Annotated in this window: 40 protein-coding genes, 1 tRNA gene and 1 other annotated feature; of the genes, 21 read left to right on the top strand and 20 right to left on the bottom strand. The window is 47.6% G+C overall.

The genetic code is table 11. The annotated features are described in order from the left end of the window. The first annotated feature begins 158 nt into the window (after nt 1–158). Nucleotides 159–296 carry a hypothetical protein gene (locus FYJ51_RS08540; RefSeq protein WP_154504969.1) on the top strand — a complete coding sequence of 46 codons (138 nt, stop codon included), beginning with the start codon at nt 159–161 and terminating at the stop codon, nt 294–296. Between the two features lie 177 nt (nt 297–473). Here FYJ51_RS08540 and FYJ51_RS08535 read toward each other — a convergent pair. From FYJ51_RS08535 to FYJ51_RS08525, 3 genes are all read right to left on the bottom strand, one after another. Further along, a tRNA-Pro gene (locus FYJ51_RS08535) sits at nt 474–550 on the bottom strand. A 55-nt stretch (nt 551–605) separates the two neighbouring features. Continuing rightward, complete coding sequence (locus tag FYJ51_RS08530) at nt 606–1,955, bottom strand: MATE family efflux transporter (protein WP_105302560.1); 1,350 nt, start codon at nt 1,953–1,955, stop codon at nt 606–608. A gap of 38 nt (nt 1,956–1,993) precedes the next feature. After that, on the bottom strand, nt 1,994–3,775 hold the full coding sequence (locus FYJ51_RS08525) for a glycerophosphodiester phosphodiesterase family protein (RefSeq protein ID WP_154504968.1): 1,782 nt from the start codon (nt 3,773–3,775) through the stop codon (nt 1,994–1,996). A 68-nt stretch (nt 3,776–3,843) separates the two neighbouring features. Between FYJ51_RS08525 and FYJ51_RS08520 the strand changes: the two genes are divergently transcribed. After that, nucleotides 3,844–5,013 carry a CapA family protein gene (locus FYJ51_RS08520; protein WP_205946263.1) on the top strand — a complete coding sequence of 390 codons (1,170 nt, stop codon included), beginning with the start codon at nt 3,844–3,846 and terminating at the stop codon, nt 5,011–5,013. 54 nt (nt 5,014–5,067) lie between these two features. Next, entirely contained in the window at nt 5,068–7,470 is a 2,403-nt protein-coding gene (locus FYJ51_RS08515; RefSeq protein WP_154504964.1) for a phosphoketolase family protein, read from the top strand. Between the two features lie 85 nt (nt 7,471–7,555). Here the strand turns inward: FYJ51_RS08515 and FYJ51_RS08510 are convergent, their stop codons facing one another. The 6 genes from FYJ51_RS08510 to FYJ51_RS08485 form a co-directional block, all read right to left on the bottom strand. Beyond that, nucleotides 7,556–9,166, bottom strand: a complete 1,611-nt coding sequence (locus FYJ51_RS08510; RefSeq protein ID WP_154504962.1) for a glycoside hydrolase family 13 protein — start codon at nt 9,164–9,166, stop codon at nt 7,556–7,558. After that, complete coding sequence (locus tag FYJ51_RS08505) at nt 9,167–9,439, bottom strand: carbohydrate-binding protein (RefSeq protein ID WP_154504960.1); 273 nt, start codon at nt 9,437–9,439, stop codon at nt 9,167–9,169. Beyond that, on the bottom strand, nt 9,423–11,057 hold the full coding sequence (locus FYJ51_RS08500) for a glycoside hydrolase family 66 protein (RefSeq protein WP_154504958.1): 1,635 nt from the start codon (nt 11,055–11,057) through the stop codon (nt 9,423–9,425). The genes FYJ51_RS08505 and FYJ51_RS08500 overlap by 17 nt, the downstream gene beginning before the upstream one ends. Further along, the gene (locus FYJ51_RS08495; protein WP_154504956.1) at nt 11,054–11,878 is read right to left on the bottom strand and encodes a carbohydrate ABC transporter permease; all 825 of its coding nucleotides are present in this window, start codon (nt 11,876–11,878) and stop codon (nt 11,054–11,056) included. The genes FYJ51_RS08500 and FYJ51_RS08495 overlap by 4 nt, the downstream gene beginning before the upstream one ends. Before the next feature lie 2 nt (nt 11,879–11,880). Continuing rightward, nucleotides 11,881–12,747, bottom strand: coding sequence for a carbohydrate ABC transporter permease (locus FYJ51_RS08490; protein WP_154504954.1), 867 nt, complete (start codon nt 12,745–12,747; stop codon nt 11,881–11,883). A 90-nt stretch (nt 12,748–12,837) separates the two neighbouring features. After that, nucleotides 12,838–13,986: an ABC transporter substrate-binding protein gene (locus FYJ51_RS08485; protein WP_205946262.1), complete on the bottom strand. Its 1,149-nt coding sequence runs from the start codon at nt 13,984–13,986 to the stop codon at nt 12,838–12,840. A 332-nt stretch (nt 13,987–14,318) separates the two neighbouring features. On the opposite strand from FYJ51_RS08485, the gene FYJ51_RS08480 reads away from it, so the two are divergent. After that, nucleotides 14,319–16,103 carry a cache domain-containing sensor histidine kinase gene (locus FYJ51_RS08480; protein ID WP_154504950.1) on the top strand — a complete coding sequence of 595 codons (1,785 nt, stop codon included), beginning with the start codon at nt 14,319–14,321 and terminating at the stop codon, nt 16,101–16,103. Between the two features lie 4 nt (nt 16,104–16,107). Next, a complete protein-coding gene (locus FYJ51_RS08475) occupies nt 16,108–17,622 on the top strand; it encodes a response regulator (RefSeq protein ID WP_154504948.1) in 1,515 nt (504 codons plus the stop codon). Between the two features lie 76 nt (nt 17,623–17,698). Here FYJ51_RS08475 and FYJ51_RS08470 read toward each other — a convergent pair whose 3' ends face one another. Together FYJ51_RS08470 and FYJ51_RS08465 are read right to left on the bottom strand one after the other, a co-directional pair. Next, nucleotides 17,699–18,172: a pyridoxamine 5'-phosphate oxidase family protein gene (locus FYJ51_RS08470; RefSeq protein ID WP_154504946.1), complete on the bottom strand. Its 474-nt coding sequence runs from the start codon at nt 18,170–18,172 to the stop codon at nt 17,699–17,701. Nucleotides 18,173–18,225: 53 nt separating this feature from the next. Next, entirely contained in the window at nt 18,226–18,789 is a 564-nt protein-coding gene (locus FYJ51_RS08465; RefSeq protein WP_105302572.1) for a TetR/AcrR family transcriptional regulator, read from the bottom strand. Nucleotides 18,790–18,912: 123 nt separating this feature from the next. Here FYJ51_RS08465 and FYJ51_RS08460 point away from each other — a divergent pair, with 123 nt between their 5' ends. The 5 genes from FYJ51_RS08460 to FYJ51_RS08440 all read left to right on the top strand — a co-directional run bounded on the left by FYJ51_RS08460 (nt 18,913) and on the right by FYJ51_RS08440 (nt 25,579). After that, nucleotides 18,913–20,643, top strand: a complete 1,731-nt coding sequence (locus tag FYJ51_RS08460) for an NAD(P)/FAD-dependent oxidoreductase (protein ID WP_154504944.1) — start codon at nt 18,913–18,915, stop codon at nt 20,641–20,643. Continuing rightward, complete coding sequence (locus FYJ51_RS08455) at nt 20,630–21,889, top strand: NAD(P)/FAD-dependent oxidoreductase (protein ID WP_154504942.1); 1,260 nt, start codon at nt 20,630–20,632, stop codon at nt 21,887–21,889. The genes FYJ51_RS08460 and FYJ51_RS08455 overlap by 14 nt, the downstream gene beginning before the upstream one ends. Then, a complete protein-coding gene (locus FYJ51_RS08450; protein WP_154504940.1) occupies nt 21,886–22,251 on the top strand; it encodes a DUF1667 domain-containing protein in 366 nt (121 codons plus the stop codon). Before FYJ51_RS08455 ends, FYJ51_RS08450 begins: the two co-directional genes overlap by 4 nt. 4 nt (nt 22,252–22,255) lie before the next feature. Beyond that, complete coding sequence (locus FYJ51_RS08445) at nt 22,256–24,001, top strand: FAD-binding oxidoreductase (RefSeq protein WP_154504938.1); 1,746 nt, start codon at nt 22,256–22,258, stop codon at nt 23,999–24,001. Nucleotides 24,002–24,007: 6 nt separating this feature from the next. Continuing rightward, nucleotides 24,008–25,579, top strand: a complete 1,572-nt coding sequence (locus tag FYJ51_RS08440) for an FGGY-family carbohydrate kinase (RefSeq protein ID WP_154504936.1) — start codon at nt 24,008–24,010, stop codon at nt 25,577–25,579. Nucleotides 25,580–25,639: 60 nt separating this feature from the next. Here FYJ51_RS08440 and FYJ51_RS08435 read toward each other — a convergent pair whose 3' ends face one another. Continuing rightward, nucleotides 25,640–26,605: a hypothetical protein gene (locus tag FYJ51_RS08435; RefSeq protein WP_154504934.1), complete on the bottom strand. Its 966-nt coding sequence runs from the start codon at nt 26,603–26,605 to the stop codon at nt 25,640–25,642. Between the two features lie 499 nt (nt 26,606–27,104). On the opposite strand from FYJ51_RS08435, the gene FYJ51_RS08430 reads away from it, so the two are divergent. The 5 genes from FYJ51_RS08430 to FYJ51_RS08410 all read left to right on the top strand — a co-directional run bounded on the left by FYJ51_RS08430 (nt 27,105) and on the right by FYJ51_RS08410 (nt 32,670). After that, nucleotides 27,105–28,091 carry a phosphodiester glycosidase family protein gene (locus tag FYJ51_RS08430; RefSeq protein ID WP_205946261.1) on the top strand — a complete coding sequence of 329 codons (987 nt, stop codon included), beginning with the start codon at nt 27,105–27,107 and terminating at the stop codon, nt 28,089–28,091. A 103-nt stretch (nt 28,092–28,194) separates the two neighbouring features. Beyond that, nucleotides 28,195–28,429, top strand: a binding site (T-box leader). Nucleotides 28,430–28,499: 70 nt separating this feature from the next. Next, nucleotides 28,500–29,822: a branched-chain amino acid transport system II carrier protein gene (gene brnQ / locus FYJ51_RS08425; RefSeq protein ID WP_154504930.1), complete on the top strand. Its 1,323-nt coding sequence runs from the start codon at nt 28,500–28,502 to the stop codon at nt 29,820–29,822. 37 nt (nt 29,823–29,859) lie between these two features. Continuing rightward, nucleotides 29,860–31,104: a nickel-dependent lactate racemase family protein gene (locus FYJ51_RS08420; protein ID WP_154504928.1), complete on the top strand. Its 1,245-nt coding sequence runs from the start codon at nt 29,860–29,862 to the stop codon at nt 31,102–31,104. A gap of 37 nt (nt 31,105–31,141) precedes the next feature. Next, nucleotides 31,142–32,305 (top strand): alanyl-tRNA editing protein, encoded by a 1,164-nt coding sequence (locus tag FYJ51_RS08415; RefSeq protein ID WP_154504926.1) that lies wholly within the window; start codon nt 31,142–31,144, stop codon nt 32,303–32,305. After that, complete coding sequence (locus FYJ51_RS08410) at nt 32,302–32,670, top strand: hypothetical protein (protein ID WP_154504924.1); 369 nt, start codon at nt 32,302–32,304, stop codon at nt 32,668–32,670. The genes FYJ51_RS08415 and FYJ51_RS08410 overlap by 4 nt, the downstream gene beginning before the upstream one ends. Here the strand turns inward: FYJ51_RS08410 and FYJ51_RS08405 are convergent. From FYJ51_RS08405 to FYJ51_RS08390, 4 genes are all read right to left on the bottom strand, one after another. Continuing rightward, nucleotides 32,661–33,887, bottom strand: coding sequence for an MFS transporter (locus FYJ51_RS08405; RefSeq protein ID WP_154504922.1), 1,227 nt, complete (start codon nt 33,885–33,887; stop codon nt 32,661–32,663). The genes FYJ51_RS08410 and FYJ51_RS08405 overlap by 10 nt on opposite strands. 308 nt (nt 33,888–34,195) lie before the next feature. Beyond that, nucleotides 34,196–35,311, bottom strand: coding sequence for a cation diffusion facilitator family transporter (locus FYJ51_RS08400; RefSeq protein WP_205946260.1), 1,116 nt, complete (start codon nt 35,309–35,311; stop codon nt 34,196–34,198). Continuing rightward, the gene (locus tag FYJ51_RS08395; RefSeq protein ID WP_105302590.1) at nt 35,304–35,741 is read right to left on the bottom strand and encodes a MarR family winged helix-turn-helix transcriptional regulator; all 438 of its coding nucleotides are present in this window, start codon (nt 35,739–35,741) and stop codon (nt 35,304–35,306) included. Before FYJ51_RS08395 ends, FYJ51_RS08400 begins: the two co-directional genes overlap by 8 nt. Then, nucleotides 35,738–36,280 carry a glutathione peroxidase gene (locus FYJ51_RS08390; RefSeq protein ID WP_154504920.1) on the bottom strand — a complete coding sequence of 181 codons (543 nt, stop codon included), beginning with the start codon at nt 36,278–36,280 and terminating at the stop codon, nt 35,738–35,740. The genes FYJ51_RS08395 and FYJ51_RS08390 overlap by 4 nt, the downstream gene beginning before the upstream one ends. 169 nt (nt 36,281–36,449) lie before the next feature. Here FYJ51_RS08390 and FYJ51_RS08385 point away from each other — a divergent pair, with 169 nt between their 5' ends. From FYJ51_RS08385 to FYJ51_RS08375, 3 genes are all read left to right on the top strand, one after another. Further along, nucleotides 36,450–36,980 (top strand): thioredoxin family protein, encoded by a 531-nt coding sequence (locus FYJ51_RS08385; RefSeq protein ID WP_154504918.1) that lies wholly within the window; start codon nt 36,450–36,452, stop codon nt 36,978–36,980. Between the two features lie 61 nt (nt 36,981–37,041). After that, entirely contained in the window at nt 37,042–37,602 is a 561-nt protein-coding gene (locus FYJ51_RS08380) for a DUF4230 domain-containing protein (RefSeq protein WP_154504916.1), read from the top strand. After that, a complete protein-coding gene (locus FYJ51_RS08375) occupies nt 37,599–38,588 on the top strand; it encodes a serine hydrolase (RefSeq protein WP_154504914.1) in 990 nt (329 codons plus the stop codon). Before FYJ51_RS08380 ends, FYJ51_RS08375 begins: the two co-directional genes overlap by 4 nt. 121 nt (nt 38,589–38,709) lie before the next feature. Here the strand turns inward: FYJ51_RS08375 and FYJ51_RS08370 are convergent, their stop codons facing one another. From FYJ51_RS08370 to FYJ51_RS08355, 4 genes are read right to left on the bottom strand one after another with little or no spacing between them, the layout of a single operon-like run. Continuing rightward, nucleotides 38,710–39,390 carry an FAD-dependent thymidylate synthase gene (locus tag FYJ51_RS08370; RefSeq protein ID WP_105302595.1) on the bottom strand — a complete coding sequence of 227 codons (681 nt, stop codon included), beginning with the start codon at nt 39,388–39,390 and terminating at the stop codon, nt 38,710–38,712. A 17-nt stretch (nt 39,391–39,407) separates the two neighbouring features. Continuing rightward, entirely contained in the window at nt 39,408–39,869 is a 462-nt protein-coding gene (locus FYJ51_RS08365) for a DUF4358 domain-containing protein (RefSeq protein ID WP_154504912.1), read from the bottom strand. Next, nucleotides 39,866–41,059, bottom strand: a complete 1,194-nt coding sequence (locus FYJ51_RS08360) for a GDSL-type esterase/lipase family protein (protein ID WP_154504910.1) — start codon at nt 41,057–41,059, stop codon at nt 39,866–39,868. The genes FYJ51_RS08365 and FYJ51_RS08360 overlap by 4 nt, the downstream gene beginning before the upstream one ends. 17 nt (nt 41,060–41,076) lie before the next feature. Beyond that, on the bottom strand, nt 41,077–41,358 hold the full coding sequence (locus FYJ51_RS08355; protein WP_154504908.1) for a hypothetical protein: 282 nt from the start codon (nt 41,356–41,358) through the stop codon (nt 41,077–41,079). A gap of 212 nt (nt 41,359–41,570) precedes the next feature. Here FYJ51_RS08355 and FYJ51_RS08350 point away from each other — a divergent pair, with 212 nt between their 5' ends. The 3 genes from FYJ51_RS08350 to FYJ51_RS08340 all read left to right on the top strand — a co-directional run bounded on the left by FYJ51_RS08350 (nt 41,571) and on the right by FYJ51_RS08340 (nt 54,308). Further along, nucleotides 41,571–42,290 carry a LytR/AlgR family response regulator transcription factor gene (locus FYJ51_RS08350; RefSeq protein WP_154504906.1) on the top strand — a complete coding sequence of 240 codons (720 nt, stop codon included), beginning with the start codon at nt 41,571–41,573 and terminating at the stop codon, nt 42,288–42,290. Then, nucleotides 42,287–43,654: a sensor histidine kinase gene (locus FYJ51_RS08345; protein ID WP_154504904.1), complete on the top strand. Its 1,368-nt coding sequence runs from the start codon at nt 42,287–42,289 to the stop codon at nt 43,652–43,654. The genes FYJ51_RS08350 and FYJ51_RS08345 overlap by 4 nt, the downstream gene beginning before the upstream one ends. A 505-nt stretch (nt 43,655–44,159) precedes the next feature. Continuing rightward, entirely contained in the window at nt 44,160–54,308 is a 10,149-nt protein-coding gene (locus tag FYJ51_RS08340; RefSeq protein WP_154504902.1) for an InlB B-repeat-containing protein, read from the top strand. Nucleotides 54,309–54,506 lie beyond the last annotated feature (198 nt).

Here is a 54,506-nt window from a genome sequence, read left to right as displayed (position 1 = left end):
TCGATAAGATTAAGCTGATCGAGCCTGCGGAATCAGTATCAGTAAATTAAGCTAAGGCTTCGGTATACCGGAGCGCTATCAAACGGGTGTTGTCAATCATCCGGCGATGTGACGCCACAGGAGGTATTATCCTCGCTAGCAGAAACCAGGAGGCTTATATGAGCACGCTTGTACTGGTGGAGGCAGTCACAAGCCTCGGCCCTTTACGGGACGGGGTAATTGACTTTGAACTGGAAGAACCTGCACGTAGCAAAGGTGATGGTCATATTCAGGAAGTGAAAAGGACAGTGACGTGATGGCGAAGCTGAGAAGCGTCGGCAGCAAGCCGGAGTACCTGCGGAAACTGATTCGAGAAGACATCCAAAAGAATCATGCATGATGCGGCTCAGCTATGACGCATTTTCATTGAATTATCGTGCCATTTTAGTGCCACAGAATAAGAAAACCGCATAGCTATGCGGTTTTGAACACTATGGTCGGGAATACGGGATTCGAACCCATGACCTCTTCGTCCCGAACGAAGCGCGCTACCAAACTGCGCTAATTCCCGTGCTTTTCAGCATGTGCTATTATAGCAAATTCATTCTCAAAAAATCAACTGAATCTCAGTATTCTCTGCATAATTTTCTGAAAAGCTTCGGCCAGATCAGGAACATGGCGATTGCGGTGATGACCCACGAGATCGGGAAGCAGAGATAAAGAACTTCCAGAGTCGGATAAGCACGCCAGATCGTGAGGATATAGAATACCCGGACAGCGACAATGCCGATCATCATGACCAGAGTAGGCGTATTGCTGTAGCCAATGCCGCGCATGGAGGCGGCGGGAATGTCCAGGGCTGCGTTGATCCAGAGCCAGAGCACGACATAATGCAGGCGGACCATACCGGCAGAGATGACATCCGGGTCATTGGTATACAGGGATAGCAGCTGGTTTCCGAAGCCGGATACCAGCAATCCTGCCGCTGCAGAGGATCCGGTCATCAGAATCAGCGTGACGTGCATGACTCTTCTGACCTGCTTCATGTCTTTTGCCCCGGCCGCCTGGGAAGTGAAGGTGATGCACGCATTGTTGAAGGCGTCCATGGCCACATAGACAAATCCTTCCAGGTTGAGGGCAGCACTGTTTCCGGCAACGGTGATGGAGCCGAACGTGTTCATGGCAGTCTGGACCGCAATATTGGAAATTGACCACATCATGCCCTGGATTCCGGCAGGAATGCCGATCTTCATGATGCGCTGGAAGATCATCGGATCCATGGAGATTTCAGAGAAGACCAGACGCGTATCATCCGTTTCACGGACCAGGGCAATCGTAACCATGACCGCCGATACTGTTTCTGAGATCACCGTCGCAATCGCAACGCCTGCGACCCCCATATGAAGCTGAATGACCGTGAACAGATTCAGGATGATATTCAGTACTCCTGATACCGCCAGGTACAGAGTCGGTCTTGCAGTATCGCCCTTGGAACGCAGAATCGCAGATCCGAATGAATAGACCAGCAGAGGAATACTGCCGGCAAAGTAGATGCGCATATAGAGGGTGCTCTGATCAATGATGTTTTCCGGAGTGCCGATTGCCCAAAGAAGAGGATTGCTGATGAAAACGCCGGCAGCAGTGAGAATGAGTCCTCCGACAAGCGCAAGGAAATAGGAAGTATGAACGGCTGAAGACAGATTTCTGTGGTCTTTTCTTCCGATCATGTTGGCAATGACGATATTGGCGCCGGTAGCCAGACCATTGAACAGAGCGACCAGAAGATTGACCAGAGGACCGGTCGCACCGACTGCTGCCAATGCGTCTGCACCGCTGAACTTTCCGACCACGATCGTATCGGCAGCGTTGAAAGCAATCTGCAGCAGATAGCTTGCCATCAGCGGAGCAGAGAAGATCAGAAGATTCTTCAGCAGCGGGCCATGCACCATATCCATGGATTCAGATTTTCTCTTCATAGATCGTCCTTCTTCTGTCTGAAGGGATTATAGCAGAATCACTTCTTCAGAAGAACATCCTGGATCCGCTGCAGATCCGTTCTCTGACTGAGTTCTTCTTTTACTTCCAGGGAACGGTCAACTTGATTCGTGATGATGGAGTCTGCGTCGCTGATCAGAAAGTGACGGATCGAGCTTCTGCTGTCGACTGTCCACACGCTGACTTTCTTTCCGATCTGATGGATTGCTGCGATTTCTTCATCGGTTGCCACTTCTTCTTCAATGACAAGCCAGTCGACATTCATGGAGCCGATATCTCCGAATGAGAAGTGATAGATATAGCCGGTTTCCATTTCAGGGTAATTTTCTTCAATATATGCAACCGGTTCATAGGAGATCGAGGTGATCACGGTCCTTTCTTCCAGGCTGTATTTCTTTACCAGGGCAGTGACGTCTTCTGCCATCTGAGCATCTGCTGTGGACCCTTTGAGTTCAATGTAAAGCTGATAGCCCGGAATCTCAGAGACTTGTTTCAGCATCTGCTCAAGCGTGGGAATGGGCTGATCAGGAAGATCATTGCCGGTGGTATTCCGGACTTTCAGCTTCTGAATCTCTGCATAGGTCAGATCCGAAGGAGCAGATGAAACTCCGCACAGACGCCGGAAGGTTGTGTCATGAAAGACGATGTACTGTCCGTCTTTCGTGCGCTGCACATCGATCTCACTGCCATCTGTTCCTGCTTCTTCTGCCTTGGTGAGGGCAAGCATCGTGTTCTCGCTGGCAAGGTTGCCGCCCGCCCGGTGAGCGATGATCTCGGTCTGTGATTCCAGCGGGAAAAAGGTATCAAAGCCGACATCCAGAACGATGGATGCGGCAAGCAGAGCAGAAGGAATGATCACTCTGAGCTTCCTCTGGTGCAGGAAAGAAGGAAGCGATTCTTCCTGGAACCCGGCGGGCTGCTTCAGAAGCCGGTAATACCAGCGGGTGATCGGATACATGAACAATGGAGTCGAGATAACCCGGAAGAGAAACAGAATGATGACTCCGTTCAGATTGAAGAGCAGATAGAGAAATCTCTGAATGCCGGTATGAGAGACATATCTGGAAATCAGCCAGTCCGGCAGAGTCAGAAACAGGGCGTCGACTCCTTTCCCGAGTCCGTAGAACAGAATTGTCAGCAGCAGGAACAGAATCAGAAACCGGATGAAGAAGGACTTCGTCAGTTCGGCAGAATGCAGAAATGCATTCTTCGCACTGTCTTTCTGCAGAACCATGAAATGAATCGTGAAGATTCCTTTCGTGATCAGAATGGCAAGACAGGCAATTCCGATATCATAAATAGCTCTTGTAACCGGATTGCTCATGAGGTCGACGGAATAGACATTCGGAATATAGAAGCCTTCGGTGAGCGTGATCGAGAAGCCGATATTTGCCAGAGGGACGCCGAATGTGACAGCCAGAAGAATCAGAAGACCGGAAGGAGTGAAGAACTTCGGCAGGAGTTTCAGGCTATGCATGCAGGAAGTCAGGATGCGTTCTTTCTGACCATGAATCTTCAGATCCGTGATGCGGATCAGAGCTCCGATATCAAGACAGATATACAGAGCACATGCCAGGACGCCCAGTGCTAAGAGAGCCCACCCCTGCCACCTGGAGAAGAAGACGCGGTAGTTGCCGTTCGTGATGGCGGCTTCGCCTGCCGAGGCAACGAAAAAGAGGCCGATGCGATTCAGCAATGCGGTCAGGACAGCCAGCAGAATCGAGACAGTCAGCTGATATGGAAATACCCAGAGGAGGGTATTCAGAATCTGTGCAGACAGGGTATGAAACCACTTCTTCATGTACAGTATTTTACCGTCTGATGGGAAGGTATGTTAAAGTAAAAGCGGTTCAGAGGGGAAAAGAGATCATGGGTAAATGGAGGCTGCGCCCCTGGGTAAAGGGAAGCATTGTCCTGCTGGCTGCGGCAGGGATTTTTACATTGACTCATCTTAACCTTTCCGAGGAAGAAGAGATTGCGGCAGTACCGTCACCTTCGGAAACACCGCTTCCTTCTGCAGAACCGGAAGTATATACCGCAGATATCTTCATGACCGGGGACTGTCTGATTCATGGAGCAGTTTACGCAGATGCCAGGCAGGCAGATGGAAGCTATGATTTCCATCTGATGCTGGAGAATCTTAAAACGTGGACGGATGACTATGATCTCTGCTATTACAACCAGGAATCCATACTTGGAGGTACAAAGCTCGGGCTCAGCAGCTATCCGATGTTCAACAGTCCGCAGGAAGTCGGAGATGCAATGACTGACAATGGGTTCAATCTGGTTTCGCTGGCGAATAATCACAGCCTGGACAGAGGAGTGTCCGGAATTGAAAGTTCCATGAAGTACTGGAACAGCAAGGAACAGGTCGTGCATGCCGGAACGAACCTGTCTGAAGAAGAGAGAGATTCCATTCCGGTCTATGAGGTGAATGGGATCAGCTATTGTTTCTTATCATGGACGTATGGCTGCAATGGTCTCGTCCCTCCTGCTGATATGCCGTATCTCGTCAATATCTATCCGGGTCATGAGGAGGAGATGCTGGAACAGGTGAGAGCAGCAGATGCGAAGGCAGATCTCGTGATCGTGGCAATGCACTGGGGCGTGGAGTATACCCTGGAACCGGTGCAGGAGGTAAAGGACCTGGCTGAGAAGCTGGCTGCTGCAGGCGCAGATCTGATTATCGGAAATCACCCGCATGTGATTGAACCGGTTGAATATCTTGGCGATACGCTGTGCTTCTATTCATTCGGGAATCTGATTGCTGCCCAGCTGGACACGGAAGATCGGATCGGAATGATCGGCGGGGTGACGGTCACGAAAACGGTGCAGCCGGATGGAGAAACAGAGGTTTCTCTTTCGGATGCGAGAGCAGATCTGACCTTCATCTGCTATGATTCGAATATCAGAAACTTCAAGGTGGTGCTCATGAGAGATCTGGATGACAGCCAGCTGCCCAATCATGCGGAAATCTATGAGAAATATCAGAAAGTATTAACGCAATATGATGGAAGAATTCGGGTTGGTATGAAATAATCTTCTTGTCCTATATATTGATATAGACGTCACAAATCGAAAGGAGATATTTGCATGACGGAGAAACCTAACGCAGTACCCGCAGATCAGTGTGCAGAAAAAGGGCCGATCACCGATGACCTTCTGCGCAGAATGAATGATTACTGGAATGCGGCGAACTACCTCGGAGCTGCTCAGCTGTATCTGCTGGACAACCCGCTTCTGAAGAAGCCTCTTACCAGAGACATGATCAAGCACAAGATTGTCGGGCACTGGGGAACCGTGCCTGGGCAGAACTTTGTGTTTGTTCACTGCAACAGAGTCATCAAACGCTATGATCTGAACATGATCCTGCTTTCTGGTCCAGGACATGGCGGCAACTTCTTCATTGCCAATGACTGGCTGGACGGATCCTATACGGAAGTCTATCCGAATATTTCACAGGATGAACAAGGTCTGCAGCGCATGTTCAAGCGCTTCTCGTTCCCGGGCGGAATGCCTTCCCACTGTGCTCCGGAAACACCGGGTTCCATCAATGAAGGCGGCGAGCTTGGCTATTCGCTTGCGCATGGCTTCGGTGCGGTATTTGATAATCCGAGTCTGATCGCAACGGTTGTGGTCGGCGATGGAGAAGCAGAAACCGGACCTCTGGCAACGTCGTGGCATTCGAACAAGTTCCTGAATCCGATCACGGACGGAGCGGTTCTGCCGATTCTGCATCTGAATGGATACAAGATTGCGAATCCAACGGTTCTTTCGAGAATCTCTCATGAGGAACTGGAAGATCTGCTGAAGGGCTATGGCTGGAAACCTTACTTCGTGGAAGGCGATGACCCGATGAAGATGCACCGGCTCATGGCAGAGACCATGGACAAGGTCATCGAAGAGATTCTCGCAATTCAGAAACATGCGCGTGAAACAGGCGATGCTGAACGTCCGAGATGGCCGATGATCGTTCTTCGCACTCCGAAGGGATGGACCGGACCTAAAGTCGTAGACGGCAAGAACATCGAAGGCACGTTCCGTGCGCATCAGGTTCCGATCGATATGTCGAAGCCGGAGCATACGAAGATGGTTGAAGACTGGCTGAAGTCTTATCATCCGGAGAAGCTGTTCAATGAGGATGGTTCCCTGCGCGCAGATCTGAAGGAGCTTGCTCCGAAGGGAGATCAGCGCATCGGTGCAAATCCGAATGCCAATGGCGGAAAGCTTCTGCATGATCTGGTTGTTCCGGATTTCCGGAAGTATGGTGTGGAAGTCAAGGAACATGGAGCAGTTGAAGCACAGGATATGACGGAGCTCGGAAAGTTCGTCAGAGATGTCTTCCGGGCAAATGAAAAGACAAGGAATTTCCGTTCCTTCTCGCCGGATGAAGCACTTTCCAACCGTCTGAATTATGCGTTTGAAGCAACGAATCGTCAGTGGAATGGCGAGATGCATGATTATGATGAGTTCCTGGCAAGAGATGGCAGATTCTTCGACTCCATGCTGTCGGAGCATATGTGCGAAGGCTGGCTGGAAGGATATCTGCTGACGGGCCGTCATGGCTTCTTTGACAGCTATGAGAGCTTTGCCCGCATCATCGATTCCATGGCTGCTCAGCATGCAAAGTGGCTCAAAGTATGCAACCAGCTGAGCTGGAGAGAAGAAATTGCTTCTCTGAATATCATTCTGACTTCTCATATCTGGCAGCAGGATCATAATGGCTTCACGCATCAGGATCCTGGTTTCCTGGATCATATGGCAAACAAGAAGGCAGATGTTGTCCGTCTCTATTTACCGCCTGATGCAAACTGCCTGCTTTCCTGCTTCGATCACTGCATCCGCTCCAAGAACTATGTCAATGTCATGGTCGCTTCCAAGCATCCTCGTCCVCAGTGGCTGAGCATGGAAGAAGCGGTCAAGCACTGCACGCAGGGCATCGGCATCTGGAGCTGGGCTTCTACGGACCGCGGCGAAGAACCGGATGTCGTCATGGCATGTGCGGGTGATACGCCGACCCTTGAGACCCTGGCAGCAGTGCAGATTCTGCATGAAGAGATTCCGGATCTCAAGATCCGTGTCATCAATGTCGTCGACCTGTTCAAGCTGCAGCCGGCTACGGAGCATCCGCATGGCCTGACTGATGCAGAATATGACATGCTGTTCACGAAGAACAAGCCGATCGTATTTGCGTTCCATGGCTATCCGACGCTGATCCATGAGCTGACCTACCGCCGTCATAACCGTGATCTGCATGTACGCGGATACAAAGAAGAAGGAACGATCACGACACCGTTCGACATGCGTGTGCAGAATGATATCGATCGGTTCCACCTCGTGCAGGATGTATTGCTGAGACTGCCGCAGTATGGCAACAAGACTGCTTATCTGTATCAGAAGATGAGTGACAAGCTGGTTGCTCACAAGCAGTTCATCGACGAGTATGGCAGAGATATGCCTGAAATCGAGAACTGGAAGTGGAAACCGCTGGACTGATAACAGTATCAGAAACAGAAAAGATCGATGCGTGATTGCACCGATCTTTTTTAATGAGCGAACATACTGAGCGTTAAATACAATCTTAAATATGATTGAGAACTATAAAAGACTGATATGGGGAAAGATGCGTAGTGTAAGAACCAGGTATATTGGAAATCAGAAGTTCAGGAGAACTGCCAAGCAGCTCTTTGGGGAAATCTGAGGGTTGATCGCTGAAGTTGCAGACAACCAGGAGACGTTCATTCCTGCTCATGCGTTCATAAGCAAATATTTGTGGATGAGATTCCAGAAGCAGGCGGAATTTACCTTCTGTAAAAACATCGTATTGTTTTCTGAGCCGAATCAGCTTCTGATAATAGTGGAAAACGGAATCTGGGTCAGCAAGCTCCTGCTGCGCATTAATGGTATGGTAGTTCGGATTAACCTTCAGCCAGGGGATTCCTTTTGAAAATCCTGCATTCTTTGAATCTGACCATTGCATCGGAGTGCGCGCATTATCTCTGCCACGAGCATAAATAGACTGCATTACCTCATCTTCAGAATATCCTTCCGCAATTCGCTCATGATATAAATTCAAGGTTTCAACATCCTTATATTCTTCAATTGGCAGCCGGATATTTGTCATCGCAAGCTCTTCGCCCTGATAGATATATGGTGTTCCTTGAAGACCATAAAGCAATGTAGCAAGCATTTTTGCTGATACTTCACGATAATTCCGATCATTACCCCATCTTGAGACAATTCTAGGCAGGTCATGATTATTCCAGAAGAGACTATTCCAGCCACAATTGAACAAGCCGGTTTGCCATTTTGAGATTACTCGTTTCAGATCTGAAAGACGAAGAGGAGCGAGATCCCATTTCTCTTTTCCTTCTTGCTGGTCAAGGAGAATATGTTCAAACTGAAAAACCATCGAGAATTCTTTCCCGCTAGGGTCACTGAATTCTCTGGCACTCTGAATATCTGCTCCCCATGCTTCTCCGACGGTAATCAGATTCTTTCCTCCGAACGTGTTCTGGTTCATCTCCCGGATATATGCATGAAGCATCGGACCATTAGCAGTAATTTCCAAGTCAGGCTCTTTTGCAATCTGATCTATGACGTCGAATCGAAAACCTCCCACTCCTTTTCCGATCCAGAAATTGATGATTTCGTATAGCTGTTTCCGTAATTCGCTATTATCCCAGTTCAGGTCTGGCTGCTGATCTGCAAATTGGTGAAAGTAATATTGTTTAAGAGCAGGAACGTACGTCCATGCTGAACCTCCGAAACATGCTCGCATGCGATTCGGAGGCGACTCCGGACTTCCATCACGGAAGACATAGTAATCATGAAACTCTGAGTCTCTTGATCGGATTGCATCCCTGAACCAGGGATGCTGATCAGAGGAATGATTAAGCACAAGATCCATAATGATCCGGATATTTCTTTTTTTCGCTTCTGAGATCAGAAGATCCATGCTATCCATGGTTCCGAACATCGGATCTATCTGTCTGTAATCAGAAACGTCATATCCGTTGTCAACCTGCGGAGAAAGGCAGACCGGGCATAACCAGATTGCATCAATACCTAATTCCGAAAGGTAATCAAGCTTTGAAGTGATTCCGTTCAGATCTCCGATTCCATCCCCATTCGAATCAAAGAAGCTTTTAGGATAGATCTCATAGATGACCGCTTTTTTCCACCATTCCATTTACTGAACCCCCTTCTGATCGACAAAACCAGTGCCAAGATAATCAGAATGATTAGTATTGATTCCTGTATTGGCTAATAGCGCATTTTCTGCCTGCCAGACATTGCTATTATTGTTATCTGAGCAGTCCAGATCAATCATGCCCCAGTATTGAAACGCTTGGACCGAGAATTGAACATACTTTCCTCTTTCATCAGTTTCTGCAGAGAATAGAGATGTCGCAGTGAGAATAGAAATCGTTAAACAGGTTAGTATTCTAATGATCTTTTTCATTGCTGTTTATCCAGATTATTTTCAAAAGATTCAATTTGCTGATGGTGAAGGTTACGAATAATCCATGCTGATCTGTTTCCTCGCTGTAGGTAACTGGAAGTGCATCAGGCTCCTCTGGAGATGCACACCAGATATTAACCGGAAGAGTATCAACCTGGATTCTGAAGACGATATTATTCTGAGGAACAGGTTCGCTTTTCCCCTGATTCCAATACGGATCCTGATTCCCTATCAAGTTAATCAGAAAAATACATTTTCTTTTTTTGTTTTCTTTCAGAATCATCCAGATTTTATCTGGTTCTCCATAAGGAGTTACAGGGTGAGAAACGCACCGATATTCATAGTTGTCCCAGCAGGTATGAGTGAAGGAAACATCATCCATGGTAGGATCGAAAAGAATTTCTTCATAACGGATCATGAAATCACTGTAAGATCTCAGCATCATTTCCTGAAGATCTGTCAAAATGGAATGATCACTGTAGTATCCCTGTGTCAGGATACCGTGATCATCTCCGAGAAGAAGACAAGTCGCACCAAGAACCATGCATGCTGCAGAGAGATATAGGGATGCGTACATTGCACAGATCGGATTGTCTTCTCTGAAAGGCTTCAGATATGCGGCAAGGACGATTGGCTTTTCTGAAACAGAACGTATTTCGCGGACAATCTGCTGAAGGTGACTGTATTGCTCATAGGGTGGCCACACTTCAACATATACTGCATTCTGATCACATTTTGCAGTCTCAAGAACAGGCCAGTTTCCCACATTATTGAAAATCAGGCTTACTTGCTGTGAAGGGCCTAATGCATTTCTGGTTTCATTAATCAAAGAAGGAATTTCTTCTTTTAGATATATCAATCTTTTCCCATTTTCTCTTTGAACATATGCAGTTTTCGGGAATCCGTAAGTATCCATGTGAATACCATCAAAGTGCATCTGAGAAATTGCAGACTGATATTCATGGATGATGTGTTTTCGGTATTCTCCATCACGGGAAATATCCATGAGATAGAATTTTCCGATGAAGACAAATGGCTGGAGCAAAGAGTTCAGCATAGCTTCATCAGGATGGGAATAATAGTAGTCTTCGCTTGCTGCATAAATAGCTCCATATGCGATTGCTTTGATGCCTGAAGAATGGCATTGAGAAATCAGATCGTTCAGCACATTCTTCTTGATGTGTTTACCCATCATGTCTTCATACTCATCGTCATCAGAGACAAGATGATCATGACGGAACGACCAGTCGTAAAATTGAATTGCGTTAATATGGAATTTTGCAAGCCATCTGATGCAATCGGGGTTGTATGAATTAAATTCAGAGAGAAACCCATAACGAACGGTCTTCTCTTCCTGATTGCAGATTTCAAAGGATGTAGATAGTACTTTGTCTTTCAATATTACCTGGACACCGTAGCATTGAAAATGATCCTGGAAGATTCCTAGATTCAGCTCGTTATTTCCGGAATGAAGGTCCCATTTAAGAGATTTAACACACTCCTGCAGGTGAAACAGATTTACAAGCCCTATTTCGTCTTCTTCCACCTGATCAAGGAATAATATTACCGGATCAGAAGAAGTATAAGTTCCTCGGCATGTATAGAGTTCAGGCTTCATCCTTTTAGAGCTCCTTCATTCAATCCTTTAATCAAGCTCTTCTGGAAGATAAGGAATACGATGATAACAGGAACAATCGCAATCACTGCAGTGGCAGCCATCAGATTCCAGTGCGCACCTGCAAATTGCTGGAAATATACAGATAGTGCCTGAGGGACATTATGCTTATCACTGCTCTGAAGGAAGAAAACTGCCTGGGAATAATTGTTCCAGATTCCGAAACCATTTAGAATGACAACAGCAGAAATAGATGGTTTGAGAAGAGGAAAGATAATATGCCAGAAAGCTTTCATCTGACTGCAGCCATCAATCATTGCTGCTTCCTCTAATTCTTTTGGAAGTGCTTTGATAAAATTAGAGAAGACAAATACGGCCTGAGGGAAAGCGAGAGTCGCCAGGACTACAGATAACCCCCAAAGCGTGTTGACTGCTTTAAGCCGAATCATTAACGTGTAAAGGGGAACAGTAATGATGATTCCAGGAACCATCATGCAGCCGATCAGAATTCCATAAACTGTTTTATTGAACTTGCTCGGAATGCGGGCAACTGCGTATCCTGCCATTGCCCCTAAAACTACAATCATGATCAAAGAAGAGAAGGTAATGATTCCAGAATTCAGCATAGCTCTTGAAATGTTAGATTTCTGCCATCCTTCTGCATAGTTTCCAAGATAAAAATCCGGAATCAGAGCCTGAATGTCATACATATTTTTCCCGGGTTGATCAAGAGAAAGAATGAGCAATATCACAAAAGGACATAATGACATCAGACAGATTGCCCATACAAGAATTGTTCTAAGAATTTTCCATATATGTTCCATGATTATCCCTCTTGAGTTTTTGTGAAATGAAGGCTGATTGCAACTGGTATTACTACAATGATGAACATAATCAAGGCAACAGCAGTGGAGTATCCAGTTTTTGCGCCATAGCACATGCGCATAATATAAATACTTAGCGTTTCAGTAAGATACCCCGGACCTCCTCCGGTAAGAGACATCACGATATCAAATACGCCAAGAGAACCGATGATATTCGTTACAACATTGATTCTGATAGCAGGCATCAGGAGAGGCAGTGTAATGTTCCAGAAGCATTGCCAGCTGGTTGCACCATCTATTTTGGAGGCTTCGAAATATTCTTTGGAAATGTTCTGAAGCCCAGCAAGATAAATGATCATAGTCATGCCTGCATATTGCCAGACATTTACCAGAATCAGGACGATCATGCAGGAAGAATATGATGCCTGCCAATTTCCAAACCATTCCGGGTGCCCAATCAACTGAACGAAATTATTGAAGACACCTCTTCCAGGCTGCAAAAGCAGATACCAGATATAGCCCATAATTAATGGCGAAATCACTGCAGGAAGATAAATACAAGCACGGATGAAAGTTCTTCCCTTTATAGAAGAATCATTCATGAGAAGTGCATAAATCAATCCGATAACATTGAGCAAGGGTGCACTTCCTAGAGCAAACAATACGGTGGTCTTGATATCATGAAGAGCACGCTGATCATGAAAGAAATCAATGAAATTCTGAAAGCCGACAAATTCAGGAGCTGAAATGCCATTCCAGTTGGTAAAGCTCATGCCAATTCCTTTGCATAAGGGATAAACAAAGAACAATCCATAGAGAATTGTAACTGGAAGAATCATCAGCTTACTGTAGTTGAATTTTTTCTTCATATGCGAAAATACCTCAGAAAAAGGATTAATTAGCTTGAAATATGGCATGCCTTTGCAGGCATGCCATTACAATCTCGAACTGAGCGAAAATCAGTTCCCCATTCCATCATTCCACGCTTTGGTATAAGCGTCGGCAAATCCTTGCGCATCGTACTGCCCGGCAAACAGCCCCTGGAGCAGGCGGCCGGCATCATCGCCAGAGAATCCTGCTGGTTTCTCGTTGGTGAATCCAATATTTGCCGCATTATTGAGAGCATTGGTTACTTCCGCAACAATTTCGCTGGGTGCCCACTCTGCATCTACATCGTTGAATGCACTCGGTGCTTTTGATGCTTCACTATATTTTTTCTGATTTTCAGGAGAGAACAGGAACTCAAGGAATTCAATGCATTCATCTTTGTATGGCGTTTCTGAAGAAATGGAATAACCGGAATCTTCGGCGCTGAGCACCACTGGTTTTGAATCAGGCATATAAGCAGGGTAAGGAGCGAATCCAAGATTATTGATGATATCTGGGTTTGCTTCGAGAATGCCTGATAAAGCCCACATTCCGTTAGAGAACATTGCTGCTTTCCCAGAGGCAAAGTCCTGAACACAGTTGTCACTTGTGGCAGTGAGAACATCCTCATTGATAAGTCCTTCGTTCTGAAGATCAAGCATATCCTGTGCAAATACAACCATGGGGCCATCAGGATCATCAAACCGCAGCTTGCTCTGGTCATTGGAAAGCATTGCCTTCTTTGCCTCGATTGTGCCAAGCGTTGATTTGATGTAACCATGTGGCACGAATTCAATCCAGTGACCGAGATGCCATGCTTCACTTCCAAAGATAAATAGAGGAGTTACATCAGGCTGTGTTTCCTTGATTGCTTCGAGCATGGTTTTGAAATCATCATAGTTTGCGGGGAATTCTTCATAGCCAGCTTTTTTCAGTATTTCCTTGTTGTAAAAGATTCCAGCCATCGTCCGGTTTGTGCAGATCCGATAAACTTTTCCGCTTTCTACATCTGTAACTGCTTCTTTCATTTCCGGACTCATGCGATCCCAGAATTCGTTCATGTCCGTCAGATCCATGTATTTTCCTTCATCCACGAATTCCTGCTCATAAGTGGTCATAATATCTGGGACTTCATCAGAAGCAAACTTGATCTTGATGACATTGCTTGCGTCTTTCTGATATTCCTGTTCAACTTCAATGTGATCCTGCGAGGAATTGAAATCATTAATGATTTCATTCATGACATCAATTGTTTCAATTTTCCCGGTAAAGAATTTCAGGTGAACCTTTTCTCCGGAAGTGTTCGAAGAACTTTCAGAAGCGCTTGGGCTTCCACTTACAGATGCCTGTGAGGAAGAACCGCAGCCTGCCAGCATACAAGCGGACAGGAATACGACCGTTCCACGTTTTAAAAAATTGTTATTCATCTTTTTCTCCCTTTGACTTCGAAACCGCGGTTTGCATTTTTATATTAGCTTTAAGAAGAATTGAAAAGATTCCGATTATTTTGGATTCTGGTGTCGTTTTTTTGGATAGTTGTTATTTCCGGTTCTTCTTTGAATATACTTAAGTTATGAAAAAAATGTATAACTTATCATTTCGGACAAAAATAATATTACCAGTTGTCGGTGTCGTTTTTGCTTTTGTCACATTGTCTTCATATTATTACTATTCGTTTTACTCTAACAGACTCCTAGAGCAATCATCAAAACAGACACAGCAGATTATTGATCAAGCCTCAACCAATATTTCAAATTATATAGATGAACTTTCTAGAATTACATTGGCGCCATATTACGATGGACATGTGCTGGAGATTCTGAAAGAATCTGAAAATGATCCATCTCAGTCATTGAATAATACGAGACAGATCGAATCATTTCTTTCTTCGGTAATGACTCTTCCTCGGAAAGAAGTGCTTAGAGCATATATTCTGACAGATCAGAAAAGCTATTCTTATATTCGCACACCTTTTGATATGCCTGAAGTTTCGACGTATCAGGAATCAGATTGGTATATCCAAGCCGCAAATTCCACGAAGCCAATCTTCCTTGAACCACGATTTGAACATGTATATGGTGAAAAGACAACGCCAGTGTTTTCTCTTGTCCGTCAGCTGCGAAGCATGGATGGGAAGTATACAACGCTAGGAGTAATTAAGGTCGATGCTGATTTTTCGVGCATTAAAGAAATCTGTGATCAGATAAATCTAGGGGATGACGGAATCATCTATATCCTTGACTCCAGTAATCAGGTTATGTATGAAACGAGGAATACTGCAAAATTTTCGGGTTTTTCTCTAGCCTCAGCGCTTACTAGCTCAGATGTATATGACGATGATGGAAATCGATATTATTCTGCAGCAACTGCTGTAAATAATTATGGAATCAAAGTTGTGGCCCTTCAGTCATATTCATCTTTTCTTCATCCTCTTCGGAGAAATCTGATCAGAATGATGCTGTTTTCAGTGATCTTCATTGCAGGCATCAGCGTGTTATTTATTCTGATTATTAATCATCTTCTGGAGCCGATACTATCGATCGTTGATCTCATGAAAGAAGTACAGAAAGGGAACCTTTCAGTTCATTCTGCAGTTCACTCAAATGATGAAATCGGATATCTCGCTTCGTCATTTAACCAGATGGTAGACAATCTCTCGCTGTATATTGAGAAGAACACAAAGCTATCGGAGGACGTCTATCGAGCCCAGTATCTTCAGAAGGAAGCACAATATAATGCTTTATATGCACAGATCCGGCCTCATTTTCTTTACAATACGCTGAATACGATTTCTCTTCTGATAAAATGTGATGAACAAGATCAGGCTGTTAATGCAATCGAGCTCTTCTCGATTTATCTGAAAGGGATCATGAATGCCGATAAAATCATCACCCTGGAAGAAGAAATGAAGATTTGCAGCTCATATTTAAGCATTGTGAAAATCAGATATCAAGATAGGCTTGAATATTCGATTGGAATAAGCCCTGAGTTATACGGGCAGAACATCCCTGCACTAACTATTCAGCCGATTGTAGAAAACTCGGTAAAGTATGCGTGCGAATATAACAGAGATGTTACTCATATCCGTGTTGCCTCCAATTTTTATGATCAGGCTTATGAAATAGTGATTTCTGATAACGGGCCAGGAATGTCTGCTGAAAAGCTGTCAGAGATTAATAAAAAGTTAGAAGAAATCAATACGTCTCCGGAAAAGGAAACATCAGGAAATATCGGGCTGATCAATATTCAGAAAAGACTTCGTCTGAAATATGGCGAAAGAGGAAAAATTCTAGTAGCTTCAAATCCAAATGGGACAACAGTAATACTTTCGCTGCCCTATTTACCTCAAGGAGAATAACTATATGTATCATGTTCTGGTGGTTGATGATGAGCCTTTGATGAGAACTTATTTATCAAGGTGCATACCGAAATTCTGCTCTGATTTTGATGTGCCTGCTGTTTCCGGAGATGGAATTGATGCGGTGAGAAAACTTGGTGAGCTGAATTTTGATGTATTGATTACTGATATCAAAATGCCAGGTATGGATGGATTGGAACTAACTCAATATTGCAGGAAGCATTACCCGAATATGGCTGTGGTAATTATCTCTGGTTATACAGATTTTGAGTATGCACGTAAGGCGATTCAATATCAGGTGATGGATTATCTTGTGAAGCCGCTCATTGACAGCCAGCTTATTGCAGTATTGGGAGAGATCAGCAGTCGACTTTCGGACTCGTGCGGCAATTCGAATTTCACTAGAGTATTCTGCCCGGATAATCCTGCAAAAGGAAGTATGATTCAGACAATTCTTGATAAGAATACCGAAAGAATAAAAGCAATGATCGATGACCGTCAGATTCAAAGCGATCTAGTAAAAAGATATTATTGCCTGATAAACAGTACGCGTGTACAGACCATTGAAAAATCATCGGAATTCTATCAGTACCAGTTATTTTCGAAAATCTGCGAACTTGCAAAGAATGACCGTATGATTCCGCTCTTTACAAAAGATCAGAATTCTCTGGTTTATTTGGAAGGATCTTCTGCAAAGAATATACAGGATCAGGCAATGGATATTTCAGCAAAGCTTGTATCTGCGTTTGGAGAGAACGCTCTTTCTGTTGTGGTGTCTGAACCGATTGATGATGTATTATTGCTACCCACTTCATATGAAGAAATTCTTAAGGATAATTCATTGACGGTAATTTCTGATAAAGGCGTTTATTTCGAATGGCAGGAAATGCTGCTAAGGGCAAAATATCAGCATCTGCAGACGTGCAGTAATCAAATTATTGAAGCATATCGTGATGGGGCTCCTGACCAGGTGAAGGTCCATCTTGATATCCTGTTTGATAGTATTCCGATCTCAATGAATCGATTTGTGTTCATCCAGCTGATGAAATTCTTATGCAACGGTGCAAACGTTTCAACTCCTTATCAATACTTTGCGATTCATAAGGATGAGATCAATAACAATACCTTCAGAGCACTGTTTTCTGAGGCATTCATTCAGACGATGGAGAGGAAAAAGATTGGTTCCAGTGCTCCGCTGATCCAACAAGCTGTAGAATTCATCAAGCTTCATTATCAGGAAAATATATCTCTGAGTGATGTTGCTAGAGAATGCAATGTCACAAGCAGCTATCTTTCCGATCTATTCCATAAAGAAATGAATCTGCCTTATTCCAAATACCTAACAAGTCTGAGAATGGAACAGGCGAAGCTTCTGTTAGAAACATATGATTCAATCAGGATTTACGATGTGGCACAGAAAGTCGGTTTCTACTCTTCAAAACACTTCATTAAGGTGTTTAAGCAGTACTTTGGTATTTCACCGGCACTATATCAGAAATATCACGAATCGAGAAAGTAGATGAAAAGCAGGCTGCCAGTTAACAAACTACTAAAATGTTTGGTACCTAATCAAAGTTTCTGACGGCTAGTCTATCTCAGGATTCATTAACCTTCTTGCCGGTCATATGATCGATCGTCAGTTCCAGCATCTGCACAGTTCTGCAGTAGGTGTTTACCTCATTCTCAATATATTCAGGATCTTCAGGAAAATACTTCATTCCTAATTCTCTGAGGAAGTAAGCTGCCTCATCATCGGTCTCCATCAAACGGATCGTGCCGAAGACGGTAACGCTTTCCACATCCAGCCCGCGCTTGACAGGAGATGGGACTCCATGCGTGAAGACATTGAAGGAAACCTTCGGATTTTCCTGAATGATGTCCATTTTATGCCCGGTCTTAGAACAATGAAAATAGATTCTTCTGTTTTCATAATAATAGTTCAGCGGGATGGCATAGGGCTGACCATCGCTTCCGCATACGGCAAGCACGCCTCTTCGCCCTGATTCCAGAACTCTGATGCAAGCGTCATCTGACATCTGCTGCTTGAATCTTCTCATCTGCGGATACATCACGATCCCTCCTGTATATTCGATGTTATTATCCTATCGCACTGCATGCGAATTCAGTGAATATATCTTCGGATTTCATGTTCGGTCTTCCGGATGAAGTCTTCAGTGTCCACACATGGGTTTTTCAGATTCTTGTGAATCAGGAGACCATCGGAAAGAATCAGAATCAGCCACGAGGCATATTCTGCATCGACGTCTGGATTGCGCTTGGCAATCAGTTCTCCGATTTCCTCTGCAAAGTGTTCATATCGTTCCAGCAGCCGCTGTCTGGCGTGTTCATTGCCTTCGGTTGCCTCATAGATGAAATGAAGACGGATCCCGACATTCTCGGTATCTCTCTGCAGAACGTATTTGACGAGTCTGGGCAGAGAAGTGTCTTTTGCAGTATTGGAAGTCCAGGCATCCAGCTCTGCCTGCTGTTCTTCCAGATAGCGGTCCATCAATGCGAAGAGCAGGTCTTCTTTATTCGGAAAGTGGTAGTAAAGAGTGCCCTTGGAAACATGAGCTTTTTCGGCAATTGCCGCAAGTGAGAGATCTGCACTTGCTGTTGTTTCCAGCAATGCCTGTGCGGCATCGAGTATTTCTTTTTTGACATCATCATTACGGGGTGCAGCCATGGAAGAATCCTCCTTTCGCTGATTGACACTATGATACCAGAATGCTATGATGCATGCGTAATGAGTCGGCCAAGCAACCGACTAAAGCAATTCTAACATCATTGAAAAGAAAGGAACAGAATCATGCAGACAGAATCTTTGCAGAAGAAGCTGAACGCACGCTTCCACGCAGATCTGAATGTCCGGATTGAAGATCGCAGCATCTTTGTTTCCGGCACTCTGAATTCCTGGCAGGAAATTGTTGAGGCGTGTTCGATGTGCGTCTCCAAGAAGCCGGGGTGGCATGTCGTCAATGACATTCAGCTCTCCGGAGTCACCATGCCGAAGATGCGTCTTCCTGAGCTGAAGGATCTGGCACTGGAAGGGAAAAAACCAGATGTTCTGATCATCGGAGGGGGTATTTCAGGAACCAGCATTGCCAGAGAACTGATGCGATATCAGCTGAACGTGCTGCTGGTGGATAAAGAGGCAGATGTTGCCTTGCATGCTTCAGGAAGAAATGATGGCGAGGTCCATCCTGGAGTGGATCTTGCTAGAGGAACTCTGAAGCAGAAGTATGTGGTCCGCGGGAACCGGATGTTTGATCAGGTCTGCAGAGAACTGGATGTTCCATTTCAGAGATGCGGACAGTATGTTGGTTTCCTGGATCAGAAGCTGTATCCGATCCTTGCAGCATACGCGTGGCAGCGGAAACATATCTGCGGGGTGGATGATACGCGCCTTGTTTCCAGAGAAGAACTGAAACAGGCAGAACCGCATCTGAATCCGGAGTTCAGGTTTGCTCTGTACAATCCGATGGCAGGCTCGGTATGTCCTTACGGACTGACGATTGCCTATGCTGAGAATGCGGTGCAGAATGGCGCAGAGATTTCTCTGAATACCGCAGTGACAGGCATGGATGTCAGCAATGGCAGGATCACTGCAGTTCATACGAACCGAGGAACAGTCTATCCGAAGATCGTGATCAATGCGGCGGGGGTCTTTGCTGAAGAGGTTGCCCGCATGGCACAGGATCGTTTCTACTCGATTCATCCGCGCAGAGGAACGAATTCAATCATGGATCATAAGACAGCTTACCTTTCAGAAGGGATCGTATCCTGGAAGTCGATGAAGAAAGAACATACGCATTCCAAGGGCGGCGGCATCGTGCATACCGTCAGTGATAATCTGCTGGTCGGACCAGATGCAGTGGAAACGTATGAGAAAGAGAACTTCGCAACGAATCCGGAATCGATTGATACGGTATTTCAGAAACAGAATACCACGTGCCCTGATCTGAACCGGAGAGAGATCATCACCTACTTCACAGGAATCCGTGCAGCAACTTTCGAAGAAGACTTCATCATCGAAGAAGGAAGAAAGACGCATAATCTGATTCATGTGGCAGGCATCCAGTCACCTGGTCTGACCACTGCGCCGGCAGTGGCAGCAGATGTGAGTCATATGGCAGAGCAGATGCTTGAACATGCAGGCATGAATGTCCGGAAGAATGAGTCCTTCACCCCTATGAGAAAGGGAATTCCTCATATGAAGGATCTTCCGCTGAAAGAGAGAGATGAGATGATCCGGAAGAATCCGGATTATGGGATCATCATCTGCAGGTGCGAAGAAGTATCGAAGGGAGAAATCATCGATGCGATTCATAACCCGCTTGGCGCAGTATCAGTCGATTCCGTCAAGAAGCGGGTGAGACCTGGCATGGGCAGATGCCAGGGAGGCTTCTGCTTGCCGCTGATCATGCAGATCATTGCGGAAGAGAAGCATATTCCGCTGGAAGAAGTGAAGAAGAGCGGCAGTCGTTCCTGGATTGCCTGCAGAAAGACAAAGGAGAGTGGTCAGGATGAAGCAGATTGATGTGACGGTCATCGGCGGCGGACCTGGCGGACTTGCGGCTGCGATTGCGGCAAAGAAAGCCGGTTCAGAAGTACTGCTCATTGAGCGGGAGGCCAGGCTTGGCGGAATCCTGAAGCAGTGTATCCATGATGGCTTCGGGCTCATGCGGTTTCATGAGAAACTGTCAGGGCCTGAATATGTGGAACGGTTCATCGCAGAATTCCATAGTCTTGGGATTCCATCGGAGATTCTGACCTTCGTGACAAAGATCGAACGGAAAGAGAATCTGTTTGAGATCACGTATGTGAATCAGAAGGGTGTTTCTTCAGTCTGCTCAAAGACGATTGTGCTGGCAACTGGGTGCCGGGAGCGTACGGCAAAGCAGGTATTCATTCATGGCACGAGACCTGCTGGGGTATTCACAGCCGGAACAGCACAGCACCTGGTCAACCTGCAGGGAATCATGCCGGCGAAGAAGTGCGTGATCCTCGGCAGCGGCGATATCGGTCTGATCATGGCGAGGAGACTTACGCTGGAAGGTGCAGAAGTGCTCGGCGTCTATGAAGCCAAGAGCACACCGAGCGGATTGACGAGGAATCTGGTGCAGTGCCTGGATGATTTCGGAATTCCGCTCCATCTTTCGACCACCGTGACCAGAGTATTCGGAGCAGATCGCCTGGAAGCAGTTGAGATCAGCAAAGTTGATGAACAGATGCACCCGATTCCAGGTACCAAAGAGAAAATTGACTGTGATGCGCTGATTCTTTCGGTTGGCCTGATTCCGGAAAATGAAATTGCAGAATCCATCGGGACAGAGGTGGATCGCCGCACCAAGGGACCGTCGGTGGATGAGACATTGATGACCAATGTCCCGGGGGTGTTTGTGTGCGGCAATGCGCTGCATGTGAATGACCTGGTGGATTATGTCTCGGAGAGCGGTGAAACAGCAGGATCTGCTGCCGCTGCTTATGATGGCAGCGAACATGCATGCATCAGGATGGATGCGGATCAGTCGCTTCTGTATCTGGTGCCGCAGCGGATTTTGAAAGCAGATCCGCAGAATCAGCCGATCACCATCTATTTCCGCACTTCCAAGCCGATGGAGAAAGCTCGCTTTGTGATCATGGATGGTAAAAAAGAAGTGTTCAGCAGAGCATTCAGCCATCTCCGGCCGCCGGAAATGCAGCGCCTGATTCTGCCTGGAAATCTGGATGGATTGCGCCAGAGCAGCGCCCTGAATGTGATGCTGCAGGAGGTAGCGGAATGAAAGAACGGAAGATGACCTGCATCGTCTGCCCGAATGGCTGTGCATTAACGGTGAGAGAAGAAAACGGGACCATCATGGTTGAAGGCAATAAATGTCCGCGTGGGAAGGCATTCGGAGAGAGTGAAATAACTTGTCCGATGCGCACGATCTGCACGACGGTCAGAACGATTTTCCCGGAAGTGCCGGTATTGCCGGTGCGGGTGTCATGTGAGATTCCGAAAGAGAAGATCTTTGATGTCATGAAGGAAATCAATCGGGTTACGGTCACCGAGCGGCTAGGCACGGGAGACCCGGTGATCCGCAATGTACTGGGATTGAATGCCGATGTCATTGTGACCAGCAGCATTCTGAAGGAGGGATAATTCTATGGCAGTGAAACCGTATCAGGGATTTGAGCCGAAGTGGGTGAAGGAGGCAGCTCCGGCAGATAGCTATCGCTCGATTTTCCGCTGGGGAGATCCGGAGTTTGTGAAGTATCCAAAGGAATCTCTGTATAAGCTGATCAAGGAAACGTTCCGGATGACGGATGAAGATTTCTCGCATTATGACGGTTCGATCGGCATGGAGAAAGTGAAGCTGGATCAGCCATCGAAGATTTCTGCGGAAGATCTGAAGGCATTGCAGGAGATCGTCGGAGAAGAAAATGTGACGACGGAGGATTATCCGCGGCTGGCAGTTGCGTATGGAAAGACTGGCTATGATACGCTGCGTCTGCGCCAGCATCAGATTGATTCCCTGCCGGATGCCGTTGTTTATCCGAGTACGCATGAAGAAGTGCAGAAGATCGTGTCTTACTGTTCTGAACATCATCTCCCGCTTTATGTCTATGGCGGAGGCAGCAGTGTCACGATGGGTGTTGAACCGACCATGGGCGGAATATCGCTTGATATGCGCAAGCGCTTCAACAAGGTAATCTCTTTCAACGAGATTGACCAGACGATTACCGTTCAGGCCGGGATGTCAGGGCCGGATCTGGAAAAGAATCTCAATGAGGCGGTGCAGCGGTTCGGTGCGAAGCGTGCTTATACCTGCGGGCACTTTCCGCAATCGTTTGAGTACAGCAGCGTCGGCGGCTGGACGGTGACGAGAGGTGNTGGCCAGAACAGCACATACTATGGCTGCATCACGGATATCGTGCTTTCGCAGAAATATGCAACACCGATCGGCGAGATTCAGACTTCTCACTATCCGCGTCAGGCAACCGGACCGGATCTGAATCAGATCATGATGGGATCGGAAGGAACCTTCGGAGTTCTGACGGAAGTGACCCTGAAGGTGCATCGGTATATGCCCGAGAACCGGAAACGTTTTTCCTATATCTTCCGGGACTGGCCGACGGCGATGGCTGCTGCCAGAGAGATGATGCAGTGCGAGGCTGGCTTTTCTTCCGTGTTCCGTCTTTCTGATCCGGAAGAAACAAATCTGATGCTGAGACTGTACAATGTCGATGAAACGCCGCTCTGGAAGCTGCTCAATGCAAGAGGCTTCAAGGATATGGAGCGCTGTCTGTTTCTGGGCTATACGGATGGGGAGAAGGGATATTCGGCTAATGTTGCTAAGAACATCCGCCGGATTGCCCATCAGTATGGCGGCATGAGTCTGACTTCGTTTGTCACGAAGAGCTGGGAGAAAGGCAGATTCAACGATCCGTATCTCAGAGATACGATGCTGGATTTCGGAATCATGACGGATACTCTGGAATGCACGGTCAACTGGAGCAACATGGAGCAGGTTCACCGGGATGTGAGAAAAGTATGCCATGCTCTGCCGAATACGATTGTGACGACCCATATGTCACACTGCTATCCGCAGGGTGCGAATCTGTACTTCATCTTCATCACCCGCATGGACAATGCCGAAGAGTTCCGGAAATATCACGCATCGATTCTTGATGCAATTCAGAAATCAGGAGCTGCGATGAGCCATCATCATGGCATCGGCAAGATGTTCGGACCGTGGCTGGAAGGCAGTCTCGGTCATAAGGAATATGGTGTGATCAAGGTCCTCCGTGATTACTTCGATCCGGAGCATATGATGAATCCGGGCGGAACGCTCGGCCTGGATGTACCGGAAGACAGGAAACACTTCGAGCGTGAGGACATTCCAAGGTGAAGCATCATGTCAGACCATTGCGTTCTAGTATTTGATGTAGGAACTCAGAGCTCAAGGGCAATGATCGTGGACCAGAAGGGAACGGTCCGGGCGATCGCAAAACTTCATCATGAGCCGGCTTATCGTTCTCCGGAACCTGACTGGGCAGAACAGGATGCAGATTATTACTATGAAATGATCTGCAGAGCGGCACAGCAATGCAGAAGAGAACATCCGGATCTGTTTGCGGCAGCGGAAGCAGTTTCGATCACGACAATCCGGGATACGGTGATCTGCCTGGATCAGCATATGAAGCCATTGAGACCTGCGATCCTGTGGCTGGACCAGAGGACCGCTGCCGGGAAACCGAATGCGCCTTTTCTGAGTGAAGCGGCGATCCGGGCGGCAGGCATGAATCCGACTTTTGTGATGCAGTATCAGAAATCGCACTGCAACTGGATCCGGGAAGAAGAACCTGAAATCTGGAATCATACTAAGTACTTCGTGCTGCTGAGCACCTACCTGATCTACCGAATGACAGGCGAACTGAAAGACGCTTCTGCAAGCATGGTCGGGCATATTCCGTTCGATCATAAACACCGTCGGTGGATGAGAGAACGGGACCTGACCTATCCGGTTTTCCCGATCGGAGCTGAGAAATATTACCCGGTTCAGGATTCCGGGACTGTGCTGGGAGCGATCAGCGCATCGATGGCAGAAGATTCCGGCGTGAAGGAAGGACTGCCGGTATACGCTGCCGGATCGGACAAAGCCTGTGAGCTGCTGGGATTAGGCTGCAGTGAAGAATCCCGGGCAGCCATCGGATTAGGAACTACCGCAACGATTTCCTATATGTCAGATACCTATCAGGAACCGGAGCGGTTCATTCCCGCCTATGCGGCCGTGATCCCCGAAAAGTGGAATCCGGAAATCGAAATCTTCCGCGGGTACTGGCTGATTTCGTGGTTCAAGAAAGAATTTGCTTCCCACGAGATGGAAAAGGCAGAGGAACTCGGAATCTCCGCAGAAGAGATTCTGAACCGCAGCCTGGCGCTGATCCCGGCGGGCTGCGACGGATTGATCATGCAGCCATACTTTACACCGAACGTCACGATGCCGACCGCAAGAGGCGCAATCATCGGCTTCAGCGATGTGCACACCAGAGCTCATCTCTACCGGGCAATTGTGGAAGGCATCAACTTTGCACTGATCGACGGCATGCGCCATATCGAAAAGCGCCGCGGCAGCAAGTTCACTTCCGTAGCAGTCGGAGGTGGCGGATCGCAGAGCAATGAGATCTGCCAGATCACTGCAGATATGTTCGGACTTCCGATTCTGCGAACAGAATCTTATGAAGCAACCGGCATCGGCTGCGCAATGGCTGCAATGGTCGGCATGGGAATCTTTGACTCCTATGAAGCAGCAGTGGAAAGCTGCGTGCATTACAAAGATACCTTTGAGCCTCGTGAGAAAGTGACTGAAATCTATAACCGTCTTTATGACGATGTCTATCAGCGTACATACGGACACCTCAAACCGCTCTATCAGAAGCTGCATGAGATCTATCATGACAGCAAGCTGATGGATCGCAACTTCTGAATCATGCATGCATAGAAAAAGAATGACCGTCTCAGGACGGTAATTTCAATACACAAAAATTCAGTTCCGGAAGAACAGAGCAGAAGCACTGTCGGTGTCTGAAAGGAAAATAGTATTCTGCTCACCGGAAACCGGATTATAGGTTTCGATCCTGTTCCGGAATACAAAATAGCAGAGACCGTTATGGACAGCGGCAAATGGTGTCTGCGGCTGTTCTTCTGAAGTGTCCGGGAATTGCAGCAGATGCTGGGAACCATCGCTGATGGAATAGAGTTCCCATGCATAGCTTCCGTAGCTGGAAGGATCTGCTGCGATTACCAGGTACTCTCCGCATGCTGTGATGGATTCTGGAGAAGTAAGCTCCAGGGATACCGTGGCAGTGATCGATTGTGTATCCAGATCGAAGATCGCCATTTCGTTGTTGGAATAGGAAGTGTATGTCGAGGGATCATATCCCTTTGCCGTACTGCATAGATAAAGATCATTGCCCGCTTCTATCATGCTGGTATAAGAACCGTCATACAGACCGAGATCAATATCCTGCATTAGATTCATGGAATCATCCAGAATATAGAGATGGTTTTCTGCGTTGCCATAAGGTGCATCGGACGGAACAATTCCGACCAGCAGGTAGATCTTTTCATTGTCAGATAGAATCTGATTGACGACTGCAATTCCGGAATAGTCACTGAAGTTCTTGGAATCGACCTCTTTCAGATTGAAGTCAAAGCGATGAATGATGAACTGATCGGGAAGCACTTCGACGCCATAGCAGTACTGATCATCGATCGTCTGAGCATAGTAATTTCCTTCTTTGCGAGTGATCTCAAGCGAAGATTTGCTGATCAGCGCAATCTCTGAATTATTCCTTCTGTTTGCTGAAGTCTGTGTGAAGTAGTACTCGTTATTCTCAGAAAGAAATCTCCCGCCGAAGTAATTGAGGCCCTTGTCTTTCTTCCGATCTGCAGTCTTGATTGTTGAGAAGCTATCATCCGTGTAGAAGTATTTGTCTTCAGAAACAACCATAGCGCTGCAGTCAGGGACCTGATATGCAGAGCATGCAGATAATAAGCTTGAAGAAATTAAGACGGGAAGCCAATATTTAGTTTGCATTTTTTCCTCCATTTCGCCGCCTGGCGTCGTCATAAATGCTTCATGAGTTTCTTTTCGTGCTCCCTCTGATCTGCTGGTCTTTGAGCAGAGAGAAGGCCCTGTTTCATGCACGGAGTTACAAGTGGATCATCTGAGGCAGCAATATGCAAGCTGGCGCTGTCCGTACAGGCCAAATAATTTCAAGCATTGAATGCATGCTTTTTTAAAACTCCCCCGCAGAAGATAGTTTCCATCTACATTAGAAAGTTTTATGGAGCAGGAATAACCCAACTATACCATAGGGTGACAATGCAGTCACTATTCTTACGGTATATGCATCAGGTTCTTCGAAATTCTCAGGGATTGTTCATCAGATTTTCATCCTGCCGGATTCATGATGCTGGTAAGATGGAATTCATATACAAGAGGGGATATGAAGACAATCGAGATTGCAGCTGCCGTTCTGGTCTGCTTTTCTGCTTCTGTATCTTCCGCAGTTCCGGTGTCTGGTTCTTCCATGATCAGGAATTCCTGGAACGAGAAGCGGAAGGTTCATACACTGCAGAGGAGAATCAGCACGGCAATCAATGTATATGCAGAAAATGGAACAGTTCCAAGGATCCGTCATGAAGAGGGTGTTTATGAGGGAGTGGAATACGATATCCTGCGGGTAGATCCGGATGAGCATACCTTTCTGAAGGTGGACTATTCAGAAACACCGGAGTATCTTGATGAGCTTTATGACCCGGACCTGGAGAAAGAAGGGTTTACAAGAGCGGCAGGAATCAACGCGGGTTTTTTCGATAATACGAAAATTGCCTATGGAAGACCGGTCGGCGGAGTGATGGTCAATGGCGAATGGACAAACTGGAATGGGGAAGAGAATACGCCGGCATATGGGTCTGGATTTGCCACGGTTTATTTCAATCGGGGGAAAATGGAGATTCGCTATCATGGCTGGGAGAATGGCGCCTGGAAAGGAGATGAAGACTGGTCATACTGGTGTGGATATGCAATCGAAGCAGAGAATGCAGTTTCCGGTGCTTTCACGTATTTCATAGACGGGAAAGAGCAGGATATCACAGATGGCGAACATGGCGCGATCGATTATCACAAGACCAGGAGAGCATTGACGATTCTTGCACAGAAAGAAGATCTGCAGTATCTGCTGATTGAGTTCTATGGAGGCCTTTCTGAGGAAAAGGTATTGGAATTTCTGAGGGAAGAAGGAGTCATGGATGCGATAAGGATGGATGGCGGAGGCTCAACATCCATGGTATATCTTGAGTCAGAAGTGAATCAGGAGTATCCGGTTTGTCCTGCGGACCCGGATCTGCCGCAGTTCGGGGCTGAGGCGATTGCGGAGAGACAGAGGCGGGGGACTGGCTTTGTGGCAGGAGACAAGAAGTACTTCTGGTGAGTCATGAAAAAAGTTGCATCTTCTTTCTGCAGAATTATTTTTTCTCGGTCTTGCAATGGGAAATACGATTGACACGAATGATTGCTCCGATTATGATCAGACCAGAAAGACGTTGAGGAAGAAAGTCCTGCTGCATACAATGCCAAGAGAGTCCGGAATGGTGGGAACGGATGAGATGCGCAACAGGGAAGTCACTTCGGAGTCTGCGGGTGAAGAGATTCTGCTAGCCTGTCACGCACGGCTGCGTTATCGGCCTATGGCTTGTCGGAGCCGGAAGAGCGGCATGAATCATCATGCAAATTGAGTGGTACCGCGGTGTATTTGACATCGTCTCAATACAGTCTGAGACGGTGTTTTCTTTTCTCGGACTGGTTGAATCCGGCAGAGAAAGGGAGAGATAGTACAATCATGAAACACAGACTTACCAGACGTGACATCCTGCTTGTCGGCATTACCCTCTTTTCAATGTTCTTTGGTTCCGGGAATCTGATTTTTCCACCGTACCTCGGGTTTGAGGCTGGCACAGCAACCTGGAAGGGACTGGCCGGAATGTCAGTAACTGCTGTTCTATTTCCGGTACTCGGAATCATCGCAATTGCCCGTTCGGGAGATCTGATGATGCTTGCTTCGAGAGTCGGGAAGCGATTTGCAACGGTCTTCACGATCCTTGTGTTTCTGGCTTTAGGACCAGGCCTTGCAATTCCGAGAAATGCAGCAGTGTCATTTGAGATGGCGGCTGCCCCGCTAATGAAAGTAATTCCTCTCTGGGTCAGAATTGCATATTCGGCGGTATTCTTTGCAATTGCATTCCGGATGTCGATTCATCCGGAGCGGCTGACGAATACGCTCGGAAAGATTCTCGGCCCGGTACTGCTTGTCTTGATTCTGATCCTGGTCTGCGGCTGTTTCATGAATTTTTCCGGGAGCTATTCCACACCAGGCGGCGGCTATGAAACATCTCCGATGGTCCGCGGATTCCTGGAGGGGTATAACACGATGGATACTCTGGCGGCTTTGAATTTCGGAAATATCATCGTGCTCAATCTCATGAACAGGAATGTGACGGAGAAGAAAGATCTGGTGAAAGCGGCTTGCTATGCAGGAATGATTGCCGGAATTCTGCTGTTTGTCATCTATGCAGCAATGGCGAATGTCGGAGCAATGAGCGGATCTCTGTATTCTGAGGCATCGAATGGTGCGGCAGTGCTTACCAATATTGTCGGCAGTCTGTTCGGCAATGCCGGGATCCTGATCCTTGGAATCGTTTATGTGCTTGCCTGTCTCACAACATGCATCGGGCTGTTATGCAGCTGTGCAGAATTCTTTGCGGGGATCTCAAAGATTTCCTATCGGTCATGGGTGATTCTGTTTACGGTGGCTAGTTTTGCTATGAGCATCGGCGGGCTGGATCAGATTCTTGCATTCAGCGTTCCGATTCTGGTTGCACTGTATCCGGTTGCGATCGTGCTTGTGATTCTCGGACTGCTTAATGAGAAAATCGCTTCGGTACCGAAGATCTATCCATGGACCATTTGGTTTACCGCAGCTGTATCGGTTCTTCTTGGCTTGCAGTCTGCTGGTATTTCTATCCCGGTGCTGAGTGATGCGATTGCCTCGATTCCTCCTTCGGCAGATCTCTGCTGGATCATTCCGGCATTGATCGGAGCAGGGATCGGAATTCTGAGATCGAAGGGGATGACTGCAGAACAGATGCAGGAACGAGCGGGCTGAACTCCATTATAATGAGACTGCAAGGAAGGTATCTCTTATGAAGCTGGAACTGGGATTCGGCAATGGCACTCAATCGGCAGAAGTACCTGATCGGAATCTGAAGCAGATTCTGGTTTTATCGGATGTTCCGGAAACGGGAGACGAACAGGCTCTGATTCATCAGGCACTGGAACACCCGATCGGCACCGGGCGCCTGAAAGATCTCTGTTCCAGAGGAGAGAAAATCGCGATCGTAACCAGTGATCTGACCAGACCGATGCCGTCATGGAAAGTGCTGCCTGCACTTCTGGATGAATTGAATCAGGCGGGAGTTCCGGATTCAGATATTGTGCTTGTATTTGCCTTAGGCAGCCATCGGCCGATGCGTGAAGCAGAGATGCAGCATGTGATGGGAGAGACGTATGGGCGAATCGCCTGCGTGAATTCTTCAGAGTGCGGGTTCAGGAATCTCGGTACAACAACCAGAGGAACTCCGGTCATCATTTCAGAAGCAGTTGCAGAGGCGGATCGGATTATCTGTCTCGGCAATGTGGAGTATCACTATTTTGCGGGTTATTCCGGCGGGGCAAAGGCAGTCATGCCAGGCTGCTCGGTCAGAGAGGCAATTGCCTGCAATCACCGATTCATGACGGATCCCGGAGCTTATGCCGGACATCTGGATGGAAATCCGGTCCGGGAAGACATTGAAGAAGCGGGCAGGATGGCGGGGATTGACTTCATTCTGAATGTGGTAGTGAGCCCCAGGAAGAGAATTCTGCATGCAAGTGCAGGTGATCCGATTCTGGCTCATCGGGATGCCTGCCGGTTTCTGGATTCGATCTATCAGGTTCCGATCAGAGAACGCGCTGATATCGTTCTGGTCAGCCAGGGCGGATCTCCGAAGGATCTGAATCTGTATCAGACCCAGAAGGCACTGGCCAATGCTGGGCATGCGGTGAAGCCTGGCGGCATCATCATTCTTGCTGGTTCGTGCCGGGAAGGATTCGGGGAATCTCATTTTGAAGACTGGATGAGACATAAGTCTCCTTCCTTGATGGTCCGTGAAATCCAGGAGCACTTCATACTCGGCGGACATAAGGCGGCTGCGATTGCACAGCAGGTGCTGAAAGGAGAAATCGACCTGGTCAGTGAGATGGATCCTGCAATTGTGAGAGAGACATGTCTTATCCCTTATGCGAGCGTGCAGGAGGCACTGGATCATGCGCTGAATGAAAAAGGACCGGATGCGTCGGTGATCGTGATGCCTTATGGCGGCAGCACGCTTCCGGTGCTGAAAGGATAAGTTTCCGGTAGAATAGGCATAGTGAGGAATACAAGTGATGCAGGAAATGAATGAGCTGTTCTGCCGTGATCCCTATTGCCGGGAGTTTGATGCAGAAGTGGTGAAATGCACTCCGAAGGGGTCATGCTACGAAGTGGTTCTGGATGATACCGCGTTCTATCCGGAGGGCGGCGGCCAGCCGGGAGATCATGGAACGCTGAATGGCATTGCCGTGCTGGATACGCATCGAGTGAACGGTGAGATTGTTCATGTGACCGATGCTGTGCTTGAAGCAGGCCAGAAGGTTCATGGCATTCTGGACTGGGAACGCCGGTTTGACCATATGCAGCAGCATACTTCCGAGCATATTGTCAGCGGGCTGATTCATCAGAAATACGGATATGAGAATATCGGGTTTCATCTCGGACCGGAAGTGATCACCTTGGATTTCAGCGGGCCGATGAATGAAGAGAGGATGAAAGAGATTGAAGATGCTGCAAATGAAGTAATCTGGAAGAACGTACCTGTGGAAATCACATTTCCTTCGGAAGAAGAATTAAAGAAACTGGAGTTCCGCTCCAAGAAAGAGCTTCATGGAACAGTAAGAATCGTAACGATTCCAGGCGCAGATGTATGTGCCTGCTGCGGAACGCATCTTGCCAGGACTGGTGAAGCCGGCGTGATCAAGCTGCTGTCGCTGCAGAACCGCAAAGACGGTGCCAGGATCGAGATGACGGCAGGCCGAAGAGCATTGCGGGACTACCAGACCATTTTCCGGAATAACCGTCAGATTTCGCATCTGCTTTCTGCAAAGCCGTATGAGACTGCTTCTGCAGTCAGCCGGCTGATCGAAGAACAGGGAAAGCAGAAAGCTGTTCTGTCGGCATTGAGTGCTGCCTATGCAGAAAGCAGAATGGGTTTATTTGAATCAGATCAGAAGCTGCTATTGGATTTTGAGATGAGCATGGATTCCAATTCGATGCGCCGATTTGCCAAAAGGCTGATGGAAGAAAAACATTGCCATACTGCTGCTGTCTTCTCTGAGGATCCGGATGCGGTGCATTATGTGATTCTGTCTGATGAAGTGAATCTCAGAGATCTCAGCAGAAAACTGAATCAGAAACTGAATGGCCGTGGCGGGGGCAGTGCAGAGATGATTCAGGGCGCATTGCATGCCGGAAAAGAAGAAATTGAACAGGCTATGAAGGAGCTCGCCGGATGAAAAAAGAGCTGTTTCTGGCAATGATTCTGCTGGCTGGCTGCACACCGGAAGAGCAGAGCGAAAAGCTGCCGGAAGAAACCCGGAATGCAGAACAGATTTCATTTGTTTCCGAGAGCCCGGAAAGTACGTATCTGGAACAGGAGATGACCTTTGAAGCCGGGGATACGCTGCATATCACAACGAATCTGAAAGAGGGAAGCCTTACGGTTACCCTGCTGGATGAAGAACTGAATCCGGTTTCTTCAGAAGAAGAAATCAGCGGTGAGAATGATTATCACATCAGTCCCGATCCCGGAACTTATATTGTCAGTGCATCGGGAGATGAAGCAGTCGGAAATTTTTCGGTGGAAAAGGATCATTCATAAAGATCCGGATATGCTTTGCGGTCCTGGCGGATCAGCATAAGGCAGAGAAGTGCCGCGATAGCATTAGCGGCAAGCACGAAAGCCCACGCTGCTGCGGGGCTGAAGTGATCATAAAGGGTTCCGATCGCCAGTTCGAATCCGCCTGCCATAAATGACTGGATGACGGTGGAAAAGCCGCTGATCCTTCCACGATGGCTGGAAGGAATGCGGTTTGCAGCATAGGGTGCATCGGAGATGGTTTCGAAGATTTCTCCCCAGGTAAAGAGAATGATCGCTGCATAGTAAAACGGGATTCGGCCTTCATTCAGAAGGAAGATGAGATAGCCGAGACCGATCATCAGCAATGCGATGAGAATCTTCTCCGGTTCATGAAAACGAGAAAACCGCCTTGTGATCAGAGGCGTGAACAGAACAACAATCAGACAATTCAGACTGTTGATGGTGCCGTAGATGACGGCACCATTTTCACCATGGATTCTGCCGAGATCAAGCGGCATCAGATAGCCCCACATCATATATACTGCCTGATAAAGTCCGGTGCAGATCACGAACAGGAGGAGCACTCTGTTTTCTTTCAGAATGGAAAGCAGACTGGCATCTTCTCTGGCAGTCTGGTAGGAGGCTTCTTCGGACTCGTCGTGAACCGGTGTGATGTCATTGATCTTCAGCTGGATCAGAATTGTGGAGCTTGCAATGGCAATGCCGCTGATCAGAAAAGCAAGCCAGAGGTAATTCCGGAACAGAAAACCGCTGATGGTCGGAGAAAGGATCAGACCGAGGTTGGAACCGAGATAAAGCATGGAATATGCCCGCTCCCGATCTTTTGTGTACGTGAGATCAGCAACCAGGGCATTGTAGCTAGGCTGTTCCATGCTCTGGAAAACAGCAGCCGCAATAATCAGAATGATTACGGTCATGGATAATGGCAGAAATGCGCTGATGATGTAGAAAGCGATGGACAGGGAATCAAGCAGGACAATATTCCGCTTCTTGCTGAAACGGTCCGCCAGCTTTCCGCCAAGCAGGTAAGCCGGGATCATGATGATTCCGGCAAGAACGATAATCTGAGAGATCTCACTGGCAGACATCCCCATCTTCTGATTCAGAATCATGGTAAGCATCGGCCAGACCATCGAACCAAGACTGGTGACAATTCTTCCGAAGAAGAGAATATAGATCTGTGAGGGAAGATCTTGATATTGCGAAAATAGTTTCATGAAATCATTATAACGGATTCATGGAACAGCGATGGCATGACTGAGAAACTCGAGGGGGGTTCTGGATCTGCGATCTGATTGTTCCGAGTTCTGCTTGATCAATCGTTTTTATCCGGCAATCGTTTCAGCGTCTCCACAGAAGGTGATACAGAATCTGTGAGGTCGGCAGAACCGGTGTCTTCAGGATGTGATTGAGCCGATAGACAGGGGAACATAAAGAATGATAGTTCAGTCGGATTGCAATGAAACAGAATTGCCCGAATCCATGCGCGGTACGACTGAATGAAAAAGAGCAGGATTTCCTGCTCTTAATCGCTGACATCTACATCCATCTGGATATGAATCGTGTAATCCGGATAGAGGGTCTGCACTTCATTCAGAATCGTCTGATACAAAGCTTTGCGGTCATAGCTGAAGTCAAGCACGACATCGAAGAATATCTGCTTCGTGTCTTCTTCGACATGGAAGCCATGCATCTGAAGAACACCCTCATGATTCATGACTTTTTCGGTAATCTTCGACCTGATCTCTTTGATATGGTCGTCAGCGGTACTGATTGAATAGATTGAGATCCCGGTCAGCGCTACATGAAATTCGTGATAGATCTTTGCAGCAATCTCACGCTCCAGATCATCAATCTGTCCTGCGGTCATCGTATCCGGGATCTCGATATGAACGGAACCGACATACTGATCCGGTCCGTAGGAATTCAGAATCAGATCATAAGCACCGCTGACTTCCGGAAAACTGGCAACCGCTGCTTTGATGGATTTTGAAAGTTCCGGAGAAATCCGTTCGCCGAGAATCGTGCTCAATGTAGACTGCACAAGACCGATTCCTGATTTGATGATCATCACTGCAATGACAGCACCGACCCAGGCTTCAATGGAAATGCTGGTGAATCGGTAAAGCAGAGCGGATGCGAGTACTGAAATCGAGATGATCGCATCATTGGATGCGTCAGATCCGCTTGCTTCAAGCGAACCGCTGCTGACTTGCTTTCCGACTCTGGTGAAGTAGCGGCCAAGCAGGAATTTCACGATAATCGCGGCGATCAGGATCACGAAGGTTACGGAAGCATAGGAAGCGATTTCCGGATGAATGATCTTCTTCACGGAATCTGCCAGAGAAGAAACGCCTGCATACAGAACGATCACGGAAATGATCAGTGCGCTCAGGTATTCCACTCTTCCATAGCCCATCGGGTGTTTCTTGTCAGGCTTCTTTCCGGCAAGCCGGGTTCCGATGATGGTGATCACAGAAGACAATGCATCGCTCAGGTTATTCACCGCATCATTCATGATGGCAATGGAATTGCTCATCGTTCCGACGGTGAACTTGAAGCCGGCCAGCAGGACATTGGCGGCAATGCCGATGGCGCTGGTGCGGATGATGATCTGTTCTCGTGCTTTCTGCTCACTCATGACTCTCATCTCCATTTTTCAGAATCTGATAAAGAAGACGGTAAAGTTCTTCTGCTTCTTCAGACTTCAGCGGAATGCAGGCACCGATTTTCTCGGGAATTTCTTCTGCCTGTTTCTCAAGTTCTTTTCCCTTTCTGGTCAGAGTGATCTTGACGACTCGCTCATCTTCATCGCTGCGGGTACGCCTGATCCATCCCTTCGCTTCCATCTTCTTGAGCAGCGGTGTCAGTGTGCCGCTGTCAAGGTAGAGCTTCTCTCCGAGCTGGCTTACGCTGATGCCATCCTGTTCCCATAGCACAAGGAAAATGATGTACTGCGTATAGGTCAGATCAAGCTTCCTGAAATATGGGGTATATAGGCCGGTGACCTTTCTGGCACATGCATACAGAGGAAAGCACAGCTGATGATCCAGTCTCAGACGATCACTCATAATAAGCTTTCCACGCAGGCCTTTACTTCTTTCATGTCTGCGGTCGGCTCAAACCGGGCAACAACATTGCCCTTGCGGTCGACGGCAAACTTCGTGAAGTTCCACTTGATATCAGGGTTGTTCTTGTAATCAGGATCAATTTTCTTCAGCATTGCGCTCATGGCAAGTGCCTTTACGCCGTTGCCGAATCCTTCAAATCCTTTCTGGCTCTTCAGATAGCCATAGAGCGGAAGCTCATTCTCACCGTTGACATCGCTCTTCTTCATCTGCGGGAACTCGGTATGATATTTCAGAGTGCAGAACTGATGAATCTCTTCATCAGATCCTGGGGCCTGACCGGCAAACTGGTTGCACGGGATATCGATAATCTCAAGCCCTTTTTCATGATCGTCATGATAGATCTCTTCGAGATCCTTGTACTGCGGAGTAAAACCGCATCCGGTGGCAGTATTCACAATCAGAAGTACTTTGCCTTCATAGTCTTTGAGGGATACGGTGCTGCCATCTGCAGCAGGAACAGTGTAGTCATAGATATTCATAATCTTCTGTCCTCCTTTATATTGTCTACAAAAGTATTGTATACAAAATAAATAAAACTGCAAGTATCTGCCGGGATTTCTGCAATCAGAATCAGAAAATGAGAGGATCGACTTTTTCATGAGGGTGCGGTAAATTATAGAAAATGTTTTCTGTGAACTGGAGGATGGAATGAGAAAACCGGGATTGCTTTGGCTTGCTGGGGTGCTGCTGTTAAGCGGATGTGACTCGCAGTCTTACGCTGATATGAGCGGTTACAGCCTGGCAAGGCAGACATCCTTCTATGAAACGGAGACCGCGGATTTCCTGAAAGCAATGGAAGACGGGGAAACTATGACGGTATTTTTTGGCTTTGAGAGCTGTCCGTTCTGCCAGACGGCTGTTCCGCTGCTCGCGAAGGCGGCAGCAGACACCGGCAGGAAGGTTTTCTATATCAATACCAGACAGGATCCGGAATGGACAAGCAATCAGGATCTGCCTGGATATGATCTTGTGGTTCAGCAGCTCTCGGAGTATCTTCTGACAGATGAGAATGGCGAGGCACAGCTGTATGTTCCTGCCGTCTTCTTCATCCGGGATGGTGCGGTAATCAGTGCGGTGAATGGAACCGGAACGGATGATGCAGAGCTGACAGACAGCGAAGAACTGAAGCTTTACGAGACATATGTGAATGGGTTTCTCGCGGAAAAACAATCCGATTGAGAACTGTGTATACTGAAGAAGCGGATGCAATTCCTGCTGCAGAGAGGGATAAGAGAAAGATATGAATAATGTGATTCTGACAATTCTGGTGATTGCGCTGAGCTTCGCGCTCGGCATGGTGATCAGCCATTCCATGTCAGCCAGGAAGAAAAAGGCGGAGATCACGACGGACTTCCTGGAGTCCAAGCTGAGCGAGTGCAGCGATCTGACGACGTGCAGTCTTGAGTATGTGAACCTGGTCAAGTATAAGGAAGGTTCCCTGCCTTTATTGACCAGAAGAAGCTTTTCGATGATCTACTCCGCAGTGATCCGGGCGGGTATTGATCTTTCCATGGCAGAAGTTTCAGTAACCCCGCAGAAGATCACGGTGAAGCTGCCGGAGACAACGATCCAGTCCATCGATGTAGATACGGATTCGCTTCGTTTCTATGATGAGCATAATGCGCTGTTCAACTGGAATGACAAAGAGGATATCTCAGAAGCGATCAAAGCAGCGCGGAAAGATGTGGAGCAGAATGCTGACCTGGAGAGGTTGAAGAACCAGGCTCATCGTCAGGCTGTGCTCGTAGTCACGAAGCTGATTGAACCGCTGGCTCAGGGCAGGGAGATCGAAACCGCGTGAGCACCGGACTGAAACACGAACTGAATCAGATCCGAAAAGCCTTCCGGGGGCTGATTGTCTCAGGAGGGCTTTATCTGTTCTGCCTGCTGATTGCAGGAACAGGGGAACCAGCACCTCTTCCCGCAGAAATCAGCTCACAGCCGGCGGAACAGGTAAGCATGATTGTACCGCTGAGGGAAAGAGACGATGTAACTCTGAGCATGCTGGAAGAGGATCTTGACGAGATCGCGGATTCTGATGAGATTGAATTATCGGACGGGATCACACTGGACGAAGAAACCGAAGTGAAACTGGATGAAGCAGTGGATGAGCTGGAAGAAGCGGGATATTCCGTGAGCTTCATTCTGGAAGATCTCAATTCCGGAGTCCGGCTTTCCTATCAGCCGGATGTGATTTACTATTCAGCTAGTTCGATCAAAGCTTTCTATGTGGCAAGTCTGGCGGCAGAATATCCGCAGGTTGTGAATGCAGAGGCCGATGCCATGAAACGGGCAATTCTGTACAGCGATAATGATGCTTATGAGTATCTCAGGAATACGTACGGGAAAGAATATATCCGCAGCTGGTGCCGGAAAGCAGGGGTCAGAACTGACATTGCAGAAGAGATGTATCCATCCTATTCTGCAAGAGAGCTGGCAAAGCTCTGGGCATTGAATTCGGCATGGTTTGAACAGGATGAGATCGGACAGGCGGTATCGTCCTGGTATGAATCTCCGAACTATTCCATCATTTACCCATATTACAGCGAGCTTGGGGTCACAACACGGACCAAAGCGGGATGGATTTCCTATGACGATGGCATGGAAGACCTTGAAGCGACGGTGGATGGCGGCATCATCTATGAACCAGAACATCCGTATCTGCTTGTGATCATGACCGATCTTCCGGAAGACTTTGATGCGTGTGAAGATCTGATGGATGCACTGGCAGAAGCCCACGAAGATATGCTTGCTGGAACCAAAGTATATCTCAGCCTCTGCAGATAACATAAAAATCCTGCTGGACAGCAGGATTGATTGTTTCTGATCTGCAGGTTACTCATCGCCCTGCAACGATAAGATAGCATTTCTGACCGGTCTCTGATAGCAGAGCCTCGTCAATTCGGGGTTAAATTTCTGTTTTCTTCGGTTTTCTGCCGCAGGACTTTGCCTCGGGACAGAAGCCGGTGACTTCGCACTTGGGAACGAAGTAATGATCAGTCAGGTAACGCCATTCTTCGGAATATTCCGCTAGTGCATGGACCATGTCCTGCATGAGCTGGCGGTATTCCCAGTATGCTCGCGTGCAGAGGCGCTGGTGCGCCATATCGATGAGGTTCCGGAGGTTCGTTCTGAGCACGACTTTGCTTTCCATGCCGAGCGGCAGCAGCATTCCGCAGTCCTCTCTCGGAACGCCAAGTGCTTCCAGCTTCTGCAGGGCATCGGTGATGGAAGAGATTGCTTCATCATAGACTCGCTTTGCTTCAGTATCTCTCTCTACCGAGGGGGGAGTGACATAGGCAAAGCCTTTTTCATAATTGATATATCTGGTGCTTGCCTGAAGACGTGTCGGCGAGCCGCCGATGTGCGTATACAGCTCACGGATGACCCGCGCACTGTAGCCATCAAGCACCAGATAGACCTGAGGATATTCCCAGGTTCTTCCATGCCCGGAAGACAGGCAGTTCATGCCGCGCTTATAGTTTTTTTCAGCGTCTTCAATATCCGCATTCCAGCAGACTCCTGCTTCTCGGCCGATCAGGCTGATCGGGTCTCTGGTTGTTTCGCTCTGGATCAGTATTGTTCCCATATTGTTCCTTCCTGTTTTCAGAAAATAGCAGCTGCCTGTTTCTCTACTGCTGTCCGGTCTGCACAGACCGATAGAATCACGAAATGCTCTCTCGTGACAAGATATCCGTCATTCAGCATCTTCAGCTCATTCGGGCTGTACATGGATGCGGTGTTCTGCAGCGAAGAAAGATAATAGCTCATCGCATCATAGATCTCAGCAGCAGTTTCATCATCTGCTGCTTCTGCAACAAACAGTAGCTGCCCATCCTGTTCTTCAGACAGATATCCCTTGGCATCGCTGAAGCTGTCAGGCGAAATTCTGAGCAGGTTCTCAAGCGAAGCAGAGTCTTCTTCTGTCATCGGGACATCATAGCATTCCAGCAGAGCGTCGGCAATTGATGAGACTGTCAGCTCTTCTCTGTCAGCTGGTTCCTCTGTGCGGCAGGCAGAAAGGCTGACTAGGACCATAGCTGCCGTCAGAATCTTCTGAAGTTTCATGGCGCAATGACCTCCCTGGCATAATTGACGAAGATCGGAAACTGAGCAGCGTTCAGATGATATCCATCTTCGGCATAATAATCACGATATCCGTATCCGTTCTGTTCTTTCAGAACGGTGTCTGCATCAATCATGTGCAGGCCTTTCTTCTCACACAGTTTCAGCAGACAGTAATTGAGCCGGTTGATCAGTTCCTGAGACGCCCCGGATTCATTGTCATCATCTCTGACCGGCCAGAGCGAGCAGATGATCAGCCTGGTGTCTTCAGAAGCATTCAGCAGCTGGTCAATGCAGGTTTCATAAGCTTCTGCTTCCCGGATGGCATCACCTTCCTTGACTTCGGATAAGCCCATTTCGAGAATCAGAATATCGGGCTTCAGAATTCCTGTCCACTGGGTGAGATTCTTATAGGTCATCTCATTGCGGTAGAATACCGGCAGGTCAAACGTGGAAGGACACATAGCATATCTTGCCAAGGCCTGATTGCTGGGCACATGTCCGCTCATGCTCATATTCACGATATTGGAATCCCCGGAGAAGATGACTCCTTCAAAGTCCTGATCAGAGATGGAATCACCGTGCGGACGCAGAATCACTCCGGAAGAATCATAATCTGAGAGATGGAATCTTCCTGGCTGAAAATCTTCATCGCGGATGTCTCCGACGATGAGAGTGAGTCTTCTTGAACTGGAATTGCCGGAAGTATCAGAAGCTATGAGCATGCATTCATAAGTTCCGGCAGTATCAAGATCTGCTCCGCCTCCGATTCTCACGGAAATCTGATCGGGAGAATCATAATTGTCGGTTACGGTATATGCGGGCAAGGAGCAGTCTTCATGGATTTTCGTAAAGACAGTCGGATGATCCGCCATCGTGATGATGGGTGCTTCCACGTCCTTTACTGAGACTTGTCCATGGACCGTGCGAATCGGGATCCCAAGGACTTTCAATGTATAGTCTGTTCTGTAGGTGCCGACCCGATCAGGATTGAGATCGGTGCGGACCGCTACGTGACTGCTGATATCTCTTCCGAAGAGCTCTGCCTGGAAGGAAGATGGTTCTGCAGTTTCTTTTCCGTAGATTGCAATGATATCCGGATCCTCCACTGTGAGCATGGAACCCAGATACATTGCTGCATAGACACCGGCAATTGCCGCTGCCGCTGTCATGATCTTGCCAGCCGTTTTCATAACCCCTCCCTTTCTCTTCAGGAAAGAAGCTCATCAAGCCAGGAAAGGGCCTGGTTCTTCGCTTCTTCGTAAGTCAGAGGTTCTTCTCCGCTCCATCTGGTTTCGTCGGTTTCGTAATTGTCGTACTGGGCACAATAGCCGCTCTGTGCTTCTTTGTCCATCGGCTTTTCCAGCGCAATCATCAGCTGGGCTTTATGGTGAATCGGATCACCGAGAATGATCCACCGGGAACGGTCTTCCGGTGCGCTCGAAAGCCGTTCCTTCATCTCTTTCAGGGTTTTTACGTACACGATTTCCATATCGTTTTCTCCGGTATTATTGTACCGCACCATGCATCATTGCTCGAATCATTCTGACCAGGAAGCGAAGAAACTGGAAGATTATGGAGCAGCCATAGAAATCGGATGCGGAAATCAGGCGTTTTACGTCGGAAATCTGTGCATCCTGCGCTTGTGGATCTTCTTTTTCTGCAGGAAGTTATAAAATAGGACTAACCGAGAGGTGTACCCATATGAGAATTGCATTACTGGAAGATGACCAGCAGGAAAAAGAGGAATTCATCTCTGCGCTTCAGGGATGGGATCCGACCCGCAATGCGGAGTGCTATAACTCAATCGGAGATCTGATTGCGGCAGCAAAGAAGGAGCCGTATTTTTCCATTGCCTTTCTGGATGTGTACCTCCCGAAAGAAAACGGCATGGATGCGGCCAGGCAGATGCGGGAAGTATCCCCACGGACAGAAGTGGTGTTCACCACGACCAGCACTTCGCATGCGATCGAAGCGTTTTCGATGAATGCTCTGCATTATCTGGTCAAGCCGATTACGACCGACAAGCTTCGCGATGTATTCGATCGGATCAGGAAGAAGCAGAATGCCAAACCCGCGCTGCTGCTGAAGACCGGAAAGAACTCGCAGATGATCTATCTGGAGGATATTGCTTATATCAGCAGTGACAATCATCAGGTTCAGATCTTTCTTCGCAAGGGCGGAGAGGTTTCTGCGTACATGAGACTTTCTGACATTCAGCAGCAGCTGAATGACAGCTTCCTGAAGGTGCAGAGAGGCATGATTGTCAATGCGGACTTCATTGAGCGCATGCAGAGAGATGTGTGTGTCCTGAAGAACGGGGTTCAGATCATGCTGTCGAGAAAAGACCGTGATGAGATCCGGGCAGCCTATGATGACTTCATTTTCTTCCATCTTTCCGGAAGAACTGGTTTCACGGTATGATCATTCAGTATGTGCTTCAGACGCTGGGATTCTTTCTGCAGATATTCCCGGCTTTTCTGATGACTTTCATCCCATTTGATGAAGAGTCATTCCGATATGACCGGAAAAAGACGGTATGGAGTGTGTCTGCTGCCCTGATCGGGGTCACGATTCTGTTCCCGGTTCTTGCCTACCTGATGTCTGGAACAGAGCAAGTTGATATTAACATCTATACCGACGTATATATGCTGATCCTGGTGCTTGGTTTCATGGGCACTTATTTCTTCCTGATTCAGGAACCGTTTCAGAAGAAGATGCTGGTCATGGTCCATTCGATCTTCATGGTCGTGGAGCAGTTCCTGGTGCGCTGCCTGCTGCAGCCGCTTCACCCGACACTGGTGGTCGGAGGATTTCAGCCGATTGACATCCTGATTCTGCTGTTGATCATGATGATCCTGACCCCGATAGGCTACATCATCAATCGGGATATTCTTCGCAGATATCTGAAGCTCTATAATGCCAGAGTGCTGAAAAGGGAAAGCCTTCTTCTGATCTATCTGATTTTTGCGTATTTTGCGATCATCGTGATTTACATGATCTACTTTCATGCAGTGGATGGAAGGTTTACGGAAATCACACCGCTTTTATTATTCATCGGCTTGATTCTGCTGCTGTACTATGCCTTTCTGATGAGGGAAAGTCTGATCCGCAGCGAACAGGAAGAGATGCGGCGCATTCATGATTCTGAAGTGATGCAGTATCAGAAGATCGAGCATGAAATCGAGGCAGCCCGCCGTCAGCAGCATGATCTGACGCATAATCTGACGAAGCTCTATCAGCTGGCAGATACTGGCGATCCGCAGAAGGTGAAGGCATATATTGAGAAGATCGCAAAGAAAGCAGAACTGGTTACAAAACAGAAGTTCTGCGAAAACCAGGTTCTGAACAATCTGCTTCAGTATTATGTTGGCTGGGCGCAGGACAACGAAATTACCTGTGAAGTCATGGCTGATGTGCCGAGAGTGCCCATTGATGCAAATGATCTGACGATCCTGTTCGGGAATATCATGGAGAATGCAATTCTCTCGAATGAAACGGTAGAAGGAGAGAGGTGGATCAGGGTCAAAGCGGAAGTCATGGGATCCAGGCTTGCCCTTCTGGTAGAAAATGCTTGTGATCAGATTCATCCGTCTTCTGACTATCAGCCGGAGAAGACATATCAGGATGCAGATGCCTTCCAGTCTGTCAGATTCGGAAAGAACTATGGTCTCAATGCTGTGAAGGATATCTGTGAGAAGTACGGAGGTTCGGCAAAATTCCGCTTTGACGAATCAAATCATTCCTTTACCTCCAGAATTCTTCTATATCTGAACCATTCTGGCTGAGCTGTCCCACACTGCCGGATGCCGAAAGGCACCGGCTTTTTTCTGCGCTTCAGGTTCATCCGACGAATCTGAAACCTTTTGCATGGTGGAGGGACAAATCCAGAAACAGAGGCTGATCTCTGCGCAAATCAGAATGTTTTCACAAATCCAGCTGGATAATACCCTGCAAAATTCATAATTAAACAGCGTTAATAAAGCATTTCTGGATCTCGCAGCATATGAATCGCAGACCTGCATGCATGAATTCGCTGATTCGCATTATAAATGTCGAGAATATCTCAAAACCCTTTTGCAATGCGCTTTTTCTGCACTTCTGTCACAGCCTTCACGCTTGATCTATTGCCTGCGGGACGGACAGCGTGAGATGCATGATCTGCGACGTGAAATGCCGTAATTGGAGGGATGAATTCCAGATAATAGAAAGTGTAAAAAGCTTCTTTTTCTCTACGAGATCCGAGAAATTGCTTTTTGATTGAATGAATTCTCTGTAAGGAGGGGTAAAACTATGGGGAAGAACAGAAAAAAGCATCACTCAATCCTGCAATCATGCTTGAATTCTGCAATTGCAATGGCAATGTTCCTCTCGCCGATCGCCACGATCGTTGCTGAAGACACGGGCATGCCTGCAAGCACGGAGGCACCTGCAGAATCTGCAGCACCTGCAGAGCCGGTTACTGAGGAACCGGTGATCACGACAGCAGCTCCTGCTGAAGAGGCACCTGCTGAGGAGCAGGTACCGGCAGAAGAAACAGCTCCTGTCCAGGAAGCAGCACCTGCACCGACGCCGGCTGCAACGCCAGCTCCAGCTCCTGCGGCGACTCCAGCACCGACGCCAGCTGCGGTCAGTGAGCCGACTGTGATTCCTGCAGAAGCTCCGGAAGCATCTGCAGTCCCCGTAGTGGAAGAGACGCCAGCTCCGGCTGAATCGGCTGCTCCGGTGGAAACTGCGGAAGCAGCAGCGCCGGAAGCGACCATGACACCGGAACCGTCAGCGACTCCAGAAGCAACAGCAGCACCTGAACCGGAATACCTGCCTGCAGGTTCTTTCAACGGCTCTACAAGCCAGATGACCGTAACTGTCAGCTATGGTGAAAATACCTTCAGAACTGGCACGGAGATGAAGGTTGCATATGTCTCTCGCTCGGAAGCAATTGCAGCAGCTGAGCAGACCGCTTCTGAAGATCAGGAAGTCATTGATGCCATGGCAGTAGATATTACCTTCATTGGTTCAAATGGCAATGAAGTACAGCCGGAAGGAGCAGTATCGGTATCACTGGAACCGCGCAGAGCACTTGCAAGCACAGAAACCAGTACACAGGAAGTGCTTCATAAAGAGGACAACGGAAATGTACAGGTAGTCGGCAATGCGGATGTATCCGCGGCTGGAGCAGAATTCTCTGCAGACCATTTCTCGATCTATGTTATTTCCAGCAAAGACACTCCAGCAATCGCTACTTATATTTTCCATGATGCAGACGGAAAAGCGATTGACGAAGGACAGAAAGTCAAAGACGGCGAAACGGTTTATGCGCCGACCACACCTGAAAAGACCGGCAGCAAATTCCTTGGCTGGTCCTATACGCAGGGTGTTTCTTCCATTCAGGAAGGAGATCCAGGCGAGTTCGGCACATTGGCAGCATCTGTAAGCACAACGGGAGAGGTCCATCTTTATCCGGTTTTCCAGCAGGCATATTATGTCTTCTTCTTGGATAATCAGGGCAGAGTCAGCACTACGAAGGAAGGCGTCAGCGGAGACGTCATCAGCGCTGAAGATGTTGCGATTCCGCTGGATTCCACACACTCTGTGACCGGCTGGTACACAGAAGCTGAACCGACCAAAATAGTCAAGTCTGTTACGCTTTCTGATCATAACGTGACACTGTATCCGAAGGTCGAAGAAGGCCATTATCTGTATTTCTCCAGCGGCAAAGGAGCAAGCTATGTGAAGCCTGTATTCGTTGCGGCAGGAAAGAATACAGTAAAACCGGAAGCACCGACGAGACCTGGCTATACCTTTAAACATTGGTCTGTTTCTGAAGATGGTTCTGAATATGCATTCGGCAGCACGATTTCAGAAGATACCACTCTGTATGCGGTGTGGGAAGCAAGCCCAGATACTAAATATACTGTCATATTCTGGAAGCAGTCTGTCAATGACAGCAAGAATGCTGAAGACACTGAGAAGACCTATGACTACGCAGAGTCAGCAACGCGCATTGGTAAAACCGGAAGCTATGCTTCACCGAAATATGCAGATCAGAATAAAGGTTACACAGGATTCAGTTATAACAGTTCAAAATCCACCTCCGTAACCATCAATGGTGATGGAACAACGATTCTGAACGTATACTATGACCGGAATCTGCTCACCATTGAATACTACACATGGAAAAACGGTTGGTGGGGTGGAAATTGGAGCTTATATAAGACCTACACTGGCCTTTATGGACAGACTCTTGCACAGAATGAATATACATGGCCTGAAGAATATGCATGGTATGACGCTCTTGATCAGCGGAATAATCCTTCAGGGACACGATTGACCTTTCTTGATTCCTTTATTCTTAGAGACAATGGAACCGTTCTGAATCTATATGGTGAAAAACCGTCAGGTGATACCTGGATTCGCCATTATAAGCAGAATCTGGATGGGACCTACAGTTACGACAGACCGACCAACGAAACAGAGACGAGTTTAGGTTGGAATGGTTCTACCTGGACTTTTACTGAAAAATACCAGGGATTTACTGTTGATAGTTTTATAGTAACAAGCCGAACCCCAACCAATTCTTCTGATTGGAACTCTACATCCGCTGGCAATTCAACTTCCTTTAGAGATGATCTGTATATTCGGTATGCACGTAACAGTTATAAACTGGCATATTACAACTACAATTGCGTGAGCAAAGAGGAGTCGGTCTTATTCGAAAAGTCGCTTTCAGGCTTTAGTTCCTACAAGCCTTCTCGTCCTGACGGTCTTCCAGATGCATATACTTTCCAGGGCTGGTTCAAGGATAAGGAATGCACGGTTCCGTTTGATTTCAATAATAGTACCATGCCTTCAAACGACGTCGTGATTTATGCAAAGTGGGCTGCTCCGACATACACTGGAACCGTTCATATGAATCTTGAAGGAACTGGCAATCCGATGCAGCTCACCATCAGTTACGGCAGCAAGATCAATGAAAATGATATGCCGACCGTAAAAGATTCTGACGGGAATATCATTAAGGAAGGCAGCAGTTCCTATACTGTTACTGTTCCAAAAGGAAATACATGGGCAGGATGGGCAACAAAGTCCGGCAATGATTACATCATCTATAACTTCAGCACAGAAGTATATAGCGACATTACGCTGTACCCGTACTATATCAACGGCGAGAAATACACGGTTGCATATAGCCTTGGCGAAGGTACAGGAACGGCTCCGACTGACAGCAAGCAGTATTCCCAGAATGCGTATGCTGATATTCAGCCGGCATCAGGAATTACTCCTCCGGAVGGCAAGACATTCCTTTACTGGGGCTATGGTACGGATAAGTATTACCCGGGAGACAAGGTAAAGATTACAGGAAATCTTGAACTTACCGCTGTTTACGGAAAAACTTCACCATTAACTTCAATCACATATCACTCGAACTATCCGGAAGGGTCCGAACTGGAAGAAAAGACCACAACGGTTGACGGCCGGGCTAACAACACTGCGATTACGCTGGAAAAAGCGGACTTCACAGCTCCGGCTGGATACTATTTCGCATACTGGATGGATGCTTCTGGATACCGGTATGATGTTGGAAGCAAGATTGGTATCGACAATGACAATACATCTGCAAATGATCTGTATGCGGTCTGGGAACAGAAGAAAGAGATCACATTAACGGCAAATTCCGGGACATTTATCTATGATGGAACTGAGCATACTTCTTCCGGAGTAGTGACTGATACGTTTGTGATTGATGGCGTAACTTATACGGTCAGCGGTTATACCACAGAGAGCCCGGTAAAGACAGATGCTGGAACCTATACAAATAATATTTCCGGTACCTATGCAGTAAAGGGCAATAATGGTATCGATGTTACAGATCACTTCACAATACAGACTGTAGATGGATCGCTGACCATCAGCAAGCGTACGGTGCATCTGAAGTCTGAAAGTGCAAGCAAACAGTATGATGGCACAGCGCTGACAGCACCGACCGTGACAGTTTCCGGAGATGAATTTGTAACTGGTGAAGTAACAGATCTCAAAGCTAAAGGAACGATCACGGAGTCGGGCAGTGTAACCAATGAAATCAAATACACAGAGCAGAGCGGATTCAAAGCTGATAACTACACGATCAGCAAAGAGGAAGGCACGCTGACGATTACTCAGAATACTTCGGCGATCAAAGTGACAGCAGAGAGCGCAAGCAAGACTTATGATGGCACCCCTCTGACGAAGAACTCCTACACCATCACTGGTCTTCCGGAAGGATTCACCGCGGTAGTAATGGTAAGCGGAAGCATTACAGATGCTGGAACAGCAGAGAACAAGGTTACTTCAGTAACCGTCAAGAAGGGTGATCAGGATGTTACCAGCCAGTTCTCTAGAATTGAAAATGTAAACGGAACGCTGACAGTGAACAAGCGTACGGTGCATTTGAAGTCTGAAAGTGCAAGCAAACCATTTGATGGAACACCGCTGACAAGGCCGGATGTTATTGCGAGCGACGACGGATTCGTAGACGGTGAAGTTAGCAATCTCAAAGCAAAGGGCAGTATCACAAAAGCTGGCAGTGTCACAAATACGATCGAATATACAGAGAACCGCGGATTCAAAGCTGACAACTACACGATCACGAAGGATGAAGGCACTCTGACAATTACACAGAATGAAAACGAGATTGTGGTCAATGCCAAGAATGCGTCAAAGACCTATGATGGCACAGCTCTGACTGAAAGCGCTGCGGACGTTACCGGACTTCCTGAAGGATACACCGCAGAGGTGAACGTAACGGGCAGTATTATCGATGCCGGGACAGCAGATAATGTTGTTGGAACAGTTGTAATTAAAGACGCATCCGGGAATGATGTGACCGATCAGTTCAAGACAATCACGAAGAATAACGGAAAGCTTACTGTTACCAAACGAAGCGTTACACTGACATCGGCCAGCGTGACCAGAGAATATGATGGAACGGCACTGACGGCTCCGAATGTTACAGTAGGCGGCGATAGATTCGTGGATGGCGAAGTGACGGATCTCAAGGCAACCGGCACGATCACCACTGTCGGCAGTGTAACAAATACCATTGCTTATACTGAAGGAACTAGCTTCAAAGCAGGAAACTACGAGATCAAAAAGAATGAAGGAACACTGGCGATTACTGCCAATACCACAGCAATTGAAGTAAGAGCAGATAGCGGCAGCAAGACCTACGATGGCACAGCTCTGACAAAGAGCAGCTACAGTGTCACTGGTCTTCCTGAGGGATTTGCGGCGGAAGCGGCAGTGACTGGAAGTATCACTGATACTGGAACAGCTGATAACGTAATTGCCTCCGTGGTCATCAGGAAAGGTAATGAAGATGTAACGAATCAGTTCTCCAATGTCACGAAGACAAATGGAACTCTGACGGTTACTGTGAGAAAAGTTACACTGACCTCTGGATCAGCAAGCAAGGCATATGACGGTGTCGCTTTGACGAGACCGGAAGTAACGATTACAGGCGATGGGTTTGTCACTGGCGAAGTAAGTGATGTCAAGGCAACTGGCAGCATCACAAAGATCGGAAGTGCAACTAACACCATCACATACAATGTGAATAACGGATTCAAGGCGGGCAACTACGAGATCACCAAGACTGAAGGAACCCTGACGATCACTGCAAATACTGCAGCCATCAAGGTGACAGCAGAGAACGCAAGCAAGCTCTATGATGGTACGGCTCTGACGAAGAACTCCTACACCATCACTGGCCTTCCGGAAGGATTCACCGCGGTTGTCATGATCAGCGGTAGCATTACCGATGCGGGAACTGCTGAAAACATAGTTACCTCAGTAGTCATCAAGAAAGATAACGAAAATGTCACAGATCAGTTCTCTGACATTACAAAGACCAGTGGAGCGCTGACCGTTACGAAGCGAACAGTTACGCTGAAATCCGAAAGCGCAAGCAAAGCATTTGATGGAACACCGCTGACAAAGCCTGTGCTTTCAGTAGACGGAGATGGATTCGTTGATGGAGAAGTGAGAGATCTCAAAGCGACAGGCAGCATCACAAAAGTCGGCAGTGTAATAAATACGATCGAATATACAGAGAACAGCGGATTCAAAGCTGACAACTACACGATCACGAAGGATGAAGGCACTCTGACAATCACACAGAATGAAAACGAGATTGTGGTCAATGCCAAGAATGCGTCAAAGACCTATGATGGCACAGCTCTGACTGAAAGCGCTGCGGACGTTAAAGGACTTCCTGAAGGCTATACGGCAGATGTAACTGTCAGCGGCAGTATTACCAATGCTGGGACAGCAGATAATGTTGTTGGAACAGTTCTAATTAAAGATGCATCCGGGAATGATGTTACGGATCAGTTCAAGACAATCACGAAGAATAACGGAAAGCTTACTGTTACCAAACGGAGCGTTACACTGACCTCGGACAGCGTGACCAGAGAATACAATGGCACAGCGCTGACGGCTCCGAATGTAGTAGGCGGCGATGGATTCGTGGATGGCGAAGTGACGGATCTCAAGGCAACCGGCACGATCACCACTGTCGGCAGCGTAACAAATACCATTGCTTATACTGAAGGAACTAGCTTCAAAGCAGGAAACTACGAGATCAAAACGAATGAAGGAACACTGACGATTACTGCCAATACCACAGCAATTGAAGTAAGAGCAGATAGCGACAGCAAGACTTATGATGGCACCGCTCTGACAAAGAGCAGCTACAGTGTCACTGGTCTTCCTGAGGGATTTGTGGCGGAAGCAACAGTGACTGGAAGTATCACTGATACTGGAACAGCTGATAACGTAGTCACATCCGTAGTGATTAGGAAAGATGGCGAAGATGTTACCGATCAGTTCTCCAATATCACGAAGACAAATGGAACTCTGACGGTTACTGTGAGAAAAGTTACACTGACCTCTGGATCAGCAAGCAAGGCATATGACGGTGTCGCTCTGACGAGACCGGAAGTGACTATTGCAGGCGATGGGTTTGTCGCTGGCGAAGTAAGTGATGTCAAGGCCACCGGCAGCATCACAAAAGTCGGCAGTGTAGCAAATACCATTGCTTATACCGCAGAAGCACGATTCAAAGCTGGCAACTATGAGATCACCAAGACTGAAGGAACCCTGACGATCACTGCAAATACTGCAGCCATCAAGGTGACAGCGGATAGTGCCAGCAAGACTTATGATGGCACCCCTCTGACTAAGAATACTTACAAGATTGAAGGACTGCCTAACGGATTCACTGAGAAAGTGACTGTAAGCGGAATGATTACGGATGCTGGTACTGCCGTAAACGAAGTGAAGTCTGCAGTTATCCTGAAAGATGGCAAAGATGTCACTGATCAGTTTACGAACATTGAGATTGCGAGCGGAACGCTGACAGTGAATAAGCGTACTGTGAATCTGAAATCTGACAGTGCAAGCAAGGTGTTTGACGGAACGGCTCTGACGGCACCGGATGTTACCGTAAGAGGTGATGGATTCGTGACTGGTGAAGTGACGGATCTCAAGGCAGTAGGAACGATCACGAAGGCTGGCAGCGTAAAGAACGAAATCAGATACACGGAAAAGAGCGGATTCAAAGCTGTCAACTACACGATCACGAAGGACGAAGGCACTCTGACAATCACTCAGAATGAAGATGAGATTGTAGTCAATGCGAAGAATGCTTCCAGGACTTATGACGGAACCCCTCTGACTGAGGGAGGCTCTGAGGTGATCGGACTTCCGAATGGCTATACAGCTGAAGTCACAGTAACTGGCAGCATCACTGATGTCGGAACTGCTGAAAACAAAGTAACATCTGTAGTCATCAAGAAGGGTGACGAAGATGTTACGGATCAGTTCAAGACAATCACGGAGAATAACGGCACACTGAACATTACGAAACGGAATGTAACGCTGACTTCGGAAAGCCAGACCAGAGAATACAATGGCACAGCGCTGACCGCTCCGAATGTTACAGTAGGCGGTGATGGATTCGTGGATGGCGAAGTTACGGATATCAAGGCAACCGGAACGATCACGAAAGCAGGAAGCGCTAAAAACCCGATTACCTATACTGAAGGAACTGGCTTCAAAGCTGGAAACTATGAAATCAGGAAGACTGAGGGAACGCTGACGGTTACAGCTAATACTGCGGTCATTACAGTAACAGCAGGCAGCGACAGCAAGACTTATGATGGCGAAGTACTGACAAAGAGTACTTACACCATTAATGGGCTGCCAGCAGGATTCACTCCGACCGTCATGGTAAGCGGCAGCATCACATCTGCTGGAACGGCTGATAACGTAGTCACATCCGTAGTGATCAGGAAAGATGGCGAAGATGTTACCAATCAGTTCTCCAATATCAGGAGAGCAAAAGGGACATTGACCGTTACCAAGCGTACGGTGAATCTGAAGTCTGAAAGTGCAAGCAAACAGTATGATGGCACAGCACTGACAGCACCGATCGTGATAGTTTCCGGAGATGGGTTTGTAACTGGTGAAGTAACAGATCTCAAAGCGGTAGGAACGATCACAAAGACCGGCAGTGTGAAAAACCCGATTGAATATACTGAAGGCAGAGGATTCAGCACTGACAACTACGAGATCAGAAAAGAAGAGGGAACCCTGACGATCACTACGAACGCAGCAGCGATTACAGTTACTGCTGACAGTGACTCCAAGGTTTATGACGGTACTGCTCTGACAAAGAACAGCTGCGAATATGCTGGTCTTCCGGAAGGATTCACTGTTTCTGCGATAATCAGAGGCAGCATCACATCTGCTGGAACAGCTGAGAACGCAATTGCATCCGTAGTCATCCTGAAAGGTGATGAAGATGTGACAGATCAGTTCTCCAGCATCAGCACTGAAAATGGAACTCTTACGGTTACTCCGAGAAAAGTGATGCTGACATCGGCAAGCGCAAGCAAAGTGTATGATGGTACCGCTCTGACAGCTCCGGAGGTCACGGTAAGCGGTGATCAATTCGTGGAGGGTGAAGTAAGCAATCTCAAAGCAGTAGGAACGATTACTGATGTCGGCACGGAAGAGAACCGGATCGCTTATGACAAGAAGCTCGGATTCAAGGCGGGCAATTACGAGATCACTGAGCATCTCGGAACGCTGAGCATTCTTGCGGCAGACATCTCTGATGAGAGGAGATTCGAGGTTGAATCCTTGAATGATCTTGTCTATAACGGACGCGATCAGGCACAGGAACCTGCTGTGGCCGATAAGGATTCTAAAAAGACTCTCGTAAAGGATAAAGATTACACTCTGACCTTCAGCGAGGATGTGAAGAATGTCGGTGAAGTTGCGGTAACTGTGAAAGGTATCGGAAACTACACAGGAACTGTGGAGAGAACGTATCGGATCACTCCTGCTTCGATCCTCATCGTGACCCCGGATGCAGAGAAGGAATTCGATGGAACACCGCTCACTGCGGCTGGGACGATTGAAGGCCTGGTCAATGGCGAGACAGTAAGCTTCGCTGCTACCGGATCTCAGATCTCGGTTGGCAATAGTGAGAATACGTACAGCCTGGTATGGGATGGCACGGCTTCGGAAAGCAACTACACCGTTGAAGCAAAGACAGGAACGCTGACAGTGATTGCTGCGGATATCTCCAATGCGGATAAGTTCACGGTCAGCCAGCCGGAGGATGTCGTCTATAACGGACTTGAGCAGAAACAGCCGGTGACGGTTGAAAGAGTAAAAGCTTCTGCGATGAATGCAGTAGCAAGCTTCTTCTCAGATCTGATTGGCTTCATCCATGCGGATGCAGATGATGCAGTTCTCCTGGAAGGCACGGATTACACTCTTGCGTACAGCGAGAATCTGATTGATGCAGGAACTGTGACGGTCACAGTTACCGGTATCGGAAATTACACAGGAACGGTGGAGAGAACATATCAGATTATTCCTGCTCCGCTGACCATTACCACGGGCAGCGCAAGCAAGACTTATGATGGAAAAGCACTGACCAATGCAGAAGCACATTATGAGGGACTGATGACGGTTCGTGACAGTATCATTGTCACTGCAACCGGTACTCAGACCGCAGTAGGAAGTTCTGCAAATGGATATGCGATTGACTGGGGCAATACGCTGAAAGAAAACTATAAGGTTACCGAAGCTCTCGGAACTCTGACAGTCACTCCGGCACCTGCACCGTCAACCACGCCGACTCCGTCTACTCCCGCTCCGACACCGTATGCGCCAGAGACGGGCGGAGAAACTCCATATACTCCGGTGACGGCTGCGGTTCCGTATACTCCGTATACCGGAGCGAGAACACCGTACACGCCGAATACCGGAAGACCGTATACTCCGAATACCAGCGATGATGGTATCCTGAGATGGTTCTGGATGCTCGGAGGTTCCATGATTCTTGCGGCAGCTTCCTATGAAGCACTGAGAAAGTCCGGAAAGCACTGATCAGCAGCAGGAATCAAAGATTCAGAATGACTGAAAGAAAGGCGCATGGAAATTGACCCATGTGCCTTTTCTTAGTACACCCGACATGGGTGATAACTCGAGGGTGAAAGTCCCTTGCGCATGTATAGCGGCATGATTCAAAGCGCTAGCCAAAGGCAACGTGGACATCGTGAGGTGTCAACGGAAGGAAGCCGGATG

The organism is Stecheria intestinalis, assembly GCF_009696165.1.
Classification (GTDB): Bacteria; Bacillota_I; Bacilli_A; order Erysipelotrichales; family Erysipelotrichaceae; genus Bulleidia; species Bulleidia intestinalis.
This window is presented reverse-complemented; position numbering and strand designations above follow the sequence as displayed.

Bases quoted from the DNA above. Each gene is read 5' to 3' on its own strand.
- FYJ51_RS08540 (WP_154504969.1), top strand. From the start codon at position 159: ATGAGCACGCTTGTACTGGTGGAGGCAGTCACAAGCCTCGGCCCTTTA.
- FYJ51_RS08530 (WP_105302560.1), bottom strand. From the start codon at position 1,955: ATGAAGAGAAAATCTGAATCCATGGATATGGTGCATGGCCCGCTGCTG.
- FYJ51_RS08525 (WP_154504968.1), bottom strand. From the start codon at position 3,775: ATGAAGAAGTGGTTTCATACCCTGTCTGCACAGATTCTGAATACCCTC.
- FYJ51_RS08520 (WP_205946263.1), top strand. From the start codon at position 3,844: ATGGGTAAATGGAGGCTGCGCCCCTGGGTAAAGGGAAGCATTGTCCTG.
- FYJ51_RS08510 (WP_154504962.1), bottom strand. From the start codon at position 9,166: ATGGAATGGTGGAAAAAAGCGGTCATCTATGAGATCTATCCTAAAAGC.
- FYJ51_RS08505 (WP_154504960.1), bottom strand. From the start codon at position 9,439: ATGAAAAAGATCATTAGAATACTAACCTGTTTAACGATTTCTATTCTC.
- FYJ51_RS08500 (WP_154504958.1), bottom strand. From the start codon at position 11,057: ATGAAGCCTGAACTCTATACATGCCGAGGAACTTATACTTCTTCTGAT.
- FYJ51_RS08495 (WP_154504956.1), bottom strand. From the start codon at position 11,878: ATGGAACATATATGGAAAATTCTTAGAACAATTCTTGTATGGGCAATC.
- FYJ51_RS08490 (WP_154504954.1), bottom strand. From the start codon at position 12,747: ATGAAGAAAAAATTCAACTACAGTAAGCTGATGATTCTTCCAGTTACA.
- FYJ51_RS08485 (WP_205946262.1), bottom strand. From the start codon at position 13,986: ATGAATGAAATCATTAATGATTTCAATTCCTCGCAGGATCACATTGAA.
- FYJ51_RS08475 (WP_154504948.1), top strand. From the start codon at position 16,108: ATGTATCATGTTCTGGTGGTTGATGATGAGCCTTTGATGAGAACTTAT.
- FYJ51_RS08470 (WP_154504946.1), bottom strand. From the start codon at position 18,172: ATGTATCCGCAGATGAGAAGATTCAAGCAGCAGATGTCAGATGACGCT.
- FYJ51_RS08465 (WP_105302572.1), bottom strand. From the start codon at position 18,789: ATGGCTGCACCCCGTAATGATGATGTCAAAAAAGAAATACTCGATGCC.
- FYJ51_RS08460 (WP_154504944.1), top strand. From the start codon at position 18,913: ATGCAGACAGAATCTTTGCAGAAGAAGCTGAACGCACGCTTCCACGCA.
- FYJ51_RS08455 (WP_154504942.1), top strand. From the start codon at position 20,630: ATGAAGCAGATTGATGTGACGGTCATCGGCGGCGGACCTGGCGGACTT.
- FYJ51_RS08450 (WP_154504940.1), top strand. From the start codon at position 21,886: ATGAAAGAACGGAAGATGACCTGCATCGTCTGCCCGAATGGCTGTGCA.
- FYJ51_RS08440 (WP_154504936.1), top strand. From the start codon at position 24,008: ATGTCAGACCATTGCGTTCTAGTATTTGATGTAGGAACTCAGAGCTCA.
- FYJ51_RS08435 (WP_154504934.1), bottom strand. From the start codon at position 26,605: ATGGTTGTTTCTGAAGACAAATACTTCTACACGGATGATAGCTTCTCA.
- FYJ51_RS08430 (WP_205946261.1), top strand. From the start codon at position 27,105: ATGAAGACAATCGAGATTGCAGCTGCCGTTCTGGTCTGCTTTTCTGCT.
- brnQ (WP_154504930.1), top strand. From the start codon at position 28,500: ATGAAACACAGACTTACCAGACGTGACATCCTGCTTGTCGGCATTACC.
- FYJ51_RS08420 (WP_154504928.1), top strand. From the start codon at position 29,860: ATGAAGCTGGAACTGGGATTCGGCAATGGCACTCAATCGGCAGAAGTA.
- FYJ51_RS08415 (WP_154504926.1), top strand. From the start codon at position 31,142: ATGCAGGAAATGAATGAGCTGTTCTGCCGTGATCCCTATTGCCGGGAG.
- FYJ51_RS08410 (WP_154504924.1), top strand. From the start codon at position 32,302: ATGAAAAAAGAGCTGTTTCTGGCAATGATTCTGCTGGCTGGCTGCACA.
- FYJ51_RS08405 (WP_154504922.1), bottom strand. From the start codon at position 33,887: ATGAAACTATTTTCGCAATATCAAGATCTTCCCTCACAGATCTATATT.
- FYJ51_RS08400 (WP_205946260.1), bottom strand. From the start codon at position 35,311: ATGAGTGAGCAGAAAGCACGAGAACAGATCATCATCCGCACCAGCGCC.
- FYJ51_RS08395 (WP_105302590.1), bottom strand. From the start codon at position 35,741: ATGAGTGATCGTCTGAGACTGGATCATCAGCTGTGCTTTCCTCTGTAT.
- FYJ51_RS08390 (WP_154504920.1), bottom strand. From the start codon at position 36,280: ATGAATATCTATGACTACACTGTTCCTGCTGCAGATGGCAGCACCGTA.
- FYJ51_RS08385 (WP_154504918.1), top strand. From the start codon at position 36,450: ATGAGAAAACCGGGATTGCTTTGGCTTGCTGGGGTGCTGCTGTTAAGC.
- FYJ51_RS08380 (WP_154504916.1), top strand. From the start codon at position 37,042: ATGAATAATGTGATTCTGACAATTCTGGTGATTGCGCTGAGCTTCGCG.
- FYJ51_RS08370 (WP_105302595.1), bottom strand. From the start codon at position 39,390: ATGGGAACAATACTGATCCAGAGCGAAACAACCAGAGACCCGATCAGC.
- FYJ51_RS08365 (WP_154504912.1), bottom strand. From the start codon at position 39,869: ATGAAACTTCAGAAGATTCTGACGGCAGCTATGGTCCTAGTCAGCCTT.
- FYJ51_RS08360 (WP_154504910.1), bottom strand. From the start codon at position 41,059: ATGAAAACGGCTGGCAAGATCATGACAGCGGCAGCGGCAATTGCCGGT.
- FYJ51_RS08355 (WP_154504908.1), bottom strand. From the start codon at position 41,358: ATGGAAATCGTGTACGTAAAAACCCTGAAAGAGATGAAGGAACGGCTT.
- FYJ51_RS08350 (WP_154504906.1), top strand. From the start codon at position 41,571: ATGAGAATTGCATTACTGGAAGATGACCAGCAGGAAAAAGAGGAATTC.
- FYJ51_RS08345 (WP_154504904.1), top strand. From the start codon at position 42,287: ATGATCATTCAGTATGTGCTTCAGACGCTGGGATTCTTTCTGCAGATA.